The organism is Vibrio sp. M250220, from assembly GCF_036533795.1.
Taxonomy (GTDB): domain Bacteria; phylum Pseudomonadota; class Gammaproteobacteria; order Enterobacterales; family Vibrionaceae; genus Vibrio.
Genome location: NZ_JATABI010000054.1, coordinates 1 through 53,396 on the forward strand (window position 1 = coordinate 1; position 53,396 = coordinate 53,396).

General features: G+C 45.5%; 45 protein-coding genes and 2 pseudogenes. 13 read left to right on the plus strand and 34 right to left on the minus strand.

From position 1 onward, the window contains the following. Positions 1–108: 108 nt before the first annotated feature. A complete protein-coding gene (gene birA, locus QTN94_RS16660) occupies positions 109–1,077 on the minus strand; it encodes a bifunctional biotin--[acetyl-CoA-carboxylase] ligase/biotin operon repressor BirA (RefSeq protein WP_331428303.1) in 969 nt (322 codons plus the stop codon). Continuing rightward, the gene (murB, locus tag QTN94_RS16665) at positions 1,074–2,120 is read right to left on the minus strand and encodes a UDP-N-acetylmuramate dehydrogenase (protein ID WP_138972988.1); all 1,047 of its coding nucleotides are present in this window, start codon (positions 2,118–2,120) and stop codon (positions 1,074–1,076) included. Before murB ends, birA begins: the two co-directional genes overlap by 4 nt. A 59-nt stretch (positions 2,121–2,179) precedes the next feature. Here murB and QTN94_RS16670 point away from each other — a divergent pair, with 59 nt between their 5' ends. The 3 genes from QTN94_RS16670 (at position 2,180) to QTN94_RS16680 (ending at position 3,779) form a co-directional block, all read left to right on the plus strand. Next, a complete protein-coding gene (locus tag QTN94_RS16670; RefSeq protein WP_331428304.1) occupies positions 2,180–2,602 on the plus strand; it encodes a GNAT family N-acetyltransferase in 423 nt (140 codons plus the stop codon). A 77-nt stretch (positions 2,603–2,679) separates the two neighbouring features. Further along, the gene (locus QTN94_RS16675) at positions 2,680–3,291 is read left to right on the plus strand and encodes a helix-turn-helix transcriptional regulator (RefSeq protein WP_331428305.1); all 612 of its coding nucleotides are present in this window, start codon (positions 2,680–2,682) and stop codon (positions 3,289–3,291) included. Positions 3,292–3,443: 152 nt separating this feature from the next. Next, complete coding sequence (locus QTN94_RS16680; protein ID WP_331428306.1) at positions 3,444–3,779, plus strand: DUF3135 domain-containing protein; 336 nt, start codon at positions 3,444–3,446, stop codon at positions 3,777–3,779. Between the two features lie 118 nt (positions 3,780–3,897). Here QTN94_RS16680 and QTN94_RS16685 read toward each other — a convergent pair whose 3' ends face one another. Continuing rightward, entirely contained in the window at positions 3,898–4,020 is a 123-nt protein-coding gene (locus QTN94_RS16685) for a hypothetical protein (protein WP_331428307.1), read from the minus strand. Between QTN94_RS16685 and QTN94_RS16690 the strand changes: the two genes are divergently transcribed. Then, positions 4,013–4,303, plus strand: a complete 291-nt coding sequence (locus QTN94_RS16690) for a co-chaperone GroES (protein WP_004410737.1) — start codon at positions 4,013–4,015, stop codon at positions 4,301–4,303. The two genes, QTN94_RS16685 and QTN94_RS16690, sit on opposite strands and share 8 nt — an antisense overlap. A 75-nt stretch (positions 4,304–4,378) precedes the next feature. After that, complete coding sequence (groL, locus tag QTN94_RS16695; RefSeq protein WP_331428308.1) at positions 4,379–6,025, plus strand: chaperonin GroEL; 1,647 nt, start codon at positions 4,379–4,381, stop codon at positions 6,023–6,025. Positions 6,026–6,087: 62 nt separating this feature from the next. Here groL and QTN94_RS16700 read toward each other — a convergent pair whose 3' ends face one another. Next, a complete protein-coding gene (locus QTN94_RS16700) occupies positions 6,088–6,663 on the minus strand; it encodes a uracil-DNA glycosylase family protein (RefSeq protein ID WP_331428309.1) in 576 nt (191 codons plus the stop codon). Positions 6,664–6,680: 17 nt separating this feature from the next. Further along, entirely contained in the window at positions 6,681–7,607 is a 927-nt protein-coding gene (locus QTN94_RS16705; protein WP_331428310.1) for a D-2-hydroxyacid dehydrogenase, read from the minus strand. 85 nt (positions 7,608–7,692) lie between these two features. Here QTN94_RS16705 and QTN94_RS16710 point away from each other — a divergent pair, with 85 nt between their 5' ends. After that, positions 7,693–8,280 carry a YjaG family protein gene (locus tag QTN94_RS16710; RefSeq protein WP_138972995.1) on the plus strand — a complete coding sequence of 196 codons (588 nt, stop codon included), beginning with the start codon at positions 7,693–7,695 and terminating at the stop codon, positions 8,278–8,280. Positions 8,281–8,470: 190 nt separating this feature from the next. On the opposite strand, the gene QTN94_RS16715 is transcribed toward QTN94_RS16710, so the two are convergent. Beyond that, positions 8,471–9,544 carry a hemolysin family protein gene (locus QTN94_RS16715; protein ID WP_331428311.1) on the minus strand — a complete coding sequence of 358 codons (1,074 nt, stop codon included), beginning with the start codon at positions 9,542–9,544 and terminating at the stop codon, positions 8,471–8,473. Between the two features lie 330 nt (positions 9,545–9,874). Between QTN94_RS16715 and hupA the strand changes: the two genes are divergently transcribed. Both hupA and QTN94_RS16725 read left to right on the plus strand, forming a co-directional pair. Beyond that, on the plus strand, positions 9,875–10,147 hold the full coding sequence (gene hupA / locus QTN94_RS16720; RefSeq protein ID WP_331417599.1) for a nucleoid-associated protein HU-alpha: 273 nt from the start codon (positions 9,875–9,877) through the stop codon (positions 10,145–10,147). Positions 10,148–10,235: 88 nt separating this feature from the next. Further along, on the plus strand, positions 10,236–10,931 hold the full coding sequence (locus QTN94_RS16725) for a DUF1481 domain-containing protein (RefSeq protein WP_331428312.1): 696 nt from the start codon (positions 10,236–10,238) through the stop codon (positions 10,929–10,931). A gap of 171 nt (positions 10,932–11,102) precedes the next feature. Here the strand turns inward: QTN94_RS16725 and purD are convergent, their stop codons facing one another. Together purD and purH are read right to left on the minus strand one after the other, a co-directional pair. After that, positions 11,103–12,392 (minus strand): phosphoribosylamine--glycine ligase, encoded by a 1,290-nt coding sequence (gene purD / locus QTN94_RS16730; RefSeq protein WP_331428313.1) that lies wholly within the window; start codon positions 12,390–12,392, stop codon positions 11,103–11,105. A 114-nt stretch (positions 12,393–12,506) separates the two neighbouring features. Beyond that, positions 12,507–14,114: a bifunctional phosphoribosylaminoimidazolecarboxamide formyltransferase/IMP cyclohydrolase gene (purH, locus tag QTN94_RS16735; protein ID WP_331428314.1), complete on the minus strand. Its 1,608-nt coding sequence runs from the start codon at positions 14,112–14,114 to the stop codon at positions 12,507–12,509. Positions 14,115–14,399: 285 nt separating this feature from the next. Between purH and zntR the strand changes: the two genes are divergently transcribed. Next, the gene (gene zntR, locus QTN94_RS16740; protein ID WP_138972999.1) at positions 14,400–14,810 is read left to right on the plus strand and encodes a Zn(2+)-responsive transcriptional regulator; all 411 of its coding nucleotides are present in this window, start codon (positions 14,400–14,402) and stop codon (positions 14,808–14,810) included. 25 nt (positions 14,811–14,835) lie between these two features. Here zntR and QTN94_RS16745 read toward each other — a convergent pair whose 3' ends face one another. The 10 genes from QTN94_RS16745 to QTN94_RS16790 form a co-directional block, all read right to left on the minus strand. Next, positions 14,836–15,813: a GGDEF domain-containing protein gene (locus tag QTN94_RS16745; RefSeq protein WP_331428315.1), complete on the minus strand. Its 978-nt coding sequence runs from the start codon at positions 15,811–15,813 to the stop codon at positions 14,836–14,838. Between the two features lie 175 nt (positions 15,814–15,988). Next, positions 15,989–16,285 carry a DNA-binding transcriptional regulator Fis gene (gene fis / locus QTN94_RS16750; RefSeq protein ID WP_000462885.1) on the minus strand — a complete coding sequence of 99 codons (297 nt, stop codon included), beginning with the start codon at positions 16,283–16,285 and terminating at the stop codon, positions 15,989–15,991. A 72-nt stretch (positions 16,286–16,357) separates the two neighbouring features. Beyond that, on the minus strand, positions 16,358–17,320 hold the full coding sequence (gene dusB, locus QTN94_RS16755) for a tRNA dihydrouridine synthase DusB (protein WP_331428316.1): 963 nt from the start codon (positions 17,318–17,320) through the stop codon (positions 16,358–16,360). Positions 17,321–17,470: 150 nt separating this feature from the next. Continuing rightward, entirely contained in the window at positions 17,471–18,358 is an 888-nt protein-coding gene (gene prmA / locus QTN94_RS16760) for a 50S ribosomal protein L11 methyltransferase (RefSeq protein WP_138973009.1), read from the minus strand. 196 nt (positions 18,359–18,554) lie between these two features. Continuing rightward, entirely contained in the window at positions 18,555–19,898 is a 1,344-nt protein-coding gene (gene accC, locus QTN94_RS16765; RefSeq protein WP_331428317.1) for an acetyl-CoA carboxylase biotin carboxylase subunit, read from the minus strand. Between the two features lie 15 nt (positions 19,899–19,913). Continuing rightward, positions 19,914–20,369 carry an acetyl-CoA carboxylase biotin carboxyl carrier protein gene (accB, locus tag QTN94_RS16770; RefSeq protein WP_331428318.1) on the minus strand — a complete coding sequence of 152 codons (456 nt, stop codon included), beginning with the start codon at positions 20,367–20,369 and terminating at the stop codon, positions 19,914–19,916. 80 nt (positions 20,370–20,449) lie between these two features. Beyond that, entirely contained in the window at positions 20,450–20,899 is a 450-nt protein-coding gene (gene aroQ, locus QTN94_RS16775) for a type II 3-dehydroquinate dehydratase (RefSeq protein ID WP_269377069.1), read from the minus strand. 295 nt (positions 20,900–21,194) lie between these two features. Beyond that, positions 21,195–23,144: an acetate--CoA ligase gene (gene acs, locus QTN94_RS16780; RefSeq protein ID WP_331417605.1), complete on the minus strand. Its 1,950-nt coding sequence runs from the start codon at positions 23,142–23,144 to the stop codon at positions 21,195–21,197. Between the two features lie 209 nt (positions 23,145–23,353). Then, the gene (locus tag QTN94_RS16785) at positions 23,354–23,989 is read right to left on the minus strand and encodes a 3'-5' exonuclease (protein ID WP_331417606.1); all 636 of its coding nucleotides are present in this window, start codon (positions 23,987–23,989) and stop codon (positions 23,354–23,356) included. Between the two features lie 9 nt (positions 23,990–23,998). Further along, positions 23,999–25,825 (minus strand): DUF294 nucleotidyltransferase-like domain-containing protein, encoded by a 1,827-nt coding sequence (locus tag QTN94_RS16790; protein ID WP_331417607.1) that lies wholly within the window; start codon positions 25,823–25,825, stop codon positions 23,999–24,001. Between the two features lie 202 nt (positions 25,826–26,027). On the opposite strand from QTN94_RS16790, the gene QTN94_RS16795 reads away from it, so the two are divergent. Together QTN94_RS16795 and QTN94_RS16800 are read left to right on the plus strand one after the other, a co-directional pair. Beyond that, on the plus strand, positions 26,028–27,212 hold the full coding sequence (locus QTN94_RS16795) for a 3-phenylpropionate MFS transporter (RefSeq protein WP_331417608.1): 1,185 nt from the start codon (positions 26,028–26,030) through the stop codon (positions 27,210–27,212). Between the two features lie 116 nt (positions 27,213–27,328). Then, on the plus strand, positions 27,329–30,757 hold the full coding sequence (locus tag QTN94_RS16800; protein WP_138973017.1) for a PAS domain-containing hybrid sensor histidine kinase/response regulator: 3,429 nt from the start codon (positions 27,329–27,331) through the stop codon (positions 30,755–30,757). 297 nt (positions 30,758–31,054) lie between these two features. On the opposite strand, the pseudogene QTN94_RS16805 reads toward QTN94_RS16800, so the two are convergent. From QTN94_RS16805 to aspA, 15 genes and pseudogenes are all read right to left on the minus strand, one after another. Beyond that, a pseudogene (locus QTN94_RS16805) lies at positions 31,055–31,513 on the minus strand (hypothetical protein); the annotation flags it as partial. A gap of 94 nt (positions 31,514–31,607) precedes the next feature. Next, positions 31,608–33,335, minus strand: coding sequence for a sodium:solute symporter family protein (locus QTN94_RS16810; protein WP_331417610.1), 1,728 nt, complete (start codon positions 33,333–33,335; stop codon positions 31,608–31,610). 12 nt (positions 33,336–33,347) lie between these two features. Beyond that, complete coding sequence (locus tag QTN94_RS16815; RefSeq protein WP_331417611.1) at positions 33,348–33,611, minus strand: DUF4212 domain-containing protein; 264 nt, start codon at positions 33,609–33,611, stop codon at positions 33,348–33,350. A gap of 223 nt (positions 33,612–33,834) precedes the next feature. Continuing rightward, positions 33,835–34,199: pseudogene (locus tag QTN94_RS16820) on the minus strand (MarC family protein). 103 nt (positions 34,200–34,302) lie between these two features. Beyond that, positions 34,303–34,938 carry a response regulator transcription factor gene (locus QTN94_RS16825; RefSeq protein WP_331428319.1) on the minus strand — a complete coding sequence of 212 codons (636 nt, stop codon included), beginning with the start codon at positions 34,936–34,938 and terminating at the stop codon, positions 34,303–34,305. A gap of 191 nt (positions 34,939–35,129) precedes the next feature. Next, on the minus strand, positions 35,130–36,929 hold the full coding sequence (locus tag QTN94_RS16830) for a protein-disulfide reductase DsbD (protein WP_331428320.1): 1,800 nt from the start codon (positions 36,927–36,929) through the stop codon (positions 35,130–35,132). 152 nt (positions 36,930–37,081) lie between these two features. Then, positions 37,082–37,570, minus strand: coding sequence for an arginine repressor (locus tag QTN94_RS16835; RefSeq protein WP_331417614.1), 489 nt, complete (start codon positions 37,568–37,570; stop codon positions 37,082–37,084). Between the two features lie 303 nt (positions 37,571–37,873). Continuing rightward, positions 37,874–38,338, minus strand: coding sequence for an aspartate carbamoyltransferase regulatory subunit (gene pyrI, locus QTN94_RS16840; protein ID WP_331417615.1), 465 nt, complete (start codon positions 38,336–38,338; stop codon positions 37,874–37,876). A 17-nt stretch (positions 38,339–38,355) separates the two neighbouring features. Next, entirely contained in the window at positions 38,356–39,285 is a 930-nt protein-coding gene (pyrB, locus tag QTN94_RS16845) for an aspartate carbamoyltransferase (RefSeq protein WP_331417616.1), read from the minus strand. A gap of 415 nt (positions 39,286–39,700) precedes the next feature. Further along, positions 39,701–40,711: an ornithine carbamoyltransferase gene (locus tag QTN94_RS16850; RefSeq protein ID WP_269377083.1), complete on the minus strand. Its 1,011-nt coding sequence runs from the start codon at positions 40,709–40,711 to the stop codon at positions 39,701–39,703. Between the two features lie 164 nt (positions 40,712–40,875). Then, positions 40,876–41,787, minus strand: a complete 912-nt coding sequence (gene arcC / locus QTN94_RS16855) for a carbamate kinase (protein ID WP_138972744.1) — start codon at positions 41,785–41,787, stop codon at positions 40,876–40,878. 57 nt (positions 41,788–41,844) lie between these two features. Continuing rightward, on the minus strand, positions 41,845–43,068 hold the full coding sequence (gene arcA / locus QTN94_RS16860; RefSeq protein ID WP_331428321.1) for an arginine deiminase: 1,224 nt from the start codon (positions 43,066–43,068) through the stop codon (positions 41,845–41,847). Between the two features lie 775 nt (positions 43,069–43,843). Then, entirely contained in the window at positions 43,844–45,292 is a 1,449-nt protein-coding gene (locus QTN94_RS16865; RefSeq protein ID WP_331417617.1) for a YfcC family protein, read from the minus strand. Between the two features lie 481 nt (positions 45,293–45,773). Next, entirely contained in the window at positions 45,774–47,081 is a 1,308-nt protein-coding gene (locus tag QTN94_RS16870; RefSeq protein WP_138972747.1) for an anaerobic C4-dicarboxylate transporter, read from the minus strand. Between the two features lie 152 nt (positions 47,082–47,233). Next, positions 47,234–48,685 carry an aspartate ammonia-lyase gene (gene aspA, locus QTN94_RS16875; protein ID WP_138972748.1) on the minus strand — a complete coding sequence of 484 codons (1,452 nt, stop codon included), beginning with the start codon at positions 48,683–48,685 and terminating at the stop codon, positions 47,234–47,236. Positions 48,686–49,013: 328 nt separating this feature from the next. On the opposite strand from aspA, the gene QTN94_RS16880 reads away from it, so the two are divergent. Both QTN94_RS16880 and QTN94_RS16885 read left to right on the plus strand, forming a co-directional pair. Next, positions 49,014–49,529: an FxsA family protein gene (locus tag QTN94_RS16880; RefSeq protein ID WP_331428322.1), complete on the plus strand. Its 516-nt coding sequence runs from the start codon at positions 49,014–49,016 to the stop codon at positions 49,527–49,529. Positions 49,530–49,876: 347 nt separating this feature from the next. Next, complete coding sequence (locus QTN94_RS16885) at positions 49,877–52,474, plus strand: ExeM/NucH family extracellular endonuclease (RefSeq protein WP_331428323.1); 2,598 nt, start codon at positions 49,877–49,879, stop codon at positions 52,472–52,474. Between the two features lie 125 nt (positions 52,475–52,599). Here QTN94_RS16885 and QTN94_RS16890 read toward each other — a convergent pair whose 3' ends face one another. Further along, entirely contained in the window at positions 52,600–52,926 is a 327-nt protein-coding gene (locus tag QTN94_RS16890) for a hypothetical protein (protein WP_138972751.1), read from the minus strand. Between the last annotated feature and the right edge of the window lie 470 nt (positions 52,927–53,396).

A 53,396-nucleotide genomic window follows, 5' to 3' on the forward strand; every position in this document is an offset into this window, starting at 1 on the left:
TCGCTACTCGCTACTCGCTACTCGCTACTCGCTACTCGCTACTCGCTACTCGCTACTCGCTACTCGCTACTCGCTACTCGCTACTCGCTACTCGCTACTCGCTACTCGCTACTCGTCACTCGCCGCTCTAAGGCTGACTTCGCCACCAATATAACTTTCAAGCCCTTGTTCAGTTTCTAGCAAGACGGCGCCTTGTTCATTGATGCCGCGAGCAATACCAGTAATCTCTCTCGGGCCCATGATCAACTTAATCGGTCGGTCGATGAAGTTATCGAGGCGATTCCACCTTTCTACAAACCCTGCCATGCCCTTAAGCTCGTAGTCATTTAGGGCGGTATGAAGCGTCATAATCATAGTGATAGCAAGTTGGTTTCTATCGATTTCTTTGCTATTGCCTACTTCGCTTAAGCTTGCCCATGGCTGAGTGATACCTTCAGTGGATTCAGACATCATCAGGTTCATACCCATACCAATCACTAAGTTTGCAGCAGCGCCTGCTTGACCAGACATCTCTACCAGAATGCCAGCGAGCTTACGATCTTGATAGTAGAGGTCGTTTGGCCATTTCAGCTTCACGCCATTGAGCCCCATCTCTTCTAGAGCTTCAACGATAGCGACACCAACCACTAGGCTTAGCCCCATCGCCGCAGCCATGCCAGCATCTAATCGCCAATACATCGAGAGGTACAGATTTGAACCAAATGGAGAAATCCATTCACGCCCACGGCGACCGCGACCTTTGGCCTGATATTCCGCTAAACACACAGATCCTGATTCAAGGCTGTCAGTGCGGTCGAGAAGATATTGGTTGGTCGAATCAATGATTGGAATCAGTTCTACAGGGGTAGAAAGAGCCTGATTAAGAGTCTCCTGATCGAGTAACTGCATTGGCTTAGCAAGCTGATAACCTTTGCCTTGCACCCGAAAAATATCAACCCCCCAATCTTGAATACCTTTAATGTGCTTACTAATCGCAGCGCGAGAAACGCCAAGTTGTTCACCTAGCTCTTCGCCGGAGTGAAAGCCACCTTGAGAGAGTGTTTTTAGAATCGATAACTTGACCGAATGCTCTTTCATTGTGCTTTCTCCAAAATCTCTTGCAGATTGGTTTCTTGTTGTGAGCCCATAAATCTTACTTCGTGTTCAAGCTCAATTTGATAGCGATTAAGCACTTCAGAGCGAACTTTAGCTGCCAACTGAATAACATCAGACGCTGTTGCGTTGTCTTTATTGACTAACACTAGAGCCTGCATAGGGTGTACTTGTGCACCGCCTATCCTGATGCCTTTAAGCTTACATTGATCAATCAACCATCCGGCTGCGATTTTCATCCCTCCGTCAGCAGGGTAGGCAACGATATCTGGGAACAGCTGTTTGAGGAGTTCAAAATGTGATTGAGGGATCACCGGGTTCTTGAAAAAGCTCCCCGCGTTACCTGTCACGTTTGGATCTGGAAGTTTCTCCATACGAATCTGGCACACACGCTCAAAGATATCTTGAGCGGTTGGAGTATTTGGTTCGAGGGATTTTAGCGGGCCATACTCAATTTGAGGTTGCCATTGTTTGGCTAACTTTAGCCCTAGCGCAACAATGACTGCTTTACCATGCAGCTGATGCTTGAATATTGAGTCTCGATAACCAAAATTGCACTCCTCATTAGTGAGGCGCTGAATACTAAAGCTATCGAGGCAAAGGATATCGACATATTCACACACATCTTTCAGTTCAACACCATAGGCTCCGATATTTTGGATTGGAGCACTGCCAGCACAACCAGGAATAAGAGCAAGATTCTCCAATCCTGCATAGCCATGATTGACGGACCATTCAACAAGTGATGGCCAATCTTCTCCACCAGCAATATGCAGATGCCAATGCGTTGCAGACTCAGTCACTTGCTTGCCGACAATTCTATTGAGTATCACCACACCATGATAAGGCTCAGTAAAAAGCATATTGCTGCCTTTACCTAGCATCAACTTGGGTAGCTGTTTCCATTGCGGGTTTTGATAAACCTGCTTTATCTCTTCAGTAGAGTTCACCTCAACAAGGAAGTCACACTGCTGTGAGATAGAGAAAGTATGGTACGGATGGAGGTCGGCGTTAGCTGTAATTTGCATTGGTTTCGTTGAGTAATCTAAACTGCGAGCATTCTACCTCAAATTGAAGCTTGGTGATAATGAGCCCTCTGCATATAGAAGTATTAGATCCGATTAAACTGCCGCTCGTAGCTCGCTTATATAAATCTTATTACCCATCAGGGAAAGCTAAAAAAGATGAATTGGTACTCGCGGGGTATATCGATCAGCAAATTGTCGCGGTGGCTCGCTTTCGTCAGATAGAAGAGTGTCGATTGTTGACAGGTATGTTAGTGATTCCAGATTTGAGAGCAAAGGGGTTAGGGCATCACTTAATGAACTATTGTGAGCAGCAGGTGTTGGCCAATCAGGATTATTGCTTCGCTTATCAACATCTTGAATCGTTTTATGGTCAGCATGGCTTTAAGGCGGTGGACTTATCAGCACTGCCAAACACGCTGAGAAATTTATTCGAACGATACAGCCGAAGCAAAAAACTTATCCCAATGCAGTATGTGCCGTAACCTCCGAGTTAGTCCTGTAAAGCATTTGCTTTATTAATTGGTTGCTCCATAATATTTTTGTGGTTGAGGGAGCAAGCATGAAAAGTGTTGATTTAATTCTACAGACAATTAAAAAAGATGGAGCAGTCACGGCTAAGCAGCTTGCTGAGCAACTAAACATGACCACCATGGGAGCTCGTCAACACCTGCAAAGTCTACAAAAAGACGGCTTTTTGTCTTTTGAGGATCTGAAAGTAAAAGTCGGGCGTCCCACTCGTCATTGGTCCTTAACCCCACAAGGGCATGCTCAATTTGCTGACCGCCACAGTGAGCTGACTATCCAAGTCATAGAAGCGGTAGAAACACTGTTTGGTACCGAAGGGGTACAGAAAGTCGCCAATGAAAGGGAAGCAAAGACATTAGCCAATTATCAAGCTGAGTTAAGCCATTGCCCTGACGTGCTCTCTAAACTGACTAAGTTGGTGGAGCTGAGAAAGCAAGAAGGCTACATGGCTGAGCTTGAGCAAACTCCACAAGGTTATGTGCTAATAGAAAATCACTGCCCTATCTGTAAAGCGGCGACACGTTGCCCAAGTTTATGCCAGTCAGAACTGAATGTTTTTCAGAGTTTGCTAGGTAAAGATGTCTCTATTGAACGCTCCGAACATATCATTCAAGGTCAACGTCGTTGTGTATATTCCATTATGTAGCGAGTCTCTTTTCTTCAGAGTATTTGTGTTTAGCTGCATATTGAGCTGTCTTGATTTTGAGATTGATAGTTTTCGTAGTACGCGATTCCCCCTGCATTGACCTATCTTTAGGATAGGTCGTTAACCACAGGCTTTGCGTGTAAGGAGCTATTATGAGTTCACCACTAATCAATCAAACCTTGCCCTCTTTTGATGAATTAATGGCACTCGCACAAAATAATCCTGAAGCATTTACTCAGTTCAAGCACGACATGTGTGAGGAAATGATTTTGTCTGCCTCGAAAGAGATGCAGGATCGTTTGTGGGCGCAGCAAAGCCATATCGATCGTGTTGTCGGTAGCTGTAAAAATCCCAACCATGCCAATGTCGTGCTGATGCGCGAACTTGTCTCACAAATGGTCAAGTTTCAAGATGTGCTCGATGGTGATGTGACAGACCTAGATAATCAACCTACAGCACAGGTGATTCCTTTGGATGATTGGCGGTGATTAGTGTCCAACTCTCTAGCAATGTCATAACGTATTATGACAGTCTCACTGATTCAGAAATAAGTATTGAGCTTCGAGTTTCGAGCTTTGAGTTTCGAAGAGTTACTGTCGCATTAAATCAGTTGACATGAGCTGTCGCCTCCATAAAATTTTTCGCCACTCGCCACTCGCCACTCGCCACTCGCCACTCGCCACTCGCCACTCGCCACTCGCCACTCGCCACTCGCCACTCGATGAACATTCGTCCATTACACGACCGAGTTATCGTAGAACGCCAAGAAGTTGAATCTAAGTCAGCGGGTGGTATCGTTCTGACTGGTTCTGCTGCAGAGAAATCTACTCGCGGCGTTGTACTAGCTGTGGGTAAAGGCCGCATCCTAGAAAACGGTACAGTACTACCGTTGGACGTTAAAGTTGGCGATACAGTTATCTTCGCTGAAGGTTACGGTACTAAAACTGAAAAAATCGACGGTAAAGAAGTGCTAGTGATGTCAGAAAACGACATCATGGCAATCGTTGAGTAATAGCAATCATTGAGTAATTTTTTGCTCAGGTTCAATTTGAAATCATTAAACAGAATTTAGACAAGGAAACTAAAGATGGCTGCTAAAGACGTTAAATTTGGTAATGACGCACGTATTAAGATGCTAGAGGGTGTGAACATTCTAGCTGATGCAGTAAAAGTCACTCTTGGCCCTAAAGGCCGTAACGTTGTACTAGACAAATCTTTCGGTGCACCAACAATCACTAAAGATGGTGTCTCTGTTGCGCGTGAAATCGAGCTTGAAGACAAGTTCCAAAACATGGGCGCACAGATGGTTAAAGAAGTTGCGTCTCAAGCGAACGACGCAGCGGGTGACGGTACAACGACAGCAACTGTTCTTGCGCAAGCAATCGTAAACGAAGGCTTAAAAGCAGTTGCAGCGGGTATGAACCCAATGGATCTTAAGCGCGGTATCGACAAAGCTGTCATTGCAGCAGTTGAAGAGCTAAAAGCACTGTCTGTTGAGTGTAAAGACACAAAAGCGATCGCTCAGGTTGGTACTATCTCGGCAAACTCTGATGCAACTGTGGGTAACATCATTGCTGAAGCGATGGAAAAAGTCGGCCGCGACGGTGTCATTACTGTTGAAGAAGGTCAGGCTCTACAAGATGAGCTAGATGTTGTTGAAGGTATGCAGTTTGACCGCGGTTACCTGTCTCCTTACTTTATCAACAACCAAGAAGCGGGCAGCGTAGATCTAGAAAGCCCATTCATCCTACTAGTCGATAAGAAAGTATCGAACATTCGTGAACTTCTTCCAACGCTAGAAGCGGTAGCGAAAGCATCTCGTCCACTACTTATCATTGCTGAAGATGTTGAAGGTGAAGCTCTAGCGACGCTAGTAGTGAACAACATGCGTGGCATCGTAAAAGTAGCGGCGGTTAAAGCACCTGGTTTTGGTGACCGTCGTAAAGCGATGCTTCAAGATATCGCTATCCTAACAGGCGGTACAGTGATCTCTGAAGAAATCGGTCTAGAGCTAGAGAAAGTCACTCTTGAAGACCTAGGTCAAGCTAAGCGTGTCACTATCACTAAAGAAAACTCTACTATCATCGATGGTGCTGGCGAAGAAGCAATGATTCAAGGTCGTGTTGCTCAAATTCGTCAACAGATCGAAGAAGCAACTTCAGATTACGACAAAGAGAAACTACAAGAGCGCGTAGCTAAGCTAGCTGGTGGTGTTGCAGTGATCAAAGTTGGTGCAGCGACTGAAGTTGAAATGAAAGAGAAGAAAGACCGCGTTGAAGATGCACTTCATGCAACTCGCGCAGCGGTTGAAGAGGGTGTTGTCGCTGGTGGTGGTGTGGCTCTTATTCGCGCAGCATCTAAAGTTGCTAACCTAGAAGGTGACAACGAAGAACAAAACGTTGGTATCCGCGTAGCTCTACGTGCAATGGAAGCGCCAATCCGTCAAATCACTAAGAACGCCGGCGATGAAGAGTCTGTTGTTGCGAACAACGTTCGTGCAGGTGAAGGTAACTACGGTTACAACGCTGCAACTGGCGAATACGGTGACATGATTGAGATGGGTATCCTAGATCCAACTAAAGTGACTCGTAGCGCACTACAGTTCGCAGCATCAGTTGCAGGTCTAATGATCACAACTGAAGCTATGGTGACTGACCTACCACAAAAAGATTCAGCTGCTATGCCTGATATGGGCGGCATGGGTGGTATGGGTGGCATGGGCGGCATGATGTAAATCCTCCCTAAGCTACTTAGCTACTGCATAAACGGAGACTTCGGTCTCCGTTTTTTTGTCCGCTAGTTATTAAGGTGCTGATGTACATAATCTCTAATAAACGGCACTACTTCAGCTTCAAACCAAGGATTTTTCTTCAGCCATAAGGTATTGCGTGGTGAAGGGTGCGGTAAAGGCAGATACTTTGGTGCCCAGCGGTGCCATTGCTGCACGGTTTCTGTCAGTGTCTTAGGTTTGTCGCTGAGATAGTAGTTCTGCGCGTACTGACCGATCAGTAATGTCATGCCAACATTAGGCAACTGATCCAGAATAAATGTATGCCACTGCGGGGCACACTCTTTCCTTGGTGGTAAATCACCGCTGTTACCTTTTCCCGGGTAGCACAGACCCATTGGCATTATCGCGACCTTGCTGGCGTCGTAAAACGTTTCGCTATCAAGATCTAACCATTCTCTGAGTCGGTTACCACTTGGATCATTCCACGGGATTGATGTTTCATGTACCCGTGTTCCGGGTGCCTGACCGATAATCAGCAGACTGGCGGATTTGGAAGCCTGAATAATAGGGTTAGCGCCCAGTGGTAACTCAGGTTCACATAGCCGACAGGCTCTGACTTGTTGCAGTAGCTCATCTAACATTGGTTGTTACCTCTGTTTTAGTACCCTTTGTCGGTAGCAACGATATTATTGAGACTAAATCCATCCCGCCAACATTGAAAGTTGTCTGCGAAAATCTCGACCACCTGCTCTGGGAAACTCAATGCTGCGATGTGAGGCGTCACCGTGATACTGCTATGGCTCCAGAAAGGGTGAACCTGCGGTAAAGGCTCTTGTTCAAACACATCTAAGAATGCGTGTTGGATATGTCCTTGCTCAAGTGCGTTGACTAATCCGGACTCCTCAACGACGGTACCGCGGCCAACATTAAATAGCAGAGCACCTTGGCAGTGCGATAAGCTCTCTTGGTTGAGGATATGTCGAGTTTCAGGCGTATTCGGTAGTGTATTAACGACAATATCGGCTTCTTGCAGGGCAGTGGTCAGTTCTTGAGTATGGTAGGTTGCTGTAAAAGGGGAGTGTTTTGTCGGTATACCGCTGCGATTCACTCCGATAGGGACAATAGCAAAACTTTTGGCAACCTCTGCAAGATGGGAACCAATGGAACCTGTGCCGAGAACAACCATTTTTTTGCCACTTAGAGATTGGTATGGCATTGGTTGCCAGTTAGAGCCCTGTTGCTCGGTATGATAGTGATAAAAATGGCGCTGATAAGCAATGCTATAACCAAGTACATACTCAGAGATCTGCTGACCAAATATTCCTTTTACATTGGTCAATGGGCCTGTAAAACCGTTCAAATGTGGAAGCAACGCATCAACACCAGCATAGATAGATTGGATCCACTCCAGTTTTGGGAACTGATCAAGGCATTTTGCCGCCATTGGCGGAGAGGCGAGTAGGATCGTTGCCTCGTCGCGTTTTTGAGTAACTTCTAAGTCATCTAGCTGCGCGGATTCAAGTAGCTTGAGGTAATAAGTGTCATCTTCAGTGAGAAGGTAAACTTTATGAGTGAAATTGTTCATCGCCTTGCTTTTTTCCCTGTTGGTTATCAAGTACACTTTCCGCTGTCTAATTCAGCAACTAGGTCAACAGACCCAAAGAGTCTCTATGCTACAGAATCCTCTTCAGCTTCGCCTTGAGAAGTTAGAACCATGGAAACAGATTACCTTTATGGTGAGCTTGTGTGAACGTATGTATCCAAACTTCGCAATGTTTTGTGAAAGCACCAAGTTTGCCGAAGCGCGAATTTATCGTGATATTTTGGATAGTATTTGGGAACAGTTAACCGTTAAAACCGCCAAAGTGAACTTTGAGCGCCAGCTAGAAAAGTTAGAAGAAATTATTCCTAGCTCAGAGGATTTCGACTTCTATGGTGTTTATCCAGCCATTGACGCGTGTGTGGCTCTGTCCGATCTTCTTCACGGCTTGCTAGATAGAGACTACCTGTATGAAAACATGCATAAGGTTAGCCAACAATCTGTAATGACGGTTGCTCAACTAGAAGAAGCGCAAACGGGTGAAGAGATTACTAACGAAAACCAGAAAGAGAATGAAGCGGTTTGCGGTGAATGGGATGTGCAATGGGCAATCTTCCGTCCACTTCGTGAAGCAGAAGAGCGTGATATTGAGTTGATTAAAGACTTACGTTTTGAACTGCGTGATGAAGGTGTCAGTAATATAGGTATTGAGATCTAGAAAGCCGCGAGTATCTAGCTTCTAGCTATGAGTAAACAGGAAAAAGAGAAGGGTTGACATAAAACGTCAACCCTCTTTCTTTTCGCTACTCGCTACTCGCTACTCGCCACTCGCCACTCGCTACTCGCTACTCGCTACTCGCTACTCGCCACTCGCTACTCGCTACTCGCTACTCGCCACTCGCTACTCGCTACTCGCTACTCGCCTTTTCGTCATCATCGCGACTTTCGATAACGCCGTGGGTTTTCTTCCACTTCTCCCAGCGTTCAAAGGCCAGCTCCTGCATATCCGTTGCACGGTCAGCTTCGTCAACAATCTCTTCACCAACTAAGTGCTCGAAAACGTCTTCAAGGGTTAAGATCCCTTGAATCGTACCGTATTCATCGACCACCATGGCCAGTTGCAGGCGCTTTGCCATCATTTGTTCAAAGGCTTTTGGTAGCTTAATGGTGTTGAGCAGAACATGTACTGGGCGCATTGCTGCACCGAGTTGTTTTTCTCCACTACCAGCGTGTTGCAGTTTGAACAGTTCGAGGCGGTGCACAAAACCAATAATGTTGTCCGTAGACTGGCTGTAGACCAGAGGACGAGAAAACGGCGAATCTTTATGACGGTCAAGAAACTCATTGATTGTCATTTCTGCATCAACGCGAAAAACCACTGGGCGAGGGGTCATGACCTGTGTGACAAGTACATCTTGAATACCCAGAAGGTTGTTGAGCATCTTTGACTCACCTTCCGCAAACTCTCCGCTCTCTCGCGCAAGAATCGCCATCGCTGACAACTCGTCACGCATTTTTGGTGCTTGATGCCCTCGAGATAGGCGTTTGGTTATCTGCTCTGAGAACCACACAAACGGTGTTAGCGACCATACCATCCAGCGCAGTGTCGTCGCTGCAGCTGGTGCTAATTGACGCCAGTACGTCGCACCAATGGTTTTCGGGACGATCTCAGAAAAAACAAGTATGCCGAGCGTAAGAACACCAGAGAAAACGCCTAGCCATTGACTCCCAAAGACGACGGCTGCTTGAGCACCTGCGGTTGCTGCGCCGATGGTGTGGGCAATCGTATTAAGCGTCAGGATCGACGCTAGTGGTCGGTCGATATCTGTTTTTAACTTAGCCAATGAGGTGGCAGCAGGGTGGCCTTGCTGACGCAATTGGGCGATATAACTTGGTGAGATACTCAGAAGAACCGCTTCTAAAACGGAGCAGATAAACGATACGCCAATCGCAACAGAGACGTATATTGTTAGCAGAAACATAAATGTCCTATGTGGTTTTATACACTCATCAAATTTTGCATGAAAAGGGTCAATTTTCATGCCTGCGCATTATCGATGTGAGCATTTTCTATTCGCTTTAAGTCCCGAAATATCAGGCTTTACGGGCTATTGCATGCTTATAAATAAGGCTAAAGATGGTTAAAAACAAGTATTAAGTTTCTCTGTCACAGTAACAAATTGTGAGTTAATGCTCAGATTATGGTTAAAAGTACGTCATGAGAGCTAAAGATCGCTTACAAACCTTTGCCAGATAGGGCATTTATGATTTAGAGTGAGTGGAATTCGATAACCTATGAGAAGGGAAACCTAATGAACAAGACCCAATTAATCGACTTTATCGCAGAGAAAGCTGATCTATCTAAAGCACAAGCTAAAGCTGCTCTTGAAGCAACTATTGAAGGTGTGACTGGTGCACTGAAAGAGGGTGACCAAGTTCAACTAATTGGTTTTGGTACATTTAAAGTTAACCACCGTGCTGCACGTACTGGCCGTAACCCTAAAACAGGTGCTGAGATCCAAATCGCAGCGGCAAATGTACCGGCATTCGTAGCAGGTAAAGCACTGAAAGATTCAGTGAAATAATTAAGTACCGATTTCAGAGTCAATCGCTCTAGATTGTATATAATGCGTCAAGGTAGTCCCTATCTTGGCGTATATTTGTTTTATGAAGATGAAAAAATTACTAGCCCCTTCACTAATCGCTTCTTTACTTATCGGTTGCTCTTCTAGCATACCGACACCAAACCTTGACCAATATTCTGATTATACTGGCGGCCAGACTATTGGTGATGCTACTAGCTTATATTGGTATACCGAAAAGTTGAGCTTCCCATTTACTGCGGCTGATTATGTCAGTGCGGGCGACTACGGCTGGTATCAGACAGGCTATCGCTGGGATGAAGGCCAACTTCGAGAATTGATTCGTGAGGGAGAGCAATTAAAAGACAATAAAGCGCTAGTGCCATATCGTATCCATTTACGTTTCAATAAAGATGGTGAGGCGGTTTATCAACAATATCGGCTTGATGGACGTGTACTGCCGCTCAAATCTGAGAAATTAGCTTGGTTGAAACAAGAAGCGCTGAACATTTCCAATGTCACTAAAGGGCAGAGTCGAGACGGTTTAGCTCTTATTCAAGGCTATTGGGATGGTTCGACGTTTGATACTTGCTCAGGAAAGAGTTACTCAGAAGTTGAGTTTAACGAAACTTTGCCGAGTTTTGTCGTCAACCGCCTATCCACGATTGACAGCTACGCGGCATTCCTTGGCACTACTCGTGGCAATCGAATCGTTGCTAGTGAATTGCTGATGCTTGCAGATGATAGTCATGACTGTATCGAACGTCCGAGTCTGATTGAAGAGTAACTGTTAGACAGCGACACTAGCCGTCGGTGATGGCCAGAATAAACAAAAGGCTTGGTATTGATGGCCAAGCCTTTTACGTTTTAGAAGCTAGAAGCTAGAAGCTAGAAGCTAGAAGCTAGAAGCTAGAAGCTAGAAGCTAGAAGCTAGAAGCTAGAAGCTAGAAGCTAGAAGCTATTTCCCTTGCTCGCGTTCAATCGCTCTGTAGCCGATGTCATTACGATGGAACATTCCGTTCCAGCTAACTTGTTTAGCAAGTGCGTACGCGCGTTCCTGAGCCTCTGAGACACTATTTCCAAGCGCCGTCGCGCATAGAACACGGCCACCGTTAGTGACCACATCGCCATCAGCATTGTTGGTTGTGCCAGCGTGGAAGATTTTCTCTCCTTCCTGCTCATTCGCTGGGAGAGAAATGACATCACCTTTCGCATAATCACCCGGGTAGCCACCTGCTGCCAGCACCACGCCGATAGAAGCGCGAGGATCCCACTTAGACTCAGCTTCATCTAGCTTTTCGTCGATTGCCATCAAGCAAAGCTCAACAAGATCGGACTCCATACGCATCATGATTGGTTGCGTTTCTGGATCACCGAATCGACAGTTGTATTCGATCACTTTTGGCGTGCCTTCTTGGTCGATCATTAGACCGGCGTAAAGGAAACCTGTGTACGGTGCACCTTCAGCATCCATCCCACGAACGGTTGGGTAGATAACCTCTTCCAAGATTCGCTCATGAATTTCAGGAGTAACCACTGGCGCAGGAGAGTAAGCACCCATACCACCGGTATTCGGGCCTGTGTCTTTGTCACCGACACGCTTGTGGTCTTGGCTGGTGGCCATTGGCAGTACGCTTTTGCCATCGACCATAACGATAAAGCTAGCTTCTTCACCGTCGAGAAACTCTTCAATGACAACACGACTACCTGCTTCACCAAACGCGTTACCCGCCAACATGTCTTTAATCGCTTCTTCCGCTTCTTCTAGCGTCATTGCAACAATAACGCCTTTACCAGCGGCTAGGCCGTCAGCTTTCACGACGATAGGTGCGCCTTGCTCACGAACATAAGCAAGTGCTGGTTCAATTTCAGTGAAGTTTGCGTAAGTAGCCGTTGGAATATTGTGGCGTGCTAAGAAGTCTTTGGTGAAAGCTTTAGAACCTTCCAGCTGAGCAGCGGCTTGCGTAGGACCAAAGATAGGCAGACCCGCTTCACGGAAAGCGTCAACCACACCGATTACTAATGGAGCTTCAGGGCCGACAATAGTCAGCTCAATCTGTTTTTCTTTCGCAAAAGCGACCAGCTCAGAAATACTCTCAACGCCGATGTTGACGTTCTCAAGCTTAGGCTCAAGTGCTGTACCTGCGTTACCTGGTGCAATAAAAACAGTTTCTACATTTGGGTTTTGTGCCGCTTTCCAGCCAAGAGCATGTTCACGACCACCAGAACCAATAATCAATACGTTCATTTTAAATCCTTCAATCAAATTGCTTAGCTTCGAATATCGAGTAGCGAGCTTCGAGTGATTGTTGTTAACCGTACTCGCTGCTCGCGACTCTGCGCGAAGCGCTCTAGCTTCTTTTTAGTGGCGGAAGTGACGCATACCCGTAAAGATCATCGCCATACCGTGCTCGTCTGCGGCTGCGATAACTTCGTCATCACGCATAGAGCCGCCTGGTTGAATTACACACTTAATGCCCGCTTCTGCTGCTGCATCGATACCATCACGGAATGGGAAGAATGCATCTGAAGCCATTACACAGCCTTCGACTTGCAGACCTTCGTCAGCCGCTTTAATACCAGCGATTTTTGCTGAGTAAACTCGGCTCATTTGCCCTGCGCCAACACCGATAGTCATGTCGCCTTTTGAATAAACAATCGCGTTTGATTTAACGTACTTCGCAACTTTCCAGCAGAAAAGAGCGTCTTTTAGCTCTTCATCTGTCGGTTGGCGCTTCGACACGACTTTAAGGTCATCTAGGCTTACCATGCCTTGATCGCGGTCTTGAACCAGAAGGCCACCATTAACACGTTTAACATCAAAACCTGTCGTCTTGGTTGACCATTCACCACACTCAAGTAGACGAACGTTTTTCTTCGCTGCAACCACTTCAATCGCTTCAGCGGATACAGACGGTGCGATAATCACTTCAACGAACTGGCGCTCAACGATAGCCGTTGCTGTTTCAGCATCGAGCTCTTTGTTGAATGCGATAATGCCGCCGAATGCAGACGTTGGGTCCGTTTTGTATGCACGATCGTATGCCTCTAGGATGTTGCTACCGAGTGCTACACCACATGGGTTAGCGTGCTTAACGATGACACAAGCTGGCTCGTCGAACTCTTTAACACACTCTAGTGCCGCATCAGTATCGGCAATGTTGTTGTAAGAAAGCGCCTTGCCTTGGATTTGGCGTGCAGTCGAAACGGACGCTTCTTCTGGGTTCGCTTCTACATAGAAAGCGGCATCCTGGTGGCTGTTCTCACCGTAGCGCATATCTTGCTTCTTGATGAACTGCTGGTTGAAAGTGCGAGGGAATTTGCTCTCTTCATCACCTTCTTTGCTTACGGTTTCAGGGGAAGCACCGTAAGATGGAACCATTGTGCCGAAGTAGTTAGCGATCATGCCGTCGTAAGCAGCCGTGTGCTCGAATGCGGCAATCGCTAGATCGAAGCGAGTTTCTAAGGTTAGAGAGTTATCGTTAGCATCCATTTCTGCGATAACACGCTCGTAATCGTGAGCATTAACCACGATCGTTACGTCTTTGTGGTTTTTAGCAGCAGAACGAACCATTGTTGGGCCACCGATGTCGATGTTTTCAACCGCGTCAGCTAAGGTACAACCTTCTTTAGCAACGGTTTCTGCGAACGGGTAGAGGTTAACGACTACGATGTCGATAGGGTTGATGCCGTGCTTTTCCATCACATCATCATCTTGACCTCGACGGCCAAGCACACCACCGTGAACTTTAGGGTGTAGAGTCTTAACACGACCGTCCATCATTTCTGGGAAACCAGTGTAGTCTGATACTTCTGTAACAGAGATCCCTTTCTCTGCTAGTAGGCGAGCTGTACCACCAGTGGATAGAATATCAACGCCACGGTTAGCAAGAGCTTGGGCAAACTCAACAATACCAGTTTTGTCTGATACGCTGATTAGGGCGCGGCGAATAGGACGAGCGTTAGTCATGCTTCCATTTCCTCAAAGTCACAGAGTTAATATATAAATAAAGATATTTGCCAAAAATGAACTTGTTCTTACGCTTTACTAGGTAAATAGCAGTAAAATATTGGCCAGTTTTGGTAAAGACCTTTCCAGCATTGGCTGGTGATAGACTAGTCTCTGAGTTTGATGGCGCACATTCTAACTAATTTATTAAAAAAAAGCTCGCGCAATCGTTTGGCATCGCAAAATTAATTGCAAAAAGCTCGTCTTTTGACTTAAAAAGTAATGAAACAGTTAATAGGAAAAGTTATGTTTCAGATCGGTGAACTGGCAAAACGGTGTAATGTCACCGCAGATACTCTGCGATTTTATGAGAAAAACCAACTGATTAAGCCTGCTGGGCGAAGTGAGTCTGGCTACCGCTTATATAATCAACAAAACCAGAATCAGGTCAGCTTTATCCTAAAGGCGAAAGATCTGGGTTTGAGTCTTGATGAGATTCGTGAATTGTTAGAGATAAAGCTAGAAGCAACAGAACATAGTTGTGCCGAAGTGAAAGCGATTACGAGTGCAAAGCTGAACTTGATTGATGAGAAAATTGGTGAGTTACAACGGATACGCAGTGCGTTGAAAAAAATCAATGATGCCTGCTGTGGGCATGTTGATGATGATGCGAGTCATTGTTCGATTCTCGGTGCGTTAGCCAGTGAAGAAAAGTGATCCCACTCGGCGATACAAGGTGGCGTTAAGACGCGCGACGGATATTCGCTTTAAGCTCGGTTGTGTTTTTAATTTGAGGCAGGTTGTCGTAGTAGAGAGTAACCTGGTTGCGACCAGTCTGCTTTGAATAATACATCGCCTTGTCTGCCTGAACCATCAACTCGCGAACGGATGAGACTTGAGCGTTGAGTTCCGCAATCCCAATACTTACAGTAGGCAAGATAATATGGCCATCAACATGGCAAGGTGTGGATTCTATGGATTCGCGAATTCGCTCTGCGATGTCATAAGCTTGAATCGCATTCGTGTGGGCTAAAAGCACCCCAAATTCTTCTCCACCTAAACGACCAATATAATCGCTACCGCGAATCATCTCACGGCAGATGTGTGCTACTTGAGTAATCACTTCATCACCAGAAAGGTGACCAACTTGATCATTGATTTCTTTGAAGTGGTCAATATCAATCATTAAACAAGAGAGCCCTTGCTCTGAAGGGGAATGAAACTCTCGCTCTAAATGCAGCATAAAAGCACGGCGATTTAAGATTCCTGTGAGTTCATCGGTTTCAGCGAGCTTCTTTAACTCCAGTTCTTGTTGACGAGCGAGAGTGGTTTCTCGCTCCTGCCACATAATGTATTTGGAGCCGTTTGTCAGAGTGATGGGCTTGAGCGTGGCTTCGAACCATCGCTCTTCGACACCACGCCATGCATCCAATTCTTCAATAGAAGACATAAGTAACTGACATGGAGTAACCGAGTAGCGAAGCTGAGTCGTTTGGTTGGATTTAAACGTTTGCTTTAAGCTCTGTTTCACGTTTTCAGCAATGTGTGGAGGTACCATCTCGCTGAATGTTAGGTCTAGATTATCCGTGCTGTAAGGGGGAATTTGAACCGCACCACCAAAACTCTCCAAGATGCGACCACACTCATCAAGGATCAGCAGTCGATCTGGCAGCTCTCGTAGCATCAGGCTTAGCCATTCTTCCCTTTGCATATCAGCCATGTAGCTTAGTCCGAACAAAAAACGTAATTTTGCATTATATCCGGAGTGTTGCACTAAGCAATCGTATTAGATCACAGAATGACGAATGGTTAATCAGTTCATATTGTTACGATCAATGAAAAAGCCGGGCTCACAATGTGAGCCCGGCTTTTAAATCAAGAAAGGTAATGAACGATTAGTTCATGCCGTATTTCTTCAGTTTCTTGCGAAGAGTACCGCGGTTGATACCCATCATAGTTGCTGCGCGAGTTTGGTTACCGCGAGTGTACTGCATGATGGTATCTAGTAGTGGCTGTTCAACTTCAGCTAGAACTAATTCGTATAGTTCTGTGACTTCTTGACCGTTTAATTGAGCCAAGTAGTTTTTAAGAGACGCTTTAACAGAGTCACGTAAAGGCTTCTGAGTGATCTGGTCTTGTGACGTTACTGTAGTTACTGTTAATGCTTCTGAAGTCAGATTTTGTTCGAACATATTCGGTCTAGCTCTTCTCTTAATTATGATGCAACGTTAACCCGTAATAACTGAAGCCTTAGCTCCAATTATTTAGGCCTTATCAAAATACTCTTCTAATGCTTCAAGCTGTAGCTCTGCTACATCGATAGCATTGAAGGCATGGCGAAACTCACTTGCCTGTTCATGCTCTTTTAGATACCAGCCAACGTGCTTACGCGTGATACGTGGACCTAAATACTCACCATAGAAACTATGTAGAGCATTGACATGACCAAGCAGGATGTCTTTCACTTCCGAAATCGGGAGATCAGGCATCGTGGTGCCGTTTTCCAAAAAGTGTTGGATTTCCTGAAAAATCCACGGACGACCTTGGGCTGGGCGTCCAATCATTAAAGCGTCTGCACCGGTGTACTCCAGTACATACTTAGCTTTCTCTGGGCTATCGATATCACCGTTAGCAATAACCGGAATAGAGATCGCCTGTTTTACCGCTTTAATGCTGTCATATTCGGCCTCACCTTTGTACATGCATGCTTTGGTACGCCCGTGAAGGGCTAAAGCTTGTATGCCGCAGTCTTCGGCTAATTTAGCGATTTGGACACAGTTTTTGTTGTCTGTATCCCAGCCCGTGCGGGTTTTCAATGTCACAGGGACATCGACTGAATTAACAACAGCTTTCAGAATATCTTCGATGATATCTGGGTACTGGAGTAATGCAGAGCCAGCGAGCTTTTTATTCACTTTTTTTGCTGGGCAGCCCATGTTGATATCGATGATCTGTGCACCGTTCTCAACACTAAACTGAGCAGCGTCGGCCATAAGCTGTGGGTCGGCTCCGGCAATTTGTACAGAGCGAATGCCCGATTCGCCTTCGTGTACCATGCGTTGCTTGGACTTAGACGTTTTCCAAAGTTTAGGATTTGAGGACATCATTTCACTGACGGCCATTCCCGCACCATAGCGGAGACACAACTCACGGAATGGTCTATCTGTCACGCCAGCCATTGGGGCAACGATGAGATTGTTCTTAAGTTGGTAGTTTCCGATTTTCAAAACGTCTTCACAGTTTAATGGTCAACAAACCTATAGCAGGGCGCGCATTTTACGCATTTTTTAGCGCCGTGAAAAGACTAATATTTGAGCATTTACAATTTGTTTTAGTAAAATGCCAAAAAATCAGTCAATTAGCTTGCAAAGTCTTGTCTAGCCTTGCTTTCGACCAGAGATGCGACACCATTCACTTTGCTCTTTGATAGGATCAATGTGAAGCTCATCACGGTAATAATTCGCAACATCTTCAGCTTGCGTATCCAGCACACCAGACATCGCAAGGTGACCATTTGGTTTCACTAATGACTTAATAATTGGTGACAGTTCACGTAGAGGAGCGGCCAAAATGTTCGCAACAACGACATCCGCGATCAGACCGTCAGGCTGATCTTGAGGTAGGAAGACTTCAAGTTGTTCAGCAACACCATTTCGCTCCGCGTTATCTTTTGATGCTTGCAGAGCTTGAGGATCAATGTCGATCCCGATAACTTTTTCTGCACCAAGCTTGATCGCAGCGATCGCAAGAATGCCAGAGCCACAACCAAAATCGATGACTGTTTTACCGCTTAAATCTAGCCCTTCAAGCCACTCGAGACAAAGAGCCGTCGTTGGGTGAGTCCCCGTACCAAATGCTAGGCCTGGATCGAGCAGTACATTGACTGCGTCTGGCTCTGGGATATCACGCCAGCTTGGACAGATCCATAAGCGCTCGCCAAACTTCATCGGGTGGAAGTTATCCATCCATTCGCGTTCCCAGTCTTTATCTTCGAGCTGTTCTACTTTGTAGGCAAAGCCTTCAGCAAGTAAATTGCTTAGCTTTATTTGCTCAATAATAAAGTTGCTGTCTGCTTCTGCGTCATACAGTGCGAGGATATCAGTATCACCCCAAAGGCGCGTTTCCCCCGGAAGAGGCTCAAATACAGGCGTATCGTGAGCGTCTAAAAACGTGACAGACAGGGCTCCAGTCTCTTCCATTAGCATGTCACCGATTTGTTCGGCGTTTTCATTGGTCGCGTTGAGTTTAATTTGAATCCAAGGCATGGGTATGTGCTCTTAAAAGTAAAATTTGCGCAGAGTTTAGCAGATATCTGCTGAGATTATAGACGTAAACAAAAAATGCTCACCGAAGTGAGCATTTTTAAAATAGTTGCTAGTTGCTAGTTGCTAGTTGCGAGAGACAATGTATTCTCGTAGCTCGTAGCTCGTAGCTCGTAGCTCGTAGCTCGTAGCTCGTAGCTTACTGTAGCCCCAGCTTCTTCTCTAGGTAATGAATGTTGGCACCACCATGTTGGAAGTTATCATCATTCATAATGCTTTCTTGAAGCGTGATGTTAGTTTTGATGCCTTCAACGATCATCTCGCCTAACGCGTTCTTCATGCGAGCGATGGCTACGTCGCGGTTCTCACCGAATGTGATCAGTTTACCGATCATTGAATCGTAATGAGGTGGTACCGTGTAGCCAGTGTAGATGTGTGATTCCCAACGAACACCCATACCGCCAGGAGCATGGAAGCGTTCGATCTTACCTGGTGAAGGTAGGAAGCGCACTGGGTCTTCTGCGTTGATACGACACTCAATGGCGTGGCCACGGATCTTGATATCATCCTGAGTGAACGACAGAGGTTGGCCCGCAGCAACACGAAGCTGCTCTTTGATTAGGTCAACGCCAGTGACCATTTCAGTTACTGGGTGCTCTACCTGAATACGAGTGTTCATTTCGATGAAGTAGAATTCGCCGTTTTCGTACAGGAACTCAAACGTACCCGCGCCGCGGTAACCGATTTCTAGACATGCACGTGTACAACGTTCACCGATGTATTTACGCATCTCTTCAGTGATACCTGGTGCTGGAGCTTCTTCCACAACCTTCTGGTGACGACGCTGCATCGAACAGTCACGTTCACCTAGGTGGATCGCACCGCCTTGACCATCAGCAATAACCTGAACTTCAACGTGACGAGGGTTCTCAAGGAATTTCTCCATGTAAACCATGTCATTGTTAAAGGCTGCTTTTGCTTCTGCGCGAGTCATAGCGATAGCTTCAACCAACTCGCCTTCTGAGCGTACAACACGCATACCACGACCACCGCCGCCACCAGAAGCTTTGATGATCACTGGGTAACCAATTCGCTTAGCGTGCGCTTTGTTTTTGGCTTGATCGTCGTCTAGTGGGCCGTCAGAACCTGGTACACAAGGTACGCCCGCTTTTTTCATTGCAGTGATAGCAGAAACCTTGTCACCCATCATGCGAATAGTGTCTGCTTTAGGACCAACAAAAATAAAACCGCTGCGTTCTACTTGTTCTGCGAAGTCTGCGTTCTCAGATAGGAAACCGTAGCCTGGGTGAATCGCAACTGCACCTGTTACTTCAGCCGCAGAGATGATGCGAGGGATGTTTAGGTAGCTGTCGATACCGCGAGCAGGGCCGATACAAATCGATTCATCTGCAAGCAGTACGTGCTTTAGGTCACGGTCAGCTGTTGAGTGTACAGCAACCGTTTTAATACCTAGTTCTTTACATGCACGAAGGATTCGAAGAGCAATTTCTCCTCGGTTCGCGATGACTAATTTATCTAGCATAAGAGAGAGCCTCTATTATTCGATAACAACAAGTGGTTGGTCGAATTCAACTGGTTGGCCGTCTTCAACTAGGATAGCGGTAACAACACCAGACTTGTCAGCTTCGATTTGGTTCATCATCTTCATCGCTTCAACGATACAAAGAGTGTCGCCAGCTTTTACAGTTTGACCAACTTCTACAAATGACTTCGCATCTGGACTTGGAGAACGGTAGAACGTACCTACCATTGGAGAAAGAACTTGGTGACCCGCTGGTACCGCAGGTGTTGCTGCTGGCGCAGGAGCCGCCGCTGCAGGTGCAGGTGCGGCTGCCGCTACAGGAGCAGGCGCTGCTGCATAGTGAATCGGTGCAGGCATTGCAGTGCCGTTACGGCTGATGCGTACCGACTCTTCACCTTCAGAGATTTCTAGCTCAGCAATGCCAGACTCTTCTACTAACTCGATAAGCTTCTTGATTTTACGGATATCCATCTTTTCTTTCTCTTTTATCTTGTGAATAAGACAGCTCATATTGAGCTGCAGAGTGTTTATTTACTTTGATAGTAACTGAGTTACTTTGCCTGCAATTTATTAATAGCAGCAGACAGAGCGAATTCGTAACCTTGTGCGCCTAAGCCGCAAATGACACCTTCTGCCTTATCAGAAAGATAAGAGTGGTGACGGAATGGCTCACGTGCATGTACATTTGATAAATGCACTTCGATAAATGGGATAGCCACGCCGAGCAGTGCATCACGCAGCGCCACACTAGTGTGAGTGAAGGCGGCTGGGTTGATGATAATAAAGTCGACGTTATTGTATGCAGCATGAATGGCTTCAATTAGCTCATATTCACGGTTTGACTGGAGGTGTTGAAGTTCAACGCCGGCTTCGTGAGCTTGTTTGGTTAACGTATCGACAATCTGTGGTAGGCTTTGAGAGCCGTAATGAGCGGGCTCGCGTAGACCTAACAGGTTTAGATTTGGACCATTTAAGACAAGAATGCGTGATTTTGCTGTCATTATGCTGCCATCTTCCTACTTCATGATATGAACTGGAATATTCCCATATTATCGCTGATTCAGCATGCTTATTTTGTTAAAAACAACACTGGATCTTTGAAATAGACCCAGATTATAGCCAATTCAGCGCAAATCGCAGCAATTTACTGGTCTAATCTCCCACCTTGGACGTCGTTTTTTGTAACCGAGGTAACATTTTTAATTCAGTTGGGTCAGTGAAACGCTCGTTTTGACAGGCTTAGAAACAACAAAACCGCCACGATGTGACGGTTTTGTTGTATAGGAGGAGGGGGAATTACGCGAGTTCTGCTTTTTCTGCAATGAGCTTCTCAACCACACTAGGATCGGCCAATGTTGATGTATCACCTAGGTTGCTGGTATCACCGGTTGCAATCTTACGCAGAATTCGACGCATGATCTTACCTGAACGAGTCTTCGGCAGAGAGTCTGTCCAGTGCAGTACATCTGGAGTCGCGATTGGACCAATCTCTTTACGTACCCAGTTTTTCACTTCAGCATGCAGTTCTGCACTTGGGAATTCACCGTCATTTAGGGTGATGTAAGCGTAAATTGCCTGACCTTTGATATCGTGTGGGATACCAACAATTGCGGCTTCCGCAATCTTGTGGTGAGCAACAAGCGCTGATTCAATCTCAGCAGTACCCATACGGTGACCTGACACGTTTAGTACGTCATCAACACGACCTGTGATCCAGTAGTAACCGTCTTCATCACGACGAGCACCGTCACTAGTGAAGTACATACCTTTAAAGGTAGAGAAGTAAGTTTGTTCAAAGCGTTCGTGGTCGCCGTAAACGGTACGCATTTGACCTGGCCATGAATCAAGAATGACTAGGTTACCGTCAGTCGCGCCTTCGATGATGTTACCCATGTTATCGACTAGGGCAGGCTGCACACCAAAGAAGGGACGGGTCGCTGAGCCAGGTTTTAGGTCTGTTGCCCCTGGTAGTGGAGCGATCAAGATACCGCCAGTTTCTGTTTGCCACCAAGTATCAACGATTGGTGAGTTCTCATTACCGATGGTTTTGTAGTACCACTCCCAAGCTTCAGGGTTAATAGGTTCTCCCACAGAGCCCATGATGCGAAGGCTGCTACGAGACGTACCTTCTACCGCTTCGTTGCCTTTCGCCATTAATGCACGAATGGCTGTTGGCGCAGTGTACAGAATGTTTACTTGATGTTTATCAACTACTTGGCTCATTCGGTTGGTGTTAGGATAGTTTGGTACACCTTCGAACAGAATGGTTTTTGCCCCGTTTGCTAGCGGGCCGTAGATGAGGTAAGTATGACCAGTGATCCAGCCCACATCCGCTGTACACCAGAAAGTTTCGCCTGGTTGGTAATCAAAGACGTATTTGAACGTCATTGCGGCATACACTAGGTAACCACCCGTTGTGTGTAGTACACCTTTTGGTTTACCTGTTGAGCCGGATGTGTAGAGAATAAAGAGTGGATCTTCTGCTTTCATCTCTTCAGGTGGGCAGTCAGACGAGACGCTTGCTGTTGCTTCATGCCACCAAACATCGCGATGCTCGTGCCAGTCAATGTCACCGCCCGTACGCTTCATAACGATGACTTTTTCGATGGTTTTCACCTCTGGGTTGGTGAGTGCTTCATCGACATTTTTCTTCAGTGGTACTGCGCGACCACCACGTACGCCTTCGTCAGCGGTGATGACGACTTTAGCATCAGAGTCGATAATACGGCCTGAAAGTGCTTCAGGAGAGAAACCACCAAATACCACAGTGTGTACGGCACCGATACGAGTACAAGCAAGCATGGCAACGGCCGCTTCAGTGACCATTGGCATGTAAAGACAGACAACATCACCTTTGCGTACGCCTTGTTCTTTAAGTGCATTTGCGAACTCACAGACTTCTTTGTGTAGTTCTTTGAACGTGAGTGTTTTGTCATCGTTTGGATCGTCGCCTTCCCAGATGATGGCAATATCATCGCCACGCTCAGCTAGGTGACGGTCAATACAGTTAGCGGATACGTTAAGCGTGCCATCTTCGAACCAACGAATGTCTACGTGGCCTGTGTCGAAAGAGGTATTTTTAACCTGAGTGAATGGCTTGATCCAGTCGACAATTTTGCCGTGCTCACTCCAGAAGCCAACAGGGTCTGTGACAGATTGCTGGTACATGGCTTGGTAAGTATCGTTATCCGCGTGTGTGTTTTTCTTGATGTTCTCTTTTACCGGATAAATATGGGCTTCACTCATTGCTTGTCTCCTTGTTGCTTAATTCAGTGTGAATCGAGCAATTGTCCGTTTAAAACGAGAAGGTCACCTGACCTCGACGTTGTAAAATCCTTATGCCTATAACTTTCAATCACAGGAGTAGATTCGACAATTAGACTTTAGGATGATAGGAAGAATTCTGCTTAAAAATTAGCGATCTATGTTTGAAATTGGGATTTAAATTGGCCTTTTTACTCGCTTCTGTAGGGGAGGCTAAGACTAGGCAGATCACCTTTTGTCAGGCGAACGAAGACCAAGGCAGCAGAAATGGCATCTTGAAGTGCGTCGTGCTTATCTTGGATTGGCAGATCTAAATGGCGGCAGATCGCGTCGAGACTGAGATCAAAATACGCGTTGGGTAAATGCTTTTCTAACTTGTCGTGATAAATCTGGCTGACTTCGATCAACGGATTTGGCAATGGAAATCCTAGCTGTTTAAGACAGGCTAAATCGAGTATTTTCTTATCGTAACGAATGTGATAGCCAACCAGAGGTCGATTGCCAATAAAATCTAACAGTTGAATAAGGGCTTGTTTTTCATCGATACCATCAGCGAGATCTTGGTGGCGTATCTTGTGGATTTTGACTGAGCCAGAATCAAGGGACTGAGGAGCACGCAGTCGCACCTCAAATGGTTTGCTGGTGATGATTCGGTTATCGATGATTGTGGTCGCGGCAATCGTTACTAGTTCTGCACGATTAGGATCCAAACTGGTTGTTTCACAATCGAGCGAAACATATTCGCCTTTTTTAACAGAGGCAAATAGCGGCTGATAAGGCGAGCCTTTAAGTTTGTAATACCAGTAACGGCGGACTATCCAGTTCATCGCAAAGCCTTAATCCCTGATTTGATAATGATAGCCTAAGAACTGCTTAAACTTTTTCACTACATGTAAGCTATGTCGCAGCAAGTCACGCTCGGTTCGGTCTATCTGACTGAGATCGATACGGTTGTGGTTATGTTGATTACTTAATTGCTGATTCAAGCGCAGTTTAAACAGTAGCTTGAGGGCTTCGCTAAGGTTGTCAGCAGTGTCAGGTTCTAGAATCCGCTTTTTGCGTAGGGCTTCGATGCGCTCAAAGGTGTTTTTCTCTTCAATACCGTACTCCAGTGACAAGGTGCGAATACCATGCACTATTGGGAAGATACCGCCACTTTTGACATCCACCCCTTGTTTGTCTTTCTTTACGTTGCCAAACAGAGTTAACGGAAGAGAAAACTGTAGAGCGGGACGAGAGAAGTCTTGCAACGCCAACATGTTATTGAACATGATTTTCTTCAAATGTGCCATGACGGGTTCTAGCAACGATTTGTTGCCTGCAACCGCGTGAGCGTCGGTGAAGATAGCAAGATCCATGACTTGCTCTGCGGAGTTGGGTTTTGACCACACGCCTATGGTGTTCTTCCATGCGGTTTGTGTTTTAACCCATTTTGGATTGTTAACCATCACTTTTCCTGGGCAGAGAGGGTAACCCAATTGCTGCAATGTGTGTGTTAGCTGTTCCATGACGGCTTCACACTGATGCCAGTGCACATCGTCTTTAATAATTAAGGCGTTGTCTTGGTCTGTTTTGAGGATTTGTTCTCCTCGCCCTTCTGAGCCTAAAACAACCAGACAACACTGGTCGTGAAGGGCGGGAGGAACAATCAGTTCAAAAGCTTTTTCGATGATTTGTTCATTAACCGCAGAGATCAACTCCATGATAAAGCGGGTGCGAATACCGTTATTAAGCAGACTTTCTACTAGGTGACGCTGACGATTAGAAGCCAGTGCGAGTTCTTCAATGCTTGAGCTGCGAGCAATACTTAAGGTCAGTACATGAGAGTGAGTGGAGAAAGCACTCAAAATCTGTGTCATGTCGAGCATGCCAACCGCTTCTTTACCATCGGAGACCATGACGCGCTTCATTCGATTGCGCGTCATTTTTATCATGGCGTTAAACAGAAAATCCCCATTCTCGACATGAATGACCGGAAAAGTTGCAATTTGACCAACTGGGGTGTCGAGTGGATGGCCATCAAGCATGACTGCGTGAAGCATGTTGGTTCGAGTGATGATGCCATAAGGCAGAGAATGTGGGTCATTCACTACGCGTTCGTCATCGTCATTGAGTCTGACGAGTGCAGAATCAATCCCGTTTTGTTTTAAAGTGAGTGTCACTTCATTGAGTGGTTGCTCTGGTGACAGTAGCATCGGTGGATGATAAATATCGCTATCCACTTTGGTCAGAATAAATTCAGCGAGATTTTGCTGCTGTTGGGCGGCTTCAATCAACTTTTGTCTACGAGCTAGGTTGTTATCGAAGTAAGCGGCAAATTGACCATTGGCGTTGTAAAGTTCTAGAAAAACCGTTTTTGGGAGCAGATAAGAAAGTGTGTCTTCGAGTGCCACATATCTGTGCTTGACAGTCTCTTCGAACAGCGCGCGAACATCAAACAAGTCATCATTGGCGTAGTGGGCAAAGATCTCTTTGTCGTCTTCTGAACGTTCCTCAACGGCGCCCTTGATGAGTATATGTAAATGCTGACTGGCGACACCAGGCTGGAGTAAGGTCTCTTTGGCGCGAAAGTAAGCTACATCGAGTGAGCTACGCAGTTTTTTTTGCTGCTCAGGGTCTAAACGGTCAAAGGGTGGGGATTGCATATTGAACTTATCTGGCATAGCGACTGACTCATGCGATCTCTACATCCGTTTAGTGTGCAGGATTTTGACAATTGTGCTAGACGACTTTGGTCGAACCCGTGGCATGGACATTTTCTAATATGACAATAGGGAAACTAAGTTGTGATAATTCTTCCCTTTTTATTCCGCCTTGAGCAAACGATAATACCTTGCCCCTTATTTGATGTATTTCGAGGTTTTGATGTTAACCCCTTCTCCTTATGGCTGGATCTCCCAGTATTTTGTTGGCTTCTTTTTTGCCTACGGCGTCTATCTGCCGTTTTGGGCATTATGGTTTGAAGAGCAGGGGATATCCGCAGCTGACATTGGTCTACTTGTCGGCATTGGTTTTGCGACTCGTTGCGTCGCTAATATGGTACTGACGCCTCGAATTCATAAAGTCGAACATTTAATTCCGGCACTCCGCTGGTTGACGGTGGCCTCGATTATTTTTGTCGCATTTCATTTCTTCACAGGGGGAAGCTTCTGGTTGATGGCGTTGGCCACGGTACTATTCAACCTTTGTTGTGGTCCTGTTGTTCCACTTTCTGATGCCATGGCAAACTACTATGCACGGCTTAAGATGCTCGACTACGGACGTACCCGTCTATGGGGTTCCCTTGCCTTTATCGCAGGGTCAACTGTGGTTGGCTACCTTGTTGCTCAGTACGGTTCAGATATGATTATCTATACCGCGTTGTCAGGTGTCATCGTCGCGCTAATCTTTTCGGCGCGTAGCATTAACCCAATGCCCGTGACGACCTCAGAAGATGACGCTGAACGTCCTAAACTGACTGAGTTGCTGCGTGAACTGCCTGTGATTAAATTTTTACTACTGGTGGCAATGATTCAGGGAAGTCATGCGGCGTATTACAGTTTTAGTTCAATTTATTGGAAAGGTGCGGGTTATTCTGAAGACATAATCGGTTACTTGTGGAGCTTAGGGGTGGCGGCTGAGGTGGCAGTATTTGCTCTAAGTAAACGTCTGTTCTCTGGCTGGAGTTTGCGCGCTTTATTTGTCGTAGCAGCACTAGGGGTAATCGTTCGTTGGGGTCTAACCGCGTCGACGACGGCATTGTTAGCGTTAGTTGCAATCCAGCTATTACACGGCGTGACTTTCGCGATGGCACATATTGCTGCCATTCAATATATTCAGCATTCAGAGCAGCGCAAAATGGTGGCACTGCAAGCCTTATATAATGCGATTCCGCTCGGTGCTTTTATTGCGCTAATGACGACCCTAAGTGGCTGGGGATATGAACACTGGGGTGCGAATATTTTCTGGGCAATGGCCGTGATGGGAGTGGTGGCTCTATTTATTAAGGTTGAGCCGCAAGGACACAGTGCCGATCAGATAATGAAAGCGGAGCCCAAAGCACAAAATTAAGCCTATTTGATTGAGTTCGTGTGCTTTAATGAGTTTAATGAAACCTCTTCAATATGAAGAGGTTTTTTGTTTCTGACCAGAACAAATACCATGGATGAATAAGATAAGGATATCTGATGCAAGGATGGCTCGTGATCACCGTATCACTGTTGTATCTCGGTTTGCTGTTTCTCATTGCCTGGTACGGTGATAAACAACACTCTTGGTTAGCGAAGTGGCGACCTTGGGTCTACAGCTTATCCATTGCTGTGTACTGTACCTCTTGGACCTTTTATGGCACCGTTGGGCAGGCCAGCAGCAACCCATGGTCATTTCTTCCCATTTATCTAGCCCCAATACTGGTGTTTACTCTAGGCTGGCGTATTCTTGCTCGCCTTATCATTACGGCTAAACGGGAACATATTACGTCGATAGCTGACTTTATTGCGGCACGCTACGGCAAATCCCAAGGTTTGGCTGTGGTGGTTACTTTAATCGCGGTAGCAGGCATCCTACCTTACATAGCGCTCCAGTTGCGTGGTATTACCATGGGATTGGAGATCATCGCCCCAGATTTGCCAGCACAATTCGAAGGGTCAGGGTTCGATGTGTCTTGGTTTGTTGTCGTTGCATTGGCTATCTTTACCATGCTGTTTGGTACACGACATATCGATAATACCGAGCACCACCGTGGCATGATGATGGCGATTGCGTTCGAATCGATTATCAAGCTGGTGGCCTTCCTTGCGGTTGGCCTGTTTATCCTATTTTTGGCATTAAACCGAAGCGATGTGGAATTAGTCGACATCGCTCGACAAACCTATCAGTCGCCCAATATTCCAACTTTACTGATCCATACTCTGCTCACTATGTTGGCAATTGTTTGTCTGCCGCGTCAGTTCCATACCATGGTCGTAGAAAATGAACGAGCGCAAGACTTGCACACAGCGCGCTGGTTATTTCCGATCTACCTGATTTTGATGGGCATCTTTGTACTACCAATCGCTTGGGTCGGGCAATCACTGTTGACTGATGCGAGTCCTGATACCTATGTCATCAGTCTACCGATGGCTGTTGGGGCGCAAGATGTCGCCTTGCTGGCATTCTTGGGGGGAACATCCGCGGCGAGTGGTATGGTGATTGTCTCGACAATCGCACTGGCAATCATGGTCTCGAATGATTTAGTCATGCCGCTGTTGCTACGCAGAATGCGCTTGTCTCAGCGTAATCACAGGCATTTCTCCGGTTTACTGTTGGTTATTCGCCGTGGGCTAATCCTGTTGCTGCTGCTTGGTGCATGGGCTTTTTATCAGGCGTTGGGCAGCATCCACTCCTTGTCAGCGATCGGTTTTCTTTCTTTTGCGGCGATCACTCAATTCGCCCCAGCCCTGCTAGGTGGGATGTACTGGCGACAGGGCAATCGAAAGGGGGTTTATGTTGGCTTAGCGGTTGGCTTTACCCTCTGGTTGATCACTTTGATGAGTCAGACTGATATGTTGGCGGGTAGCGCGGAGAGTAATCTGTTGTTATGGCTGATTACACCACCTGATTTGCTGCAGCATTGGGATGTGACTAATTCTGATTGGGGCATATTGCTGAGTATCTCTCTCAATGCTCTTTGCTACGTTGTCGTTTCGCTGTTTACCCGCGCAAGTTTGAGTGAACGACTACAATCCGCTTCTTTCGTTGGTACTCCATTACCAGAAAGCGAGAACATGAGCCTTTATCAAAGTCGAGTGACCGTCGGCGAGTTAGAAATGCTCGCTTCTCGCTTTGTTGGTCGCCAGAGAGTGCGTAACGCCTTCCGACAATATTGGCACCAGCAACGAGAAACCATGCTGCCAAATCAGCAGGCTCCATCCACCTTAATCCGCCATACTGAGCGTGTTCTCGCTGGTGTGTTTGGTGCTTCTTCAGCAAAGTTAGTACTAACTTCAGCTCTGCAAGGACGCAACATGCAGTTAGAAGAAGTGGCTACCATCGTCGATGAAGCGTCAGAGCTGTATGACTTCAGCCGAGGTCTATTGCAAGGTGCGATTGAACACATAGGTCAGGGAATTGCGGTGGTCGATAAGCAGTTACGGCTGGTGGCGTGGAATCAGCGCTATCTTGAATTATTTACTTTTCCAGCCGGACTGATTCAGGTTGGTCGACCGATCGCCGATGTGATTCGCCACAACGCTCAACAAGGTCTATGTGGCCCAGGCGACCCTGAAGAACATGTTCGTCGGCGTGTGTTCCATTTAGAGCAAGGTACGCGGCATACCTCGTCGCGGGTTCGCCCTGATGGTCGAGTTATTGAAGTTCAGGGCAATCCAATGCCGGGTGGCGGCTTTGTTATGAGTTTTACTGATATTACGGTGTTCCGAGACGCAGAACAGGCACTAAAAGACGCCAATGAACGCTTAGAAGTGCGAGTGAGAGAGCGAACTCAAGAGCTAGAACAATTGAACAAAAAGCTGGTTGTGGCAACTCAGCGATCGGAACATGAATCTCAATCTAAATCTCGCTTCTTGGCAGCAGTAAGTCATGATTTGATGCAGCCGCTCAATGCGGCTCGTCTGTTTGCGTCCTCGTTATCAGAGGTTGCGAGTGAGCCAGAAACCAAGCAGTTGTCTGGTCATATAGAGAGCGCATTGGGGGCGGCCGAAGATCTGATTGGTGACCTGCTGGATATTTCTCGTCTTGAGTCGGGCAAACTTGATACTCACGTTCATGGTTTTGCCATCAATGACGTATTGTCCAATCTCAATGCCGAATTTAGTGCCTTAGCCAAGCAACAGGGCATTGAGTTTTCAATGATACCGAGCCGGATGCTGGTTCAGTCAGACCCTAAGCTACTGCGCCGAGTGGTGCAAAACTTTTTGACCAACGCATTTCGCTACAGCCCTAAAGGAAAGGTTGTGCTTGGCGTCAAGCGTGTTGGGGGGCAAGCGAGAATCGATGTTTGGGACAACGGCATGGGGATCGACGAAGACAAACAACAAGAGATCTTCGAGGAGTTCAACCGTGGTAGTCAGGTCCGTTCAGATCAAGGGCTTGGCCTTGGTTTAGCCATATCAAAAGGCATCGCTCATGTGCTGGGTCATCAAATCACCATGCGCTCATGGCCGGGCAAGGGAAGTGTTTTCTCTATTACGCTAGCACGCAGTGAAAAAGTCCTGCCTCCGGTTAAAGAGAGTGTTGCAACCACAGTCTCTGACCTTAGTCATTTGAAAGTTCTTTGTGTCGATAATGAACAAGATATCTTGGTTGGAATGGATAACTTGCTCGGACGTTGGGGCTGTGATGTTCGCACGGCTATCGATTTGGTGGGCTGCTTGCAGTCGATAGACGAGCACTGGGTACCAGACGTGATATTGTCAGATTACCGTCTTGATAATGGGCGCACGGGTCTAGAAGTTCTACAGCAGTGTCGTTTACGTTTAGGTGATAGTTTTGTTGGGGTCATCATCAGCGCCGATCGTACCGAAGATATGTTGTATGGCATTAAATCGAACGGCTTTAGTTTTATTCCTAAGCCAGTCAAGCCTCTAAAATTGAGAGCGGTGTTGAATCGGGTGTAGGGGTTTAGAGTGGGCTTCGCCCTGCGAGAATTTAGAACGCTGCGCTCTGAGAACGGACTTCGTCCTTCGAGATGCTAGAACGCTTCGCTCCGATAATCGAGACCAGACTCCGTCCTTCGAGAGGTGCGCGTTATAGCTGCTGGGTAGGTATCTGAACCAGAGCTTTTTGTTGGGAACTTACGTCTAAAATACAGAAAAAAAGGTTGACGCCTTAACGTCAACCTTGCAAATTTTCTCGCTTCTCGCTTCTCGCTTCTCGCTTCTCGCTTCTCGCTTCTCGCTTCTCGCTTCTCGCTTCTCGACAAACGCAGTCTGTGTCTCGCCATAGTAAAGCGTGCCATTGGACTGAATTGCCACACGTAACCAGCTCTCTTCAGATTCAGGTTTCGGCAGGGAAACCATCCATTGTTGTCCACTACTATCTGCGGATTGCATATCAACGGGCTGTCCGCTCTGCTCTTGGCCGTTAACCAGCGACAATTTTACCCCTTCTAAAGGAAAGGCGGATTTTAGCGACAGTTCTAGCCCTTGTGCTGTGAGTTTTTCGGAGCGAAATTGCACTTTAAAATCGCCGTTGGTCATGTCGCATAAACCACTGGTATAACGACAGTTAGACTTAGCCGCCAGCTTATATGTTTCCCCTTCAACAGCGGCATGAGGTTTCTCACTCAACGCGATATCTGCGCCGAAATAGGCAATGATGGAAAGAATCGGGGCGATCAGTAAGGCGATGATTAAGTGCTTATTTTTGAACATCTTGGCTTCCTTGCTACAACAGACAGCGAATACGGTAACTGAAATTTGAGAAGAAAAAAGCCCCAGATGGGGCTTTTGTGGTTTGGATTAGATTTTAGTGGTCAACAGCGCCGCCAGCACCAGCTGGTACACGTACGTGTTCAACCAGATCTTTCACTTCTTGTGGAGTTTCTGCTGTTACTTTCGATACAGCGAATGCCACGATGAAGTTGAATAGAGCGCCAATTGCACCAAATGCATTTGGTTCAATGCCTAGGAACCAGTTGCTGCCCCAGCTCTCTAGATATTTCCACTCAGGGATGAATAGAATACCTTTGTGCTGGAACACATAGAACAGCGTGATACTGATACCCGCAATCATACCTGCGATGGCACCTTCTTTATTGATGTTCTTGCTGAAGATGCCCATCATCAGTGCAGGGAAGATAGAGGATGCCGCTAGACCGAACGCCAGAGCTACCGTACCCGCTGCAAATCCTGGTGGATTGAGGCCTAGATAGCCTGCCACCGCAATTGCGACCGCCATAGAAATTCGGCTGGCGAGTAGTTCTTTCTTCTCAGATATGTTTGGATTGATGACACCCTTGATTAAGTCATGGGATATCGCGGACGAGATAGCCAACAATAGACCCGCTGCCGTTGATAGTGCGGCTGCAAGACCACCCGCTGCGACCAATGCAATTACCCAGTTTGGTAGTTTAGCGATCTCTGGGTTCGCCAGTACCATAATGTCATTATCAACTTTGAGTTCGTTGGTTGCTGCATTAGATGTGTACTGGATAGCACCGTCACCGTTCTTATCATCAAAGCTCAGTAGACCTGTCTTCTCCCAGTTCTTAAACCAGTCAGGACGCTCATCGTAAGCAAGGTGTTGTCCAGGTGCTGGGTTTACTGTATCCATTAGGTTCAAACGAGCCATTGCAGATACTGCTGGAGCAGTAGTGTATAGAATCGCGATGAATACGAGTGCCCAACCTGCTGAAGTACGTGCATCACGTACCTTAGGTACAGTGAAGAAACGGATGATTACGTGTGGTAAACCAGCAGTACCGATCATAAGTGACATTGTGTACACGAACATGTTTAACGTATCACCACGGACTTGGGTCGTGTATTCACTAAAGCCAAGTTCGGTCACGACCTGATCGAGCCTATCGAGTAGATAAACATCGGTACCTTGAAGCGTACTACCTAGACCAATCTGAGGTAGAGCGTGGCCTGTTAGTTGCAGAGAGATAAAGATTGCTGGAATGGTGTAAGCTAAAATGAGTACGCAATATTGAGCAATCTGCGTGTACGTAATCCCTTTCATACCACCCATTACGGCGTACATGAATACGATACACATACCAATCAGAAGACCTGTTGAATAGTCAACTTCTAGGAAACGACCAAACGCAACACCAACACCTTTCATCTGACCGATAACGTAAGTTACAGATGCGATGATAAGACATACAACCGCTACGATACGCGCTGCGTTTGAGTAGAAACGCTCACCTACGAACTCTGGTACAGTAAACTTGCCGAACTTACGCAGGTAAGGTGCAAGTAGAAGTGCTAGAAGTACGTAACCGCCTGTCCAACCCATTAGGAATACAGAACCGCCGTATCCCATAAAGGCGATAAGACCAGCCATAGAGATAAATGATGCTGCTGACATCCAGTCTGCTGCTGTTGCCATACCGTTGGCGATCGGGTTTACACCACCGCCAGCAACATAGAACTCTTTAGTTGATCCAGCACGTGCCCAAATCGCAATACCGATGTAAAGGATAAAGGTCGCACCAACAACGAGGTAAGTGATAGTTTTCAAATCCATCTGAGTTACTCCTTACTCATCTACGCCGAATTCACGGTCAATTTGGCGCATTTTCCACGCGTAGTAGAAAATAATACCTAGGAAGGTATAGATGGAACCTTGCTGTGCGAACCAGAAGCCCAGTTTGTAACCACCTAGTTGAAATTGATTGAGTACATCGACAAATAAGATGCCGCAGCCAAAAGAAACGACAAACCAAATCACCATTAGGCTGATCATCAGTTTTACGTTCTTATCCCAATAGGCTTTGGCTTTATCTTGACTTTCAAACGCCATTGCCGCCTCCTTACGATTGGTTTTGTTGTTAAGAAAATGTTTCAGCATCTACATTAGCAAGGGTTGGACAAGATCTCTTTTCAACTTTAGTCGTGGCATGAAAAACAAAAAGCGCCTAAAAATTAGGCGCTTAAGATAAGTGGTGGTTGTTTTTGTGATGTTAACGTTGTGTTAAATTAGCCTAAAGTCTAACGTTTCCCGCTCAAACTCAGAAATTATTTTACTAAAGATAGGAATTTTTGATCCCCACCAGTAGGTTATTGACTGCAACGGCAGCCAAAATTAACCCCATAACACGGCTAATAATGGCGGCACCGATTTTTGGATATGAGTCGCTCCTAGCAGCAGTAGCAGTCCTACTGCAGCTTGGAAGGCGGGCAGAGGAACCTGCATTGCTTCTAGTAACAATTGACTAGCGGCGAGGAAAAACAGCAAAACCCCAGTAGCAATAGCGACCGCTTTTAGTGCAACCAGACGGCGCTGTTTGGCGGTGAGGTGTTGTGTTTGGGATAGGTAAACTGGCACTGAACCAATAGGGTCAATCACCGCCCATAAGACGACGAATTGGGTAATTAACATGCTTAGCAAGAGAAGTACTCCCAGAGTTAGTGAACTGAGGAGTAAATTAGATTGATGCTTGATACAAGCATTTTAGAAAAAAACAGCGATGTCAGTGTTAATTTCTCGTGAATTAAGTTTCATATTCGAGCTGTTGAAGTAAAATTACTGCTTGAGTTCGGTTTTTTACACCTAACTTTCTGAAAATCGCCGTCATATGAGCTTTTATGGTGGCTTCTGATACATTTAACTCATAAGCAATCTGCTTGTTTAGTAGACCATCAGATAGCATTCCTAAAACTTTGTACTGTTGTGGCGTTAAAGTGGCAATTTTTTCTGCTAAATCGTTACAGGCCGCATTGTTGGTAATGGAACCCTCTGGGAAGAAGGGGTCACCGTTTAGCACTTGGTTTAATGCGCTAACCAACTCTCTCATATCACTCGATTTAGGAATAAAACCAAATGCACCATGGCTTTTAACTTGAGTGACTACGGCAGGTTCTTCACTCGCAGAGACAACAACAATCGGTAGGTCAGGGTATTCGGCACGAAGTTGCATCAGGCCGGACATCCCGTTGGCGCCAGGCATCTTCAGATCGAGGAGTAGCAAGTCTGGCTCATCCTCTTTCGCGAGTAACGAAAGAAGGGCATCTAAAGAATCTGCTTCCAGCAGATTCGCACCACTGACCGCCATATGCACTGATTGAAACAGGGCATTGCGAAACAGCGGGTGATCATCAGCGATGATTATGGTGTATGTCGAATCCATGACGTTAACTACTTATGAATGTTTGGTTAATAGAATTATTAACATCTTTGCATGTATGGACAATATTTATGCGCTAAAAGTCTGAAGTGTATCGGGTTTTATTAGTGATATTGCATATAGATGCGCGAGGGTGATGGAAAAGAGCAGATTAATCAGCGTCCTCCGATGACTGAAGGACGCCGAGAGATGGCTTAAAGCTGGTGATTATTCAGATGATTAAGGAAGGTTTTTGCGTCCATAAATCCAGTGATACGAGCGTTGGAAATTGACTCTCCGTTGGCACCCCAAAATTCAATAGTAGGTAAGCCAAGCACGTTCATTTTTTTCAGCAACTCGATATCCTGAGGTTGGTTACGAGTAACATCCGCTTGCAGCAAAACAAAATCCTTTAGTCGCAACTCAACATCTTGCTGGTGGAAGGTATATTTCTCAAATTCTTTACATGCAACACACCAGTCGGCATAAAAGTCTAGCATCACTGGTTTTCCGAGTTTTTTCGCTGAGTCGAGTTGCTGTTCGAGCTGGGCAACATTTTCAATCCGAATGAACTCGATTTGACTCTGTTTCTCAACACTTGCTGTGTTGCCAAAGTAGTAGTTCAATGCTGGCTGTGCTGAAGCGAATAAACCGAGCACCGCAACTATCCCAACGACACTTTGTTTCCACCCTCCAAATGAGAGTAAGTTTTTAACGTGATACAGCCAACCGAATGCCACTAGACCAAGGGCGGACCATAAACCCGTCGCCCAAGCTTCAGGCAAAATACGTTCAAGTAGGAAGATAGGAGCGGCGAGTAACACGAAACCAAACAGTGTTTTCACTCGATCCATCCAATTGCCTGCTTTAGGCAGAAGTTTATTGCCAAATACCGCGACGAGCATCAATGGAATACCCATCCCAAGAGCTAAGGCGTAGAGTGCGACACCACCGGTGACTAAATCACCACTTTGAGCAACGTACAGAAGCGCTCCTGACAATGGAGCGGTCGTGCAGGGTGAACAGACTAGGCCAGAAATTGCTCCCATAGCAAACACGCCCAATGAGCTGCCACCTTTCTGTTTATTGCTGAGGTTGTTGAGCCAAGTCTGAACCGAACTAGGAAGCTGCAAACTGTAGAGGCCAAACATGGATAGTGCTAGGGCAACGAATAGTGCGCTGAGTCCGATCAGTACATAAGGATGTTGCATTGCCGCTTGGAACTGCATACCCGCAGAAGCGACGACTAGTCCAAGTAGGGTGTAAGTCACCGCCATCCCTTGAACATAGATAAAGGCCAGTCCAAGAGCTCGACTATGGCTAAGCTTACCGCTACCTAACACGATACTGGTTAAAATCGGGTACATAGGCAACACGCAAGGTGTGAAAGCCAAACCTACACCAAGGGCTAAAAATAGGAGGGGGGTCCACCAGTTATCGCTTAGCTTTGAGGCTAATTTAGACTCGCTAGACACCGGAGGATTGTTAGATTCTGTTGCAGGTGATGCCTCATTAACAGCGTTGGCTGCTTTGTTTTGGATTACCGCGCTACTTTCTTGAAAGTCAAAACTGGTCAGATCGAGAACTCGAGTTTCTGGCGGGTAGCAGAAACCTGCTTTGGCACAGCCTTGGTATTGAACAATTAAACGGGCGCCGTCTTGAAAGTTTGCTAACGGAACTTCGACAAATAGTGGCGAAGTGTAAATATTCACCTCACCAAAGAACTCATCTTTATAAGGTTCGCCATCACGCATTTCAACATCACCAAGGGTGATGTTTTCTCCGCTAACTGAAATTCTATGTTGGTAGAGGTAGTAGCCCTCTTTAACTTGCCAATCTAAAAATACCCTATTCCCTTGCTGATATGAGTTGAATGGGAAGGCTTGATCGACTGGCACGAAGGAATTGCTGTTCTGACCGAAAGTTGGCGCAGAGTTTGAGCTACCAAAAAGCGCCATAGCAGGCATTGAAATTACGGATAACAGCAAGACGAAAAAGGAGAATACGACGCGCATAGAAGAGCCACAGAGTTAAATTTGATTCATTTTAACTCAATCAGACAGGAGAAAGCGCGAATAAGTTTCAACTTGATGGAATTATTACAGATATTCGTCAAGTGCTAGCCACACCCCTCGCCGTTCTAGAGGGGTGTGAAACAGATAGAGTGCTAAGAAACACCTAGGCGAGCGCGAACGACTCTTTCACAGGCTTCGATATTATTGGTATCTTTTGGAATCACCAGCACCGTATCGTTACCGCCAACAGTACCAAGAATTTCAGTATGTGGGTCGATATCGACAAGGCGGGCGACCAATTGCGCACTGCCTGGGTGCGTCTTAACGACAACCATTGATTGGTTGTGAGTAATGAATTCAATTTGCGATGAGATAGAGGACCCTACACGAACGGGTGCAGTTTCTACTGTTATGCAGTAAACCTTTTTACCGCAAGCATTCTGTACTTTAACTACCCCTAATTGTGAAAGTAGTCGAGATACGGTTGACTGGCTTATGCCTTCGAAACCAATAAGAACTAATGCTTCGCGCAGCTCGTTTTGCGTGCTAAAGCTCTGCTGCTGAAGAAGACGCTTACAAGCCGCAGTAAGAGTTTTATCTTCGCTGTAATCAACGGTGACCGAGGTTAGAGTTTCGCTCATGGGAACTCCTCAAAAAAACATGGCGTAGGAATACGATCATCCATGCTGGTATCAGCACATAACTCCATATAAGTGCTGCTTAATTGTGAGCAATCACTTCTGTGGTGATTTGATTTGTCGTTTGATAAATAGATTAACACCAAATTTTGTGTGGCATTGTGAAAGAGATCGCCAAACAAACAACTGGTCATTGCGGTTTTTTGTGAGCTGAAATTCTGTTGAGTGTGGATATTTATTCGCTGCTGCGAATAAATATCCAGTGCGGTAAAGGGCGTTGCGTTGCAGGATTAGATACCTGTTGAATTAACGCGCTTCAGTCATGATTTCACGAGAGAATACTTTTTCACAGTAGTGGCATTTTAACTGCACATTCTCATGTTTCTGTTGCACTTTAAATCGACTTTCAACGGGCTCTCCGTGTGAAATACAGTTGCTGTTAGGACATTCGAAAACACTTTCAATGCTTTCTGGCAAGGTCAAATTCAGCTTACTTATCACCTTGTACTCTTCAATCTGATTGACGGTAGCTTTTGGAGCATACAGAGCTAACTGGCTCGCTTGCTCTTTCGTCAGGTAGATGTTTTCGATCTTGATCAGGTCTTTTGAACCAAGTGCCGATGAAGGTAGGTTAAGGCCAATCGTGATGCGTTGGTTTGCTTTGTGCATCTTAAATAGCTTAAGAATTTTGATACCGATATGCGCAGGGATATGGTCAATCACAGAGCCGTTACGAATCGCTTCTACCTGAAGTTGAGTTTCTTTCACCATGATGTCTCTCCTGCTTATTAAATGTTTTCGTTAAGTACTAGTGCCAATAAAGCTTCGCGGGCGTATACGCCGTTTTCTGCTTGCTCGAAGTAGTAAGCGTGCTTGGTTTTATCTACATCAATGGTGATTTCATCAACACGCGGCAGTGGGTGTAGAACTTTAAGATTGTCGCGAGCCTCTTTAAGCGTGTCTGCTGTGAGGATAAATGCGGACTTGATGTGCGCGTATTCTGACTCGTCAAAGCGCTCTTTTTGAACACGGGTCATGTACAGCACATCTAATTCAGATACGACATCTTCGATATTGGTGTGGTTGCTAAATTGAATTCCTGCTTCCTCAAGTTCTTCACAAATGTAATCAGGCATCGCTAATGCCTCTGGCGCGATAAAGAAAAATCGTACGTTATCGAATTTTGCTAGTGCTTGAGTTAGAGAGTGGACAGTACGGCCATATTTTAGGTCACCGACGAAAGCCACATTTAGGTTATCTAAAGTGCCTTGAGTTTCGTAGATAGAGAAAAGATCCAGTAGAGTCTGAGTTGGATGTTGATTCGCTCCGTCACCGCCATTGATGACAGGTACACCGTTAGAAAATTCAGCAGCTAGACGTGCAGCGCCTTCTTGTGGGTGACGCATCACAAAGGCATCAACATACGATGAAATTACCTGCACGGAATCTGCCAGCGTTTCGCCTTTTTTGGCCAGTGAAGTGTTACCACCGTTATCAAAGCCAATCACTGTACCACCTAAACGCTGTACCGCGGTTTCGAAAGAAAGACGTGTGCGCGTTGAAGGCTCGAAGAAGCAGCTTGCAACCACTTTGTTCTTAAGCAACTCAGGATTCGGTTCAGCTTTTAGCCTTGCCGCTGTGTCGACAACCAGCTCTAACTCTTTACGGCTGAGCTCTGGGATGGAGATAATGTGCTTGTTAAATAACGAATGCGCCATAGCAGTTTTCCTCGTCTCGAATCAGGATGACAGACAAAAAAAAGCCCCCTAAAAATAGGAGGCTTCAAAATAGAATAAATGGAGAAAATGAAACAGATAACATCCCCGACTCTGGGCGTGTTTTGCAACAGCGTTCGATGGTGGATATGTGTGTCATTGTTTTCTCCTTAGACAAATTGCGGAGGATTATACGTACAAAAAAACGCCTTGCAAGCGTTTGCGAAAACTATCCAAAAAATGGATTTTTATGCGAATTTTGCATATTTTCGCTCTATTTTCCCAACCGTTGTAAGAACTTGCTTTAAGGCGTTTTGCTGACGATTTTTTTTCAAACTGTGTGAAAAAAAATGCGGGTTTTATTCAGGGGGATTTTACTCTCCTTCCTAAATGCCACCCGCATTCCCCTGCAGTTCGATTAGTCGCCTAGAGTTGCCACCATTACCGCTTTGATAGTGTGCATGCGGTTTTCTGCTTCATCGAATACGATAGAGTGTTTAGATTCAACAACTTCATCCGTTACTTCAACACCGTCTTTTAGTTGTGGGTAATCCGCAGCTAGTTGTTTACCAACCGTTGTATCTTCACCATGGAACGCTGGTAGACAGTGCATGAATTTCACATCTGGGTTACCCGTCGCTTTGATCATGTCCATATTGACTTGGTAAGGCATCATTAGGTTGATACGCTCAGCCCAAGCTTCTTTCGCTTCACCCATAGATACCCAAACGTCAGTGTATAGGTAATCACAGCCTTGAACGCCTTCTTGAACGTCTTCTGTCATGGTGATCTTAGCACCAGTTTCTTCAGCGATTGCACGACATTGAGCAACAAGCTGCTCTTCTGGCCAGAATGCTTTTGGCGCTACAAGGCGAATATCCATACCCATCTTAGCCGCACCAACCATGAGTGAGTTACCCATGTTGTTACGTGCATCACCTAGGTAAGCAAACTTGATTTCATGCAGTTGTTTACCACGGCCGTGTTCCATCATAGTTAGGAAGTCAGCTAGGATTTGAGTTGGGTGGAATTCATCTGTTAGACCATTCCATACTGGTACACCAGCGTAAGCGCCTAGCTCTTCAACGATTTCTTGACCAAAGCCACGGTATTCGATGCCGTCATACATGCGACCAAGAACACGCGCAGTATCTTTCATTGATTCTTTGTGACCGATTTGAGAGCCAGATGGGCCTAAGTAAGAAACTTGAGCGCCTTGGTCAAATGCCGCAACTTCAAAGGCACAGCGAGTACGAGTTGACGTTTTCTCGAAGATTAGCGCAATGTTTTTGCCTTTTAGACGAGGTTGCTCATAGCCGTTGTATTTTGCTTTTTTAAGTTCCGCAGAAAGATCCAATAGGTGCTGGATTTCACGTGGAGTAAAGTCTAGTAGCTTTAGGAAGTTACGGTTGCGTAGGTTGAAAGCCATGATGTTTTCCTTCTTATCGTTTAACGCTTTCTGGTTGCAGGGAAAGAGGTAGAAAGCGCAGTAATAAATTGAGTATTTTTGCCTTTGATGACAGTTGGGGTTCAGAAGCCTCGCTAATTCAACGAGACACAAGGCTTCTGACCCGATTCAAACTGTCAGCAGTGTTAACCTTTAGTGATATTGGTGCCCGCAGTGCCTTGTAGGATGCGAAGACCATCTTCTAGTGAGCCGATGCCGACCACTTTGCCGCCTTGTTTAACGAACTCACATGACGCTTCGATTTTTGGTCCCATTGAGCCAGCATCAAATTGGTATTTGGCCAGTTCACTAGGAGTGGTGCTGCGTAGTGCATGTTGAGTTGGTTTGCCCCAGTCTAGGTAAACCGCGTCGGCGTCAGTCAGGATAAGTAGTGCATCCGCATCTAGCTGTTTTGCTAGGAATGCTGCTGACATGTCTTTGTCGATAACGGCTTCGACGCCAACCAGTTTGCCGTTTTCACGTTTAACTGGAATACCACCGCCGCCAGTACAGATAACTAGGTGACCTTCATCGATGAGCTTAGTAATCGCTTCGTGCTCGATGATGCCAGTTGGTTGTGGGCTTGGTACGACACGGCGGAAGTGTTTGCCATCTGGTTTGATAGTCCATTGGTACTTCTCAGCCATTTCACGCGCTTCAGCTTCTTCGTAGATTGGACCGATAGGCTTAGTTGGGTCAGCAAACGCAGGATCGTTTGGATCAACCGTCATTTGAGTCAACATGCAAGTCGCGTTGATGTCAGGCATTTGGTTCTTGAACTCTTGCATCAGCATGTAGCCGATCATGCCTTGTGTTTCGCTACCCAGTACGTCAAGTGGGTATGGAGATACTTTCTTGTATTCCAATCCTTGAAGAGCGAGTAAACCTACTTGTGGACCATTACCGTGTACCAGTACCACGTTGTACTCTTTGGCAATTTCAGAAATCGTTTTTACCGCGATTTCAATGTTATGGCGTTGAACTTCTGCTTCTAGTGGCTCACCGCGACGAAGTAGGGCGTTACCGCCAAGTGCTACTACTACTGTTTGTTTAGTCATTGCTTTAATCTCTCTGCAGGGGCAGGAGCAATAGGGCTCCTGCCACAAATCACTTAGTTAGATACCATCACGCTCGATTGGGCAGCTCATGCAGCGCGCACCGCCACGACCACGACCTAGCTCGTCACCTGGGATAGGTAGAACCGTGATACCTGCTTTGTCGTATTTCTCGTTGGTGTAAGTGTTGCCTTCGTAGCCAATGACCACGCCTGGTTTCACCGTAAGAACGTTGTTAGCGTCGTTCCATTGCTCGCGTTCTGCGTGGAAGTTATCACCACCAGTGGTGATTAGATTTAGCTTGTCTACGCCTAGTGCTTTCTCGATAGCAGTAACGAAGTAGTCTTCTTCTTTCACATTTACTTTGCCAGATTCATCGCCAGTTAGGCTCCAGCACTTAACGTCTTTACGAATAACTTCTGGGTAGACAGAGAAGGTATCTTCATTCATGTGCGTCATTACAGTATCTAGGTGCATACAAGAGCGGTGTTTAGGTAACTCCATTGCAATGATCTGTTTCGCTTGACCGTTTTTGAACAGGCCTGACGCTAGATGTTCAACACCTTGAGCGGTTGTACGTTCAGACATACCGATTAGCACTGAACCGCGGCCGATAACGAGTACATCACCGCCTTCAATCGTAGAGTTGTCGTAGTTGATGTTTTCATCATCGCCGAAGTATTTAATGAAGTCTTGGCCAGCGAAGGTTGGGTGCCAGCGGTAGATAGCACGTACGTGGTTTGTTTCGCGTTGACGAGCCGGTTTCGCCATTGGGTTGATAGATACACCACCGTAAACCCAGCAAGACGTGTCGCGAGTGAATAGATGGTTTGGAAGTGGTTCGATGATGAAGTCAGTTGGAGCATGCAGACCTTGCATCATTGAAGATGACTTCATTGGCATTTCTGCGTATGAAAGACCACCAGTCAGGATTTTTGCAAGTTCTAGGTTTGGTAGATCACCTAGGTAGCAGCGAACATCGTTAGCGAACGTTTTACCCAAGCGGTAATCAGAAACCTGACGGCTTAGAAGCCAGTCTTTTGCTTCAGGAACTGCTAGAGTATCAGCAAGCAAATCAGTAAGAAGAAGAACTTCAACACCTTGATCGCGCAAAGTTTGAGTGAATACGTCGTGCTCTTTACCTGCACGCTCTACCGCTAATACGTCATCAAATAGCAGGTCGTGACAGTTAGAAGGCGTCAGGTGAGTTAGAGCTCGTCTTGGACGATGAACAAGAACGCGACGTAATTGACCGATTTCAGAACCTACGTAAAACTTACTCATGATCGTATCTCTCTTATTTTATAATTAGTCTTTATTTAAAAACTAATAATTAATTTTTAGGGAATTGAGGTGTGAATTTATTTATTCACTTATTTTGTTTCTGGAATTCATATTACGCCTGTTGGTGTAGGTTTCTTAGAGATCAATCACAGAACGTTTTTTATGCTCCAGCCCTTGTTTTATAAGGCTTTTAACAATATCTATGCAGTTGTTATTGAGCTGTAATACCCCTAAAAAGCCGCTTGTCGTGGAATTTTATGCATTCAGTTATTCAACAGGCTAAGTAAATATTTGATATGAGGAAGAATATGCATTGTGATTATATTGATTAATGTCTGAATAAGATTGAAATATGCAGTAAATCGCCCTAGTTAAGTGTTTTTGTAAGTGTATTTAATCGTTTTATAACAAAATATTTGGTGGTAAATGTAATCTCGATCACATTAAGGATTTTGAATTCAATTATTCGATATTGGTGAGTGGATTAATTTAATTAATTATATTTGATACTTTTTCTAATTAACGGAAAAGCATCGGCATACTGATGAACGCTTGGTACGGATAATACGCACGCCATAGAGGGAATTTGGACCTGACTTATGGGCAAAAGAGGCCACAGCGGTTTGCAAGGGCGTGAGAAGGTAGGAGGTAAAGGTATTGACCGAATCTGTTTCGGAAAAGAGAAAATCCTTTACCCGCAACAAAACAAAAAAACCGCCCGAAGGCGGTTTTGAGTGGGCTCACTACCTTGTGAGCTAGGGTTAGGAAAAGAAACCTAGATTAGAGCGCCAATACTTAGCACAGCAATACAGAATAGAGTCAGGATGGCAAGTAGTGGTGCGACCCATTTCACCCAACGCACGTAGGGTACGCGAGCAATAGCAAGACCACCCATAACCACTGCTGATGTTGGTGTAATCAAGTTTACCAAGCCAGATGCAGATTGGTATGCAGTGATAACCAGATCTCGACCTACGCCTGCGAAGTCTGCTAGCGGTGCCATGATTGGCATTGTGAGTACCGCTAGACCTGAAGTAGAAGGCACTAGGAATGATAGTAAGATCTCAAGGAAGAACATCACGTTAATGAACACAACAGATGAAAGACCTGTAACCATTTGTTCAGCAGAGAACAGAATAGTGTCGGTAATCATACCTCGGTCCATGACCACAACAATACCGCGCGCGATACCGATAATCAGTGCGACACCTAGTAGGTCGCGTGCACCATCAATAAAGCTATTAGTGAACTCTTCTTCGCTCATGCGAGCAACTAAGCCGACAAGAATCGTTGCAGCTAGGAACATCGCAGAGATTTCTGCCATCCACCATCCAGCAACGGATACGCCGTAGATCATCACACCAAATGAGCCGCCAAAGATAGTCAGGATGACTTTGCGAGTGGTAGTGAACTCAAGACCTTCGTCAGATTGGTTGCCTAAGAAATGAGCCTTGTTCTCTTCGTATTTGTCGTAAACGATTGATTTAGATTGGTCTTCACGCACCATACGAGCGTAGCGCATAACGTATGCTACACAGATGCCGTAGCCCACAACCAACATAATCGCACGTAACATTATGCCGTCGGTAAATGGAATACCAGATGCGTTTGCTGCGATAACAGTAGCAAATGGGTTGATGGTTGAACCTAATACACCGATACCTGCGCCGAGTAGTACCGTTGCCGCTGCAACAAGTGGGTCGAAGCGTGCAGCCATCATGACAGGGACAAGAAGGGTGTAGAATGGTAATGACTCTTCAGCCATACCGTAGACAGTACCACCTGCAGCGAATAGTGCCATCAGGATAGGTATCATCATCTCCTCACGGCCTTGCAAACGATGGGTAACGCGTTCGATACCCGCATCAATGGCACCTGTTTTGGTCACAAGACCAAGGAAACCACCGATAACAAGGATAAATAAAGAAACGTCGATAGCCGCTGCTTCATAGCTATTGTGGTCATAGAAACCATCAATAGGCGCTAGAAGTACATCGATAACACCTTGCGGGTTTCCTTCAACCGCTTTATAGGTTCCGGTGACTGGGACTTCACGGCCCAGATCTTCGTTCATTGCACGGTCGTATTGGCCTGCTGGAACAATCCAGGTCAGCATTGCAACCAGAGCGATTAAGACAAAAAGAATGGTGTATGCAGAAGGGAATTTAAAGTTGGCAAAGAAGCCGCCTTTTTTTGCTTCAGTCGGTACAGTTTGGGTTGTCATGGCTATCTCCTTACTTTTATTTATATACCAATAAATAAAAGTGAATCAGCGACTCATTGTTATTAATAATTAAATAACTTATTGGTAGGGTAAGTTATTGGTATTCGTTTAAATATTTAGAACGTTATATTTCCGTTCTTTGTTGTCATTTTATAAGTATTAAGATGAGATTAACCTTGGTGATCTTCACAAAAACATACAGATGAAAATCGATTGAGTCAGGATGTGTTTTTTTCTTGGGTTATTTGTTTGAAATAGGCGGATTAATATTCTTTATCGATATGGAGAAACTAGTGTTGAGCAAGCGCTGATGGGGTAGATTAGAATTGACGGGAATTTTATTCAAACAGCGGGATTAAAATGCATAAAAGGTTTTTGAACACTTTGTTGATTAAAGTCAAAAATAAAATGTGATCTTAATTTTTTACGAAAAACAAAATAAAAAAGGGAGCCGAAGCTCCCTTTTTAATCGTCGTGTTTATTAAATGAATAAACCACCGAATGTAAAGCCAAGAGCAACCGCTGATGCAATAGTCACCACACCAGGGATAAAGAATGGGTGGTTAAATACGTATTTGCCAATGCGTGTTGAACCTGTATCGTCCATCTCTACCGCTGCAAGCAGAGTAGGGTAGGTAGGCAGAACGAACAGTGCACTCACTGCAGCGAACGAAGCCACTGCCGTTAGCGGAGCAACACCAATAGCAAGTGCCGCAGGCATTAGAGCTACGGTAGTTGCACCTTGTGAGTACAGCAGCATTGAAGCAAAGAACAGTACCATTGCTAGCATCCATGGGTAATCAGCAAGCAATTCACCGGCCACCTCTTTAATGCCTGCAACGTGCGCGTTGACAAACGTTGAACCAAGCCATGCAACACCTAAAACACAGACACATGCAGTCATACCTGAACGGAATGTTGCCGCTGATGGGATCTTAGATGCATCAATTTTGGTAATAAGTACGATTGCTGCTGCTGCTGCCAACATCACTGTCATGATCGCTTCGTTACGGCCCAGAGCCGGGTCTTTGATCAGACCAATTGAACCAGAGATTGCAGCGGCATAACAAACCACAAAGCCAATTGCAGCAAGGAAGATGTAAGTGGCTGTTTTTGCCGTTGGTAAGATTTCACGTTGGGTTTCAGTTGATAGCTTGATCAGACCTTTTTCAAGACGTTCTTGATAAATTGGGTCATCTTTAAGTTCACTACCCATGAAGTTCGCGACGAATGCACCAATCATACAAGCAAGGAATGTTGTTGGAATACATACAGCCAGTAGCGTCAGGTAATCAACACCCATAGGCGCTAGCATAGCCGCGAATGCCACAACAGCTGCAGAGATTGGCGAAGCAGTGATAGCAATCTGAGAAGCAACAACCGCGATAGATAGAGGACGAGAAGGACGTACACCTTGACCTTTAGCAACTTCAGCAATAACAGGCAGTGTTGAGAACGCAGTATGTCCCGTACCTGCCATTAGCGTCATGACGAAAGTTACAATTGGCGCATAAAAGGTGATGCGCTCAGGGTGTTTACGCAAAAAGTTTTCTGCCACTTGCACTAGCCAGTCCATACCACCGGCAACTTGCATTGCGGCAATTGCTGTGATTACAGACATGATGATGAGAATAACATCGACCGGAATAAACGCTTGGCTGGTTGGTACGCCAAGCACTAGAGAGAGTGCAATAACACCTGCACCACCCGCTAAACCAATTCCGATACCGCCAATTCTTGCTCCTAAATAGATAAAGAGCAGAACGACAAACAGTTCGACTGCCACCATATTGATACCTCTTAAATGTAAATGATAATTCGAATTACCTAACGACTCAGTGTCTAAGTGGTTAGATAATAGGAATGGAAAACCTTGCGTATTGTGTGGTTAACGTATGAAAGTCCAAAAAAGGGCTCCTTGGGAGCCCTTTCTTGCGGTGATTATTCGTAGCGTTTGGCTTTATACGTTGGGTGCATAAAGTTTTCAACAGAAAGAATATCGTCCAGTTCTTCCGCAGTGAGTAGACCTCGTTCAAGGACAACTTCACGAACACTCTTACCTGTTTCTGCACAGATCTTACCGACGATATCGCCTTCATGGTGGCCAATGTATGGGTTTAGGTAAGTCACGATACCAATTGAGTTGTAAACGTAGTTTTCGCAAACTTCTTTGTTCACAGTAATACCATCGATACACTTATCACGTAGGTTGACACAGGCATTGTGTAGTAGAGAGATAGACTCAAATACACTTTGTGCAATCACTGGTTCCATAACGTTTAGCTGTAGCTGACCACCTTCTGCTGCAAAAGAAACCGTGTTGTCGTTACCTAGAACTTTAAAGCAAACTTGGTTTACTACTTCTGGGATAACTGGGTTTACTTTAGCTGGCATGATTGAAGAACCAGCTTGCATTTCAGGAAGGTTCAGTTCGTTTAGACCTGCACGTGGACCAGAAGAAAGCAGACGAAGGTCGTTACAGATCTTCGATAGTTTCACCGCTAGACGTTTAAGTGCACCGTGTGTCATTACGTAGGCACCACAGTCAGAAGTCGCTTCAATTAAGTCTTCAGCAGGAACGACTTCAAGACCAGTTACTTCGGCTAGGTGTTTTACCGCTAGAGCTTGGTAACCTGTTGGAGCATTCAGACCAGTACCGATCGCTGTCGCACCAAGGTTAATTTCTAGCAGCAGCTTAGATGTGTAATCTAGGGCACGAATTTCTTCGTTTAGCGTTACTGCCCACGCATGGAATTCTTGGCCTACTGTCATAGGAACCGCATCTTGAAGCTGAGTACGACCCATCTTCAGTATGTTTTTGAATTCTTGTGCTTTAAGTTCGAATGCACCTTTTAGGTACTCAATCGCTTCCATCAACTGGTGTACGCTGTTGTAAACCGCAATGCGGAAACCGGTAGGGTAGGCACAGTTAGTTGATTGGCTCTTGTTTACGTGATCATTCGGGTTGATGAACTCATATTGGCCTTTTTCCTTGCCCATAAGTTCTAGTGCAACGTTCGCGATGACTTCGTTGGTGTTCATGTTTACTGAAGTACCAGCGCCACCCTGGAATACGTCTGATGGGAACTGATCCATGCACTTACCTGTTTCAAGGATCAAATCACACGCTTCAAGAATGTAGTTTGCAACGTCTTTAGGAATAGCACCCAGCTCTTTGTTCGCAAGTGCAGCCGCTTTTTTCGTCATTACCATACCGCGAACAAACTCAGGTACATCTGAGATCGTGGTACTTGAAATGTTGAAGTTTTCGATAGCGCGAAGAGTGTGGATACCGTAGTAAGCGTCAGCAGGAACGTGACGTTCACCTAGTAGGTCTTCTTCAATACGAGTTGCTTGGTTCGCCTTTTTTGGGGCATCAGTTAGGGTAGCCATACAGGATCCTTAGAGATTTATTCTGATAATTAAGTTCAATTCTAGCCATTCTGTAGTTAAGGAATCCGTTCGGCAGAGTTTTTGGCTGTATAATCCGTCCTGACTTATGTGGCACATGATACTGTACCTAGCATTTAAAAATAGTAACTTGATCACCTTTTTTGCTTTTGTTTAGTTAAAGTTTTGCAAGATATGAACAGGGTATTAATAGCCCTTTAGTGGTAGTGTCTTATTGAGTTTTTTATCACATTCTTGTCACGTTTTTTTACTGCTTTAATTTGAGCTCACCCTGCTGAACACGTACACTGAAGCGAACAAAGGAGGGCGTGTGTTTCCTATCTTATTATTGCTGTTTATCTTCGTACCTATTATTGAAATAGGCCTATTTATTCAAGTGGGTGGTTACCTAGGTTTGTGGCCAACCATTGTCTTGGTGCTGATCACTGCATTTGTCGGTGCATCTTTGGTACGCAGTCAGGGTATTCAGACTTTAATGTCGGTACAACATCGCCTTCAGCAGGGCGAACTCCCTGCACAGCAGATCTTTGAAGGGGTGATGTTAGCGGTTGCGGGTGTGTTGCTGTTAACACCTGGCTTTATGACTGATGCATTGGGGATGCTTGTTCTATTACCAGCGCCTAGGTCTGCAATCGCTAAATATCTGATGAGTAAAATGGTGGTTAAATCTGTAGGCGGTGGATTCCATGGCAGTTTTCACGGCGATCAGTTTGGACAGAACCCTTTCAATCACGATACCTCCTATCGACATGATCAAAGCCAAGGCTCGACATTTGAGGGCGAGTATGAACGTAAGGATGATGACGAACATAACAGGCTGAAATAGCTTTAATACCTTCTCCAAAAGGCGCTGTATAGCGCCTTTTTTAATACACATAAAAGACACTGCTGACTAGAGCTTTTATTCTATTAATTAGCGAAAGCTTAATTAATTCAGTGCTCTAATCTCAAAAATGAAACTTCTGTTATCCCGTTTTGTTGAAAGTTTGACTGTGCTTCAATTATTCATCACATCTATGAGATCAGCATCTCACTGTCATTGAATGTAATTTTTTGTTTCATAAAAAAGGACAACACTGGACATGGTTTATTAATAGGTAGTCACACAAATAGTGATTTGGAACACGCTTTCTCGTTGTTGTTCGACATTGGAAGCGATGCATGGTGGATAACATGAAACAAAAATTTACTCCAACGCTACTTGCAGCAGTGGTAGCAGGTGCTCTCTCGTCTCCAGCAATGGCTGACGTAATTATTTCTCAGTATGTCGAAGGTGGCAGCAACAACAAAGCGATCGAAATTGCCAATACGGGTGATAGTTCGGTTTCTCTGGATGGCTATGAACTGGCGAAAATCAATAATGGTGTCGGTGATTGGGGCAGTAAGTTGTCATTAAGTGGTCGTGTATTAGAGGCGCAAAGTGTTTTGGTTGTCGCGAATACCAGCGCGAGTAATGAGATCAAAGCCGTTGCCGATATCCTAAATGGCTCAGTTATGAGCTTTAATGGTAACGATCCTGTTGCGCTACTCAAAGATGGTGTGGCACATGATGTACTTGGAGTGATGGGTGGCAGTTCTTTCGCAACAGACATCACCTTAGTACGTAATTCGGATGCGATGACGCCATCTTCTACTTATGACGCTTCTCAATGGTCATCACTACCGAAAGACAGTATTCAAGGTTTAGGTGTTCTTGATGGCGGTACGGCTCCACAGCCGTTTGCTTGTACTCAAGACGGTGCTGAGCCAATCTTTACTTCTATCCAAGAGATACAAGGCGAAGGTGATACCTCTCCATTCATTAGTGGCTATCCATACATCACCGACCAAGAGTTCTTTGTTAAAGGTGTTGTGAGTGCAGTGACGACAGGGCTAACTAAAGGTTTCTACCTTCAAGCTCTGACCGATGATTACAACCCTGAAACGTCAGAAGGACTATTTGTACATACTAACCAGTCAAGCTCGGAACTTCAGGCTGGCGATATCGTGTGTGTAAAAGGCAAAGTACAAGAGTACTACAACCATACGCAGCTAAAAGCGGAAAACAACAACTGGGTTAAGCAGGGTGAGCAAGCAGCTCCGAGTGCAACGGATATCGAAATCCTTGCCACTGACGCTAACTTTGATCGCACTCTTGAACGCTACGAGGGCATGCTAGTTAGAACAACGGAAGCGTTGGATATGCGAGTCACTCGTACTTTCGGTTATGACTATGCAGCGCGTCGCAACAACATGGTTCTCGCTCAAGGCCGCATTAGCATGCAGCCTAACCAGAACTTTGCCGCGGGTTCAGAAGAAGCGAAACAGCAAAGTATCGAGAACGCGGAGCGTCGTCTATTTGTTGAGTCTGACGCTAAAGCGCCAAATGGCTCAATCCCATATTACCCAGACTTTGGTCGTACAGATGTAGATCAAGATGGTTCAACGGAAGATTACATCCGTATCGATGATACGATTGTTGGTCTAGAAGGTGTGATTACCTACAGTTACGGCGATTACCGTCTGATTCCAACCAATACTCTAACAAGTGAAAGCTTTGTACGTAATGACCCGCGAACTCAAGACATTGAGATGAAAGAGGGCGACCTACGCATCGCGACTTTCAACGTATTGAACTACTTCAACTCACCATTCGGTGGTAATACCAACCCGCATGGCGATAGCCGTGGTGCGAACAATTACGAAGAATTTGAAGTTCAACAAGCGAAAATTGTGAATGCTATCTTGCGTCTTGATGCTGATATCGTTGGCTTAATGGAAATTGAGAATAACGGTTTTGGTGACAGCGGTGCGATCCGTCAGTTGGTTGATCAATTGAATGCTCGTATCGAGAAGAAGAAAGATCGTTACGCTATTGTTGCTATAGATTCAAATGGCGACAAGGTGACGGATGAAAATGATTACATCGGTACAGATGTCATTACCACAGGGGTTATTTACCGTCCAAAAGTGGTTAAGCTGCAAGAATCTCGAGTTATTGCCATGCCAAGCCAACAAGCTCCAGAAGTCGTGGATGATAAAGGTAAAGTGATTGAAGATGGTAAGAACTACCAGCGTGATTCATTGGCACCTACCTTTAAAGTCAAAGGTACCAAAGAGCAGATCACTGTTGCTATTAACCACCTTAAGTCAAAAGGTTCTAAGTGCTGGGAAGATGCAGCGCCAGTAGAACAAGGTGGTCAGGGCGGTCAAGATCTAGATAAGCAAGGCTCATGTGAGAACTTCCGTGTTGCTGCGGCTGTTGCTCTTGGCGATGCACTGAGCAAAATTGATGGTCACAAAGTTATTCTTGGCGATATGAACTCTTACGGTATGGAAGATCCAATGCTGGTTCTGACTGACTACAGTGAAGAGAAATACGCTAAGACCATCAAAGCAGCACGTAACACTTACATTAATGGTGAAGTGCAATACGGCGATGAAGGTGCGTTGATTTCACACAACTACGGTTACATTAATGCGGTAGCAAAAGCACATCCAAAAAGCTGGAGTTACTCGTTCAATGATGAGGTTGGTGCACTGGATCACCTATTAATCAGTTCAAGTCTAGAGAAGCATTTTGTTGATGCCACTGATTGGCACATCAATGGTGGTGAGTCGACATTGTTTGACTACAACGATGAATTCAAAGGTGATCTACCTAAGTACAAAGACCACTTCCGTTCTTCTGACCACGATCCTGCGGTCCTGGAACTTAACATGGCAGGTTCATTTGGCTTTGGCGCCATGATGTCACTGTTTGGTCTAGCTCTATGGCGTCGTCGTAAGTAATAGGCCTTAGCTTTAGTCAAAAAGAACACCGCCACACTATGAATGATGTGGCGGTGTTCTATTTTCTGAATCAATTTCATTCTATTAGCTTTATTCTGCACTTATGATTTCCTGAATGACGGTTTTTACTCGCGTTTTGTTGCGATTATATTGTCAATCACCCTAATACCTTCCTCATCGCAACTTGAATCAATCATTACAGGTATTTCAGCGATAAATGCACTAAGAATTAGTGACTTAGCCATATCATAGACTTCACTGTTACTTTTTAATATCCACGCGCCAACACCATTTTCTCCTTCACAGTTTATGCTTCCCCCAAGTTCAGACGAGACCTTTATAGTGTCCCCTGATAGCTCGACCTCAACATCTCTAATTAGATAAAAATCATCTATTGCATATGAAAACGTCGAATTTAACATTACAAGTAATAGAAGTGTTATGTATTTCATTGTGACCTCCAGTTGTAGTGCCTTAAAAAATACAAGCGTTTAAGGTTTAAAGGTACTTTTTCTAATCTGAACGAAACGGTTTAGAGCAGTACACCTAAAACTTTTGTCCAAATACGATTTATTGCCAATTAGGAAAAGCTGTTAATTAGGAAAAGCAATTTCTCGACCTCCTGAAAAAGTGACATTGGAAATGGTTCAAGAACGGCTCAAATCTTCTCTCGCTCGCATAGATAGAGAAAAAGTGATCTTACTTCGACATTTTTTGCCTAGTTTTTCTTTTTAAGTCAGAAAATGAGTAATTTTTCATTGTGCCATTGCTTGCTTATTGAACGGTCGTTATTCTCGGTTTAATACAGAAGATATTATCTACGTCAGCCATAGTAATACGCAATGAAACCGTTATTTGAATTGTCAAAATCAGAGCAACTATTTCTTTTGGTGGAAGGTGCTTGCATTCCTGACCTAGAAAG

Coding starts and splice junctions, on each gene's coding strand:
- birA (WP_331428303.1), bottom strand. CDS start 1,077: ATGAAAGAGCATTCGGTCAAGTTATCGATTCTAAAAACACTCTCTCAA.
- murB (WP_138972988.1), bottom strand. CDS start 2,120: ATGCAAATTACAGCTAACGCCGACCTCCATCCGTACCATACTTTCTCT.
- QTN94_RS16670 (WP_331428304.1), top strand. CDS start 2,180: ATGAGCCCTCTGCATATAGAAGTATTAGATCCGATTAAACTGCCGCTC.
- QTN94_RS16675 (WP_331428305.1), top strand. CDS start 2,680: ATGAAAAGTGTTGATTTAATTCTACAGACAATTAAAAAAGATGGAGCA.
- QTN94_RS16680 (WP_331428306.1), top strand. CDS start 3,444: ATGAGTTCACCACTAATCAATCAAACCTTGCCCTCTTTTGATGAATTA.
- QTN94_RS16690 (WP_004410737.1), top strand. CDS start 4,013: ATGAACATTCGTCCATTACACGACCGAGTTATCGTAGAACGCCAAGAA.
- QTN94_RS16685 (WP_331428307.1), bottom strand. CDS start 4,020: ATGTTCATCGAGTGGCGAGTGGCGAGTGGCGAGTGGCGAGTGGCGAGT.
- groL (WP_331428308.1), top strand. CDS start 4,379: ATGGCTGCTAAAGACGTTAAATTTGGTAATGACGCACGTATTAAGATG.
- QTN94_RS16700 (WP_331428309.1), bottom strand. CDS start 6,663: ATGTTAGATGAGCTACTGCAACAAGTCAGAGCCTGTCGGCTATGTGAA.
- QTN94_RS16705 (WP_331428310.1), bottom strand. CDS start 7,607: ATGAACAATTTCACTCATAAAGTTTACCTTCTCACTGAAGATGACACT.
- QTN94_RS16710 (WP_138972995.1), top strand. CDS start 7,693: ATGCTACAGAATCCTCTTCAGCTTCGCCTTGAGAAGTTAGAACCATGG.
- QTN94_RS16715 (WP_331428311.1), bottom strand. CDS start 9,544: ATGTTTCTGCTAACAATATACGTCTCTGTTGCGATTGGCGTATCGTTT.
- hupA (WP_331417599.1), top strand. CDS start 9,875: ATGAACAAGACCCAATTAATCGACTTTATCGCAGAGAAAGCTGATCTA.
- QTN94_RS16725 (WP_331428312.1), top strand. CDS start 10,236: ATGAAAAAATTACTAGCCCCTTCACTAATCGCTTCTTTACTTATCGGT.
- purD (WP_331428313.1), bottom strand. CDS start 12,392: ATGAACGTATTGATTATTGGTTCTGGTGGTCGTGAACATGCTCTTGGC.
- purH (WP_331428314.1), bottom strand. CDS start 14,114: ATGACTAACGCTCGTCCTATTCGCCGCGCCCTAATCAGCGTATCAGAC.
- zntR (WP_138972999.1), top strand. CDS start 14,400: ATGTTTCAGATCGGTGAACTGGCAAAACGGTGTAATGTCACCGCAGAT.
- QTN94_RS16745 (WP_331428315.1), bottom strand. CDS start 15,813: ATGGCTGATATGCAAAGGGAAGAATGGCTAAGCCTGATGCTACGAGAG.
- fis (WP_000462885.1), bottom strand. CDS start 16,285: ATGTTCGAACAAAATCTGACTTCAGAAGCATTAACAGTAACTACAGTA.
- prmA (WP_138973009.1), bottom strand. CDS start 18,358: ATGCCTTGGATTCAAATTAAACTCAACGCGACCAATGAAAACGCCGAA.
- accC (WP_331428317.1), bottom strand. CDS start 19,898: ATGCTAGATAAATTAGTCATCGCGAACCGAGGAGAAATTGCTCTTCGA.
- accB (WP_331428318.1), bottom strand. CDS start 20,369: ATGGATATCCGTAAAATCAAGAAGCTTATCGAGTTAGTAGAAGAGTCT.
- aroQ (WP_269377069.1), bottom strand. CDS start 20,899: ATGACAGCAAAATCACGCATTCTTGTCTTAAATGGTCCAAATCTAAAC.
- acs (WP_331417605.1), bottom strand. CDS start 23,144: ATGAGTGAAGCCCATATTTATCCGGTAAAAGAGAACATCAAGAAAAAC.
- QTN94_RS16785 (WP_331417606.1), bottom strand. CDS start 23,989: ATGAACTGGATAGTCCGCCGTTACTGGTATTACAAACTTAAAGGCTCG.
- QTN94_RS16790 (WP_331417607.1), bottom strand. CDS start 25,825: ATGCCAGATAAGTTCAATATGCAATCCCCACCCTTTGACCGTTTAGAC.
- QTN94_RS16795 (WP_331417608.1), top strand. CDS start 26,028: ATGTTAACCCCTTCTCCTTATGGCTGGATCTCCCAGTATTTTGTTGGC.
- QTN94_RS16800 (WP_138973017.1), top strand. CDS start 27,329: ATGCAAGGATGGCTCGTGATCACCGTATCACTGTTGTATCTCGGTTTG.
- QTN94_RS16810 (WP_331417610.1), bottom strand. CDS start 33,335: ATGGATTTGAAAACTATCACTTACCTCGTTGTTGGTGCGACCTTTATC.
- QTN94_RS16815 (WP_331417611.1), bottom strand. CDS start 33,611: ATGGCGTTTGAAAGTCAAGATAAAGCCAAAGCCTATTGGGATAAGAAC.
- QTN94_RS16825 (WP_331428319.1), bottom strand. CDS start 34,938: ATGGATTCGACATACACCATAATCATCGCTGATGATCACCCGCTGTTT.
- QTN94_RS16830 (WP_331428320.1), bottom strand. CDS start 36,929: ATGCGCGTCGTATTCTCCTTTTTCGTCTTGCTGTTATCCGTAATTTCA.
- QTN94_RS16835 (WP_331417614.1), bottom strand. CDS start 37,570: ATGAGCGAAACTCTAACCTCGGTCACCGTTGATTACAGCGAAGATAAA.
- pyrI (WP_331417615.1), bottom strand. CDS start 38,338: ATGGTGAAAGAAACTCAACTTCAGGTAGAAGCGATTCGTAACGGCTCT.
- pyrB (WP_331417616.1), bottom strand. CDS start 39,285: ATGGCGCATTCGTTATTTAACAAGCACATTATCTCCATCCCAGAGCTC.
- QTN94_RS16850 (WP_269377083.1), bottom strand. CDS start 40,711: ATGGCTTTCAACCTACGCAACCGTAACTTCCTAAAGCTACTAGACTTT.
- arcC (WP_138972744.1), bottom strand. CDS start 41,787: ATGACTAAACAAACAGTAGTAGTAGCACTTGGCGGTAACGCCCTACTT.
- arcA (WP_331428321.1), bottom strand. CDS start 43,068: ATGAGTAAGTTTTACGTAGGTTCTGAAATCGGTCAATTACGTCGCGTT.
- QTN94_RS16865 (WP_331417617.1), bottom strand. CDS start 45,292: ATGACAACCCAAACTGTACCGACTGAAGCAAAAAAAGGCGGCTTCTTT.
- QTN94_RS16870 (WP_138972747.1), bottom strand. CDS start 47,081: ATGGTGGCAGTCGAACTGTTTGTCGTTCTGCTCTTTATCTATTTAGGA.
- aspA (WP_138972748.1), bottom strand. CDS start 48,685: ATGGCTACCCTAACTGATGCCCCAAAAAAGGCGAACCAAGCAACTCGT.
- QTN94_RS16885 (WP_331428323.1), top strand. CDS start 49,877: ATGAAACAAAAATTTACTCCAACGCTACTTGCAGCAGTGGTAGCAGGT.
- QTN94_RS16890 (WP_138972751.1), bottom strand. CDS start 52,926: ATGAAATACATAACACTTCTATTACTTGTAATGTTAAATTCGACGTTT.